This is a genomic window from Mucilaginibacter sp., from assembly GCF_039921305.1.
Classification (GTDB): Bacteria; Bacteroidota; Bacteroidia; order Sphingobacteriales; family Sphingobacteriaceae; genus Mucilaginibacter.
Genome location: NZ_JBDSCA010000055.1, coordinates 57,672 through 115,342, shown reverse-complemented (window position 1 = coordinate 115,342; position 57,671 = coordinate 57,672). Strand labels below are relative to the sequence as shown.

Sequence of the window (57,671 nt, the reverse complement as noted above, 5' to 3'; positions counted from 1 at the left end):
ATTTTATCATAATGATTGAAACGAAGAAGTCACTGTTCGATAATCTTCAAAATTTTTTTGGATTCGACAACTTCAAGGGTGAGCAGGAAGCTATAATCACAAATATATTATCAGGCAACGATACCTTCGTTATCATGCCAACAGGTGGTGGTAAATCAATGTGTTACCAATTACCCGCTCTAATGACAGATGGGATGGCTATTGTAATTTCGCCACTCATCGCGCTAATGAAAAACCAGGTTGATCAGCTACGCGCCTTCGGCGGATCAGACAGCATAGCGCACTTTTTAAACTCATCACTTACCAAATCAGAAATAACCAAGGTTAAAGAAGACGTACTGGCAGGTAAAACCAAATTACTCTACGTTGCGCCCGAATCATTAACCAAGCAAGAAAATATTGATTTTTTACGTTTAAACACGGTATCGTTCGTTGCTGTTGACGAGGCGCACTGTATATCAGAGTGGGGGCACGATTTTCGCCCGGAATACCGTAAAATACGCCAGGTGATCAGTAACATTGGCGATAACATTCCCATTATTGCCTTAACAGCTACCGCAACGCCTAAAGTTCAGCAGGATATTCAGAAGAACCTGCAAATGAATAACGCCACCATTTACAAATCATCGTTTAACCGAGGCAATTTGTATTACGAGGTGAGGGCCAAGCGCCATGTGCTAAAAGAGATAGTAAGGTTTGTAAAGCAGCACCAGGGTAAATCGGGCATTATATATTGCCTGAGCCGTAAAAAGGTTGAAGAGGTTGCCGAAGCTTTATCGTTGAATGGAGTAAAAGCATTACCGTACCACGCCGGTTTAGACGCCAAGGTTCGTGCCGATACGCAGGACAGGTTTTTGATGGAAGACGTGGACGTTATTGTTGCCACGATAGCCTTTGGGATGGGTATTGATAAACCCGATGTACGTTACGTAATTCACCATGATGTGCCTAAGAGTATGGAAGGCTACTACCAGGAAACAGGCCGTGCGGGCCGTGATGGTGGCGAGGGTGTTTGTTTGGCTTTTTATTCGGAAAAGGATATTGATAAGCTGCAAAAATTTATGAAGGATAAGCCTGTTGCCGAAAGGGAAATAGGTACACAAATATTAAAAGAGGTTATAGACTACGCCGAATCGGCCGTTTGCCGCCGTAAGCAGATACTGCATTACTTTGGCGAAAACTTTAACGAAGCCGGTTGTAACTGCATGTGCGATAATTGCAGCGCGCAAAAACAACACTTTGATGCCGAAGCGCCATTGCACAAGGCTTTAAGCCTGATGAAAAAGATTGGCGAAAAATTCGACGATCACCACATCATCTGTGTTTTAATGGGGGTTGATGGTCCGCAGGTACATAACTACGAGCATCATTTATTGCCAGAGTTTGGTTCGGGAAAAGAAGAAGGCGAAAACCTTTGGAACTCCCTGATGCGCCAGGCTTTGTTAAATAACTTTATTTCAAAAGATATTGACCAGTACGGTTTGCTGCATTTAACCAAATCCGGTCACGCGTTTTTAGATAACCCATACACGCTGCGTTACGTATTGAACAGGCCAATGGGTTCAACAGATGACGATGACGATACCGACGGCCCTAAAGGTGGCACAGGCGCGTTAGATACGGTGCTGTTACAGATGCTGAAAGACCAGCGGAAAAAGATAGCTAAGCAAAAAGGCTTGCCACCATTCGTTATCTTCCAGGATCCATCTTTGGAAGAAATGTGTACGCATTACCCCATCAACATCGAAGAGCTTAAACAAATATCGGGCGTAGGTGCAGGTAAAGCCATGAAATTTGGCGCGCCATTTATCGATCTGATCAAAATATATGTTGAGGAGCACGATATTGACCGCCCTATAGATATGGTGATCAAAAGCGCAGCCAACAAATCGGCCCTTAAGGTTTATATCATCCAAAACATAGATCGCCATTTATCGCTCGAAGATATAGCCAACTCAAAAGGCATCAGTTACGAAGATATCATCCGTGAGGTAGAATCCATCGTAAACTCGGGCACCAAACTCAACCTTAACTACTACATAGACGAGGTAATTGACGAGGATAGGCAAGAAGAAGTTTTCGATTACTTTAAAACCGCAGAAGTTGATTCGATAGAAGACGCCCTCGCCGAATTAGGCCCCAACGAATACACCCACGAAGAAATGCAGTTAATGCGCATTAAGTTTATGAGTGAATTAGGGAATTAAAATTGCGATACAATAAATGCAAAAATGCGATGGACTTCAAACCCATCGCATTTTTTTTATCCTATTAATTGCTTAGCTTAATAAGGGCTTTTAGCAGTTGCAACGCCAGCCGGAAGTACAAAAAAAGCTGGGTCAAGTTTCATTGGTTTAACAGTGGTAGCCACGCTTTCCATCGTAAACTGAGCATTGTCCACAATTATTTTTAATGGAATAGAATTAGCTTTAACTAAGTATGCATAGTAATTTCCAAATGCATGTTTTGTATAAAGCTTAGTGTCGACAGGTATTTCTGTCGAAAAATAATATTTCTGTATGCCACTTTTACAAGTTAACACTAATTCGTCACAAGCATATCCTAAAATAGTTGCAGCCGCTTTATGTAATTCAGAGCTAATTATCGTGTCGTCATTAACCGCTCCATCATTCCAAAATATGGTTTCCGAATTTGAAAGTTTATTGTAGAGCTTATTGTCAGTATTAACATATAATTGCCATTGCATCAGACTGCCATTTGCTTCCGATTTGTAATTTCCACCCTTCACCCAATAGTTCTGTATACTACCCATCATACCGTTAAACTGGCTGTCGGTAACATTTGGTAACTTACTTTTATAAGTATTTTGATAGATGACTTCGCCCTCAAAAGATTGAGCATAGATCAATACGGTAAATAAAACTAAATAAATGGTCAATAACGCTTTTTTCATAACTGATTAAGATATCGACTAATATACTACTTATGCACCAAATACCTAATCACCCCAACATTCCCCAACTTCTTCCTTGTCAATAAAATCCTCCATATAGGCTTCCCCTCCCAGCTATGTTTTAAGCCCTGGTCCTCTGGCGAAGTTAACTCCATCTTCTCCTTACTTGCTGTCCAAATCGAAGCATCATAATCCAGGTAAACCTTACTGTTATCAGGTAATGTAAAAGTGATCTTACCCGGCGTATCCAAATTAATCTCACAAACACTCATAAAGCTTTGCGTTAAACTGGTTAGGTTGGCAACTTCGTATTTGTCACTAACCTCAATTCCTTTGGCCTTATCCATTTTAAAGGTGCGTATCCATGTTTTTATACCAGCATCGGCAGGGTAAGCTTTCGCAATGTTCATACTCAAAGTAGTAATGTTTTTGTTTTGATCATATATAACATCGTTAGCGGCAAACACACCACCGGCACCCTCCTCTTTGCCATTAATAACAGGCAAATTATGATACGGAGAAGTATTGAACCAAAGCTTATATCTATCCTTACCAAAAGTACGTGCCGTGTAAGTGCCCGATCCTACATCAATAATAACTGGTAGCCCATTGGCATAAACCGTAAAATCGCCCACATCGTTATGGTTATGACTTTCGCCGTTATTGCCACCGTGGGCCGATAAGAATAAACCATTGTTTGATCTGGAAGCCATCAACTGTACATCGCTGTACCAGGCATCCTTAACATCGTCTTCCTTAGCGGGATAACTGGCGCAGTCATTTATGGCCGATAAATTATATAATCCCCGGGTACGATGGAACTGCTCATAATTAGTATTCTCTTCCGGAAAAGCATGAAACGCCCAACTGCCAAAAACCATCATTTGTTTATCATCCATATCCTTACCAAAACGGTAAAGCATTAAGCCATTAGGTGTAAGGGTAGGATGCGCATCGGCAACATTAATAAAGTACTTACCCGCGATATGCGTTTTATAGATATACGATCCCATTTTTTGAATAAACGGAACGTGGTAATAATTCAATTTGCTATTAGCATCGTGCAATAGGTTCAGCACATCGTAAACACAACCACCGGCGGCACCCCAATAGCTCGGGCCTTCGTCGCAGCCGCCATCAACACCTAAGCCGTTTAAATACTGGTCAACTATTTTAATGGTGCGGTTCATATCTTCCGCGCGTTTGTTGTCGTTTTTTTCTATCAGCAAAAAAGCCGCTAAGTAGTTTGATGCTATCCAGGGTGCCCAGTTATTCAATTTAGCATCCGGTTTGCCGCCACCCATCCAACCGTATTTGGCGGTTTCCATAGGCGTTAGTATGCGGCGGGTAATTTCGTATTTAATGCGCGGTCTGATCAGCTTAGAAGCCTTCTCCAATTGCGGCCCAACAAAATAGTCTGTCCACGCCATTACCGATGCTGTTTCGGCGGCAAACAGATCAACTATCGGGTCTTCAACATCGGGTAAACCTGCGCCTGCCTTTTGAGCGCCAACGTGCGCACTTATACCCCAAAAGCTTTCTTCGCTAATGCTCCATATGCCGTTTACAATCTGGTCAACAAACCTGCCTTTACCTTCGACAGATTCTGCCATCATCAAGTCCCAAAGCTGATTGCGTTTCTCAAACGATAGCTTTTCATAATCTGTACGGTTACCATTACGCACAAACTCAAGCATTACCGCTGCCGGGATATTTTTAAAATCTTTTTTTAAAGCGGCCTCGCCTTTTTTAATAAACATGGTACTTATGCTATCCGGCAATATCTTTTTCCAGCCTTCGGGCGATTGCGGGAAAGGGTGAAATTGATTTTGCGGAACAGGGTTAAGTGATCCCGGTGATCCTTCATAATTCTGAAAGAACTTTTGCAGCAGATCACGATGGGTGACTTGCGCCTGCAATTGCAGCGAGATAATTAAAAGTAACGCGATCGAAAATTTAGTAATAGTGGCTTTCATAAGCAGATATATATGGGTGTTTGAAGATAGAAAGATTTTTAATTTAAACCATTGCCCTAAAATACACTCAAACCCTTGATTGATGCAGTAAATGATACGGCCATGACAGAAAACAAACGCAATAGCTTTAACCCCATAACAGTACTTAGGTTTAGTATAGGCGTAATTTATTTATGGTTTGGCGTATTGAAGTTGTTTTACGGCCTAAGCCCTGCCGAGCAAATAGCATCACAAACCATACACCAGCTCACATTCGGCTTTCTGCCAGATCATGTAGCTATTAACAGTTTAGCCCTTTGGGAATGCACTTTGGGTATTATGCTGATACTTTGCAAATACATGAAAGTGGTTTTATTGATGATGTTTATCCATATGGCATTTACATTTACCCCATTTATCTTTTTTCCGCACCAAACCTTTATGCATTTGCCTTACGATTTTACGCTGCTTGGCCAATACATCATGAAAAACATCATCATCATTAGCAGCGGAATGGTACTATGGCAGCAATATGTAAAAGGTACCCCCATGTACTACGCCAGCCCGCTCAGCGAGCAAAAATAATTTTTATTTATTTTTTAGAATTAAATTCCGCCGGATACGTTCGGTTGGCTATTTGTAAAATTAAATACTGTTTTATTTATATTATTCGATTTTATATTCCTTTATATCGAACAATCTCAATATCTACATTAAAATACGATTAAACTATTGCCGCTAACTATCGTCATAGATGTATACAAAAACAAAAGAGATGGCGATCAGGAGAAACCAAAAACTAACAAACAAAACTCCACAGCCATCACATAAAAACTAAAATAACAAGACACATGAAAAAGTTAATGATTATGTCGGCAATAGCAATGAGTGGTTTAATGTATCAAACCGCTAACGCGCAAATAGGTGTTCATTTTAATATCAACTTAGGTGTAAGGCCGGTAGTTGTACAACAAGCCCCGGTTTACGATGCAGATTATTATTACCTGCCCGAAGTTGAAGCGTATTACTCAGTTAGTCAGCATTGTTACTATTACCAGGATGGTGGCCGATGGACCTCGGCCGTATACTTGCCGGGCGCTTACCGTAACTACGATTGGCAACATGCTAACCATTACGCGGTAAGGGAGTCACGTCCGTATTTACATAATGATGTGTACCGTGCCAGATACGGTGGCTTTGAAGGCCGCAGAGATTGGAATAACCGCGACAACCGCAGCACAGTATATGCCAATAGGGATCGTGTAGATCACAACCAATATCGTGGAAACGATTATGGTAGAAATCAACAAAACAATAATCGTGGTAACTATGGCGACAGAAATGATCACCAACAGCCACAACAAAACAATAACCGTGGTAACTATGGCGACAGAAATGATCATCAACAACCACAACAAAATGATAATCGTGGTAATGTAGCTGGCCGTAACGATCACCAGCAGGCACAACAAAATGACAACCGTGGTAGCATAGGTGGCCGTAACGATCATCAGCAAGCACAACCTCAAAATAACGACCGTGGTAACAACCGTGGAAACGATAACAACAGGGGTGGCAATGATAGCAGACAGGGAAGAAGCGGAAGGATCTAATTATTGATTACCCAAATGGCCGTCTCAAAGAAATTTGAGGCGGTTTTTTTTATACCTTTTGTTTTTTAAGGCGTATATAAAAAGTTGTTCCCTTTATAGGGTCACTATCAAACCAGATCTCGCCGTTATGGCTCTCAATAATTTGCTTGCAGATAGATAGGCCCAGCCCGAATGACTTTTCGCCCGCGGTACCCGGCCGCTTGGCCTCGGTAAACATCTGGAAAACTTCGTCCTTGATCTCGTCGGGTATCCCAATGCCGTGGTCGTTTACCGCTATCTGGATATCTCCATTCTCAATGGTGATCTCGGCGCTGATCACAGCTCCCTGCGGACTAAACTTAATAGCATTGCTGATTAGGTTACTAAAAACCCGCCATATCTTTTCCCTACTGATGTACAATTCCTCCGGCGATTCCAATACATGCAGCATGATCTTTTGGTTCTTTTCCGCAGCTTTAAACTTTAAAAGCTCAACGCTATGGCTCAGCAATAAATTAATGTCCACATATTGCCTGGTCGATGTTTTTGATGAAAGAACGCCCGTAGCTTCTAATATTTCGTTGATCAATTCTAACGAGTTATTGGTAGTGCTTTGTATCAGTTGTAAAAGCTCAACCTGCTCGCTATCCAGCCCCGGTTCCATCAGCATCATCGCGGTAAGCGATGCAATACCACCAATAGGGTTACGCAAATCGTGCGATACGGCGCGTAATATCCGGTCTTTCTCTTTACCATTGTCCTCCAGTTCAATTAACGATCTTTCTAATTGCTGCTTCTGCTCGGTAACCGTTACATTAAGCTCGCTCAACATTTTAACATTGTGTTTTGATCGTTTCCAGTTCAAAAACACTAACAGAATGATAATCAAAGCCATCACCGCGTAAACAAGGGCTATAATTAAATAGGTGTGCTGTAGCTTATTATCGCTTTTTAAGGTACTTATGGTTGATTGATTTTCCAGATCCTTAAACTGCTGGTTAACATCGCTCTCCTTTAATTTCAGGGTAGCTTTAGTTACCGAATCTTTCATCGCATCGAAAGCGTTAAAGTATTGTACCGACTTCTTTAAATCATTTTTCCGCTGGTAATATCCCGCCATCAAATGGTTCCAATCTACCTCGGCATCAATGTTCTTTACGCTATCCAGTTGGATCCGGATATTCTGGAGCAGATCAAAAAGCATTAACTCTGGCTTTTTTTGATCTACATATAAATGAGCAAGTGTTAACTCCGTTAATTGGGCATCGCGGTTGTCGTTACCTGGTTTCAGGTTGGTTGCAATACTCTTTTTAAGCAACACCTCGGCTTTGGCAAAATCTTTTCGCTCTAAATATATCTTGGCTAAATTGCCATAAACAACACTGCGTGCAACCTCAATTGTATTGGCCTTATCGGGATATTTTGATGCATGGCTATCAATAAACTTCAGCGCCTTGTTATAATATACTTCTGCATGGTTAGGCATAAAGGTTTTTTTATAGCTCAAAGCCACATTATCCAATAATTCCTGACTGCGGTAAAAAGTAGCAAAGTTATCGTTGCAGTTTTTATTCTCCTCAAAACTTTGTAAAAAATGGCTGGCGGCAAGTTGATAATGCTCTTGTTTGTACATGATCATGCCCATGTGATAGCTGTAATCGCCTATGGTACAACTATCAAAATTATTGCGCCCAATTATCCTGCCTTTATAATAATACTTATAAGCCTCGGGGAAACGGTTTAATGCGAATAGTAGGTCTCCTTTTGAAAAAGCAGCTATGCCGTATTGTTTGGCATATTTCTTTTCATTATGGGTAGCCTCAATAAGAGCCTCAAGGCTATCGGCATATAATAAAGCTTTTTCGTAATTGTGAGTTGTGACGTAATGATAATAGCTGTGCAGACGATAAAACTCAAACTTATCCCCAACATCAACATTTTTTTGATTGGCGATTACTGAATCTATATAATGAATCCCCTTTGCCGGGCTGATATCATATAACCGGTTAGCAGTATCAATAAACTTGGTTGTTTTATTAGCAGGGTTAGGCGAATGCTTTTTCTCGCATGAAGACAGAGCAAAGAATAACACGCACCATATCAAATAAATAAAAGTAAGGCGGTGTTTTCCAGTAAGATGATAGTTGCCGGTAATATAGGGCATTACTCTAGTTTAATTCCCAAATATAGCTTTTTGCAATTATTTTAGCAATCATAACTGCTGTATAGTGAATAAATTACAAAGTATTATAATCAATGTTACTTATTTAAATGCGTTTTCGCCGGTAATATCCATACCTGTAATAAGCAGATGTATATCATGCGTACCCTCATAAGTTATTACCGATTCAAGGTTAGCCATATGGCGCATGATCGGGTATTCGCCCGTAATGCCCATGCCGCCAAGCATTTGCCGGGCCTCGCGGGCAATGGTGATGGCAGTTTCCACACTGTTACGCTTAGCCATTGATATTTGTGCCGCCGAAGCTCGGTTTTCGTTTTTCAATACACCCAATCGCCAAACCAAAAGCTGCCCTTTGGTTATCTCGGTTATCATTTCGGCCAGTTTTTTTTGCTGTAGCTGAAAGCCTGCTATAGGTTTGCCAAACTGCATGCGCTGTTTTGAGTAACGTAAAGCAGTATCGTAACAATCCATAGCACAGCCTAAAGCGCCCCAGGCAATACCGTAACGTGCCTGATTTAAGCAGCCTAAAGGACCTTTCAAGCCTTCAACATTAGGCAACAGGTTCTCTTTCGGGATCTTTACATGGTCAAACACCAACTCACCCGTTGCCGATGCCCTGAGCGACCATTTATTATGCGTTTCTGGAGTGCTAAAACCTTCCATACCACGCTCTACAATCAATCCTTGTATTTTTCCTTTTTCGTTTTTAGCCCACACCACGGCAATATCAGCAAATGGAGCATTTGATATCCACATCTTAGCGCCATTCAAAATGTAATGGTCGCCTGCATCTTTAAAATTAGTGGTCATACCGCCCGGGTCCGATCCATGATCAGGTTCCGTCAAACCAAAACAACCCATCAATTGGCCACTGGCCAGTTTAGGCAGGTACTTCTTCTTTTGTTCTTCAGATCCATAAGCATAAATAGGATACATCACTAACGAACCTTGTACCGAAGCTGTTGAACGTATGCCCGAATCGCCACGCTCAATCTCTTGCATAATAATGCCGTAGGCAATATAATCTAAACCAGCCCCGCCGTATTCCACCGGGATGGTTGGCCCAAAAGCGCCAATCTCAGCCAATCCCTTCAATAAATGCTTTGGGAACTCCGCACGCTGAGCATAATCCTCTATCACGGGGCTCAATTCGCGTTTAACCCAATCCCTCGCCGACTGGCGTATCAGCTTATGCTCATCACTAAGCAATTCATCCAGTAAATAATAATCAGGAGCTTCGTACAAGTCGGTTTTAGCCATGGTTTCAATGTTAGTGTACCAAATTTCGACAAATAAGGCTAATGTAGCAATAGCGTTTAAATCAACTAAAGTTAGATTGGGCTTAAAACAGCCCCTTTTTGGGAATAGTAACCGCTTAATTAACCAGCTAAATATTCATTTCCCCTTTAGGGGGTTAGGGGGCTTTTCTATACCTTTACCTTCATGATCAAAGTGGCATTACAAGGCGTCAAATTTTTCGCTTACCATGGTTTTTATCCCGAAGAGCAAATTCTGGGTAGCCATTTCATTGTAGATGTATCAGTCGAATTCCCACAGCAACATCATTACGATGATGATGAGATTGCCCACACCGTAAACTATGAGCAGCTCAACGCGATGGTACAAGCCGAAATGCAACACACCCGCAAACTGCTCGAAACCGTAGTACAAGGAATCATCGACAGGGCGAAAGCCGAATATCCCTTTGCCGAGATCATCAAAGCCAGTATTACAAAATTGAATCCGCCCTTATCGGGAGAAGTAGCCTCATCATTTATCCAGATCACCTACCACAAACCTAATGACGACCTTCAATAGCATAAGCGCCGATATATTACAGCAGATTGAATCCATTGCAGGCGAAACTAATACTTATACCAGCCACGATGACCTGGAGAGATACAGTCACGATGAAACTGAAGATCTGCATTATTATCCAGAAGTTGCCGTAAAGCCACAAAATACAGAGCAGGTATCGGCCTTGCTCAAATTGTGTAATGAGCACAATATCCCGGTAACGCCACGCGGCGCGGGTACAGGCCTAAGCGGCGGCGCATTGCCCGTAAACGGTGGACTTATCATCTCAATGGAAAGCTTCAACAGCATCATCCAGATTGATGAGCGCAATATGCAGGCCACTGTTGAACCGGGCGTAATTACCGAAGTATTTATGAATGCCGTTGCCGAAAAAGGCTTACTCTACCCGGTTGACCCAGCCAGCAAAGGCAGTTGTTTTATTGGGGGTAACGTAGCCAATTGCTCAGGTGGGCCTCGTGTGGTAAAGTACGGCACCATCCGCGAGTATGTATTGAACCTTGAAGTAGTTCTGCCTTCCGGCGAGATCATCTGGACGGGTGCCAATACACTTAAATACGCATCGGGTTACAACCTAACCCAACTGATGATAGGCTCAGAAGGGACGCTCGGTATAGTCACCAAAATAGTAGTTAAACTCATCCCTAAACCAACTTTGGATGTTTTAATGCTGGCCTCATTCGTTACTAACGAACAAGCTTGCGGCGCGGTCTCTGCCATCTTCCGGACAGGTATAATCCCCTCAACTCTTGAATTTATGGAACGTAAAGGCGTAGAGTGGGTGATACAACACGATGCTATCAACTTTACTTTACAGGATGGTATCAACGCCTACTTGTTGATAGAAGTTGATGGTAATAATCAAGATATCATATTTGCCGATTGCGAAAAGATCAATACCGCTCTCGAAGAGTTTGATTGTAAAGACATTCTTTTCGCAGATTCATCCGCCCAAAAAGAAGAACTCTGGACAATCCGCCGGACTATGGGCGTATCAGTAAAATCCAACTCCATCTATAAAGAAGAAGACACCGTAGTACCCCGCGCCGAGCTACCCGCTCTCATCAAAGGCATCAAAGAAATTGGAGCGAGGTATGGTTTTGAATCCGTATGCTACGGCCACGCCGGCGATGGTAACCTGCACGTCAACATCATCAAAGCCGGCATGAGCGACGAAGACTGGAACACCAAACTCAAAGACGGCATCCGTGAAATTTTCCAGTTAACGGTATCCCTGGGCGGCACCATCTCCGGTGAGCACGGTATCGGTTTGGTTCAAAAAGAGTTTATGTCTATCAAGTATCCCGATATTAATCTGGCTCTGATGCGGGGGATTAAGGGGGTATTTGATCCTAAAGGAATATTGAATCCGGGGAAGATATTTTAACGATGGAAGATGGAATAGGTAAGATGGAAAATGTAAATACATTAAATCACATCTTCCATCTTACCTATTCCATCTTCCATTCTAATTACTATTCATAATCAACCTCGGCTCATCATAACCAATCATCTTTTTGCGTTGCTTCTCGGGTATCGGGCTTGATTTTCCTGCTTTGTAATCATAACTGATGCAAACGGTTTTGCCGGTTGTGCAAATATCTTCTTTGCCGTCAACAATCTTCATCAAAATATACTCTACATCAAAGCTGCTGTTACCTACACGGGATGTACGTACATAGCACTTAATTTCATCGTCGAGCGTGATGGGTTTGCGGTAGTCTATTTCAGATCGGCCCAAAATGATACCCATTTCATTCCAATCCCATTCAATAATGTTGCGCCAATAGTCGCCGCGGGCTATTTCAAAGTAAGTTAAGTATACGGCATTGTTCACATGTCCGAATGCATCCATATCTGAAAAGCGAATGTGAATTGGGGTACTATACTTAAAATTGGCAATATTGGGAGTCATAATCGGTCAATATGTCTGTAATAAAAATTATCTCACGACAAATTGTCGCTTAAAATTACTGTTATCCTGAAATAACGTGCTAAAAAACTGATTGGTATATCAATTGATTAGTATGCTACGAAGATAACAAAACAAAAAATTAAGGAGATATAAAAATGACATTAGTAAAATTTGCAAACGGACCAAAGAATAACGGTTTAAATCCATTATTTACAGATGTATTCGATTCTATATTGAACGATACTTTTTTAAACGACAGGTTAGTAGCTAAAACCCCAGCCGTAAACATTGCCGAAACCGAAAACGAGTTTCATATTGAGCTGGCCGCGCCGGGTTTAACTAAAGAAGATTTCAAGATCAGTGTTGAGAAAAACATCTTAACCGTATCTGCCGAAAAGAAAGCCGAAACCGAAGCTGCTGATAAAAAATACAGCAAAAAAGAATTTAGCTACAGCACATTCAAAAGAACCTTCACTTTACCAGAAACTGTTGATTATGCTAAAATTGACGCGGCTTACACCGATGGTATTTTGAAACTAAATATAGCTAAAAAAGAAGAGGCTAAAATTCAAACCCGCGAAATTGCTGTAAAGTAATTTCTAAAGGTTTTCATACATATAGTTCATGTTAGTATATGTGATACCGTGCGCGGATTAGTGTTAAAGATTAGTGTTTAGCACGGTATTTCATATAGGTTGTTAGTTTAGTTTGAAACGGGGCGTTGTGCAAGCAATGTCCCGTTTTTTATAAGACTATGTTATTGCTTTTAGGTACAAAGCAATAGCATGTATGCAAGACATACCTGTGCTGCAATTATGATATAGAGATTCCGCAGATTTAACAAAAATCAAATTTATTTTAATACCAATTATTTATAGCAATAATTGCGATACAAGTCCATTATTTAAGCAAATTAAATTTTTTCTTTCCACATGGCTTAAATTTTTTCTTTCATAGTTTTTAGTATTCACAATTAATTCACTACTTTCCGTTTTTAAATAACACTTACAATATTTTAAACCGGATAACTGTATGAATATTAAGTTTCGCTTAATACTGATGAATTTTATGCAATTTTTTGTTTGGGGCGCATGGCTACTTACTGTGGGTGCGTACTGGTTTCAAAACAAAGGATGGTCGGGAGCGCAATTCGGGGCTATTTTTTCTACTATGGGTATCTCATCTATATTTATGCCTGCCCTTGCGGGCATCGTATCAGATAAATGGGTAAATGCCGAGAAGCTATATGGCGTATTACATATTTTAGGCGCGGCAAGCTTATTTTGTGTACCACTGGTTAACAACCCAACAACATTTTTTTGGGTGATATTGGTAAACATGTTGTTTTACATGCCAACTTTATCTTTATCCATCACGGTAGCCTATAATGCTTTGAAAGCCGAAGGTAAAGATGTTGTTAAAGATTACCCGCCCATACGTGTTTGGGGTACCATTGGGTTTATTGCTGCTTTGTGGGTGGTAGATATCACCAAAAGTGAAACATCGGCCAATCAGTTTTATATCGCATCGGGTGTGGCTTTAGCGTTGGGGTTGTTCGCGTTTACGTTGCCTAAATGTCCGCCTCTGTTAGGTAAAGAAGGTAAAAAGACTTTGGGCGAAGCCTTAGGATTAAAAGCTTTTGAATTATTTAAAACACCAAAATTTGCTATATTCTTTGCTTTTTCGTTGCTTTTGGGTGCAGCCTTACAACTGACAAATGCATACGGTACCACCTATATTTTAGATTTTGCGAAGAACCCTGCTTATAAAGGCATGTTCGCGGTAGAGCACTCAAGTGCTATTATATCTATCTCGCAGGTATCCGAAACCTTGTTCATTTTAGCTATACCTTTCTTCCTGCAAAAATTTGGCATTAAGAATGTAATGCTGTTCAGCATGCTGGCCTGGGTTTTACGTTTTGGTTTGTTCGCCTTTGGTAACCCTGGCGATGGTTTATGGATGATCATTTTATCGTGCATTGTTTACGGTATGGCTTTTGATTTCTTTAACATCTCTGGCTCGCTATTCGTGGAAACACAAACCACTCCCGAGATACGCGGAAGCGCACAGGGTTTGTTTATGATGATGGTAAATGGGTTTGGCGCTTTCTTCGGGAGTATTGGCAGTGGTTTCATAATCGATCACTTTTTCACCCATGCCGATGCTACAAAAGACTGGCATGGCATATGGCTAACGTTTGCAGCTTATGCTTTGGTAATTGCTATTATATTCCCGTTTGTGTTTAGGTATAAGCATAATTTGACATTGGCACATGCGATAGAGGATGCACACCCTCCGATGAGAGGCGGGCTTGATTCGCCATTGTAGAGCCCCAGCCCCCCTGAAGGGGGAGCTTTTGATTGGTAATATTTATGAAATTGAGAACCGGTTATATCAGCCGGTTTTCGTATTTTTGTATTATCAGGACTTCACCGATTGGGAGTAAGATTTCACTGATTAGTTATTTGAAAAAACACCCATATATACCCATAATTTATTATTTAAGTTACTGAGGTTATGATAGTTATTAAAACTTAATAAATTATCAATTTCATAATTAGAGTTTTAAAATCTGCTTTAAACACCCATAAATACCCATGTGTTTATGACGTTTGCGTCATGACCCGATATGAGAATGATAATTGGGACCTTTAATAAGCAGCGTTGTAACCCCGCAATAGAGCAACGGTGAAACACCCATAAATACCCATAATTTGTTATTGAAGTTATGCGGGTTAATTTGCACTAATCAGCACATTTTTGCTATTTTTAGTGGCTTAATCTTATCATGAAAAAACACCACCGACATGAAAACGACTGCCTGAATTGCGGCTCCGAGTTACAAGGCCATTATTGCCATACTTGCGGGCAAGAAAACCTGCATGTTAAAGAGCCTTTCTGGCATTTTTTGAGCCACAGCATCAGTCATTATTTTCATTTTGATTCTAAGTTTTTCGGCACGCTTAAACCGCTGCTTACACAACCAGGGCAGTTGACCCTGGATTATTTGGCGGGCCGCCGGATGCGTTATCTGCATCCGGTGTGCATGTACATTTTTGTATCTATCATTTACTTTTTGGTGGTACCCAAACTGCACCCCAAAGTTGATAAAGAAACCCTTAAGGAAAGTAAAGAAAGCTCTTTAAAAAACGATCATCAAGTTAAAGATAATGGGATCATAAAAATAGATGATTCGGATCTCGTTATAACAAAGCCCGGTGTTAAAGACACCACCAGCGCCCTGGCAAAAAATATCATTAAAGGTGTAATGGCCGAACCGTTAATAAAACGGCAGTTAGTTATTGATAGTTTGCAAAAAGCCTATAATACAAAACCATCTGAGGTTTTAAAACAACAATTAGATAGTATAAAAAAGATCAATAAAGAACAAACCCAAAAACTGGCTGATAGTAAAGTGGATGAGTTTATTAACAAAAGCCAACACAAAGGCTTTTGGAATAAAATATACCACATGTATAAAGCAAGCAGAGCACCGGAGTTTAAAAAGGAATTGGAGCATTACAGGCCCAAAATATACTTTGTTTTGATGCCGGTATTCGCGTTTTTTTTAATGCTTAATTTCAGGCGTAACCATCGCTATTATGTTGAGCATATTGTGTTTACCATCCACTTTTTTACCGCTTTCTTTATATTTGAAACCATAGTCGAGCCTATCAATTATTATATTTTCAGGCAGTCCGACTTGATAGACATACTCATAGCTGCCGCCATATTTTGGTATTGCTACCGTGCGCTCAGGTTATTTTACCAGCGTGAACGGTGGGCAACCATCCGTAAAATGATTACGCTATCGATATTTTATGGCATAGCGTTCAGTATCTCTATCGGCACAGTTTCCTTTTTTGTTTATTTGATCACCGATTAACTTCCCCTATTACATGATCATCGTAATACAGTGTATAGATAAAGTAGGTATTGTAGCGGCCATATCTGGCGTATTAGCCCAACAGCAACTCAATATCATTTCCATGCGCGAGCATGTGGACACCCAGGAGAATCGCTTTTACATGCGCCTGCAAATTGAGCAGCATGCCGATGAAAGCGCGCTTGAAAGGGCCATGCAGGCTGTATTACCACAACACGCGGTTATCAGCATCAACCCTGTTCCGGATAAAAAGATAGTGGTAATGGTTACCAAAGAGTATCATTGCTTAGCGGATATACTGATCCGTAATTATTTTGGAACCCTGGGTGCATCTGTATTGGCTGTTATAGGCAACCATGCTACTTTGCAGGATATATGTAAACGCTTTGATGTACCTTTCTTTTTAGTTTCGCACGAGCAAAAAAGCAAGCCGGAGTTTGAGCACAACATGATAGATGTTATAAAGCAGCACCAACCCGACTATATTGTGTTGGCTAAGTTTATGCGAATATTATCGCCAGAGTTTGTGGCCGAATTTGAGACAAAACTTATTAATATACACCACTCCTTTTTACCCGCGTTTGTAGGCGCAAATCCATATAAGCAAGCTTTTGAGCGCGGTGTAAAGCTAATTGGCGCTACGGCACATTTTGTTACCAACGATTTGGACGAAGGGCCCATAATAGCGCAACAGATCATCCCGGTAAACCACTCTTTAAATGCCGCCGACATGATGAAAGCAGGCAAAGAAATTGAAACTTCGGTACTGGCTAAAGCTTTACGATTGGTTTTTGAAGATCGGGTTTTTGTTTACAAGAATAAGACGGTAGTGTTTGAATAGTGACTATTGGCCACTATTCTTTAACACATCAAATTCCTGCTGCGTAACTTTGAATACGGAGCCGTGGCGGATACCTTTGGGTAGTACTAATTGATCAGAAATGTCGATCCAGTTCTTTAAATCAGTTGACTCTATCGCGCCGTATTTGTGCTGGGTATATTTATCGAAATATACTATCCATTTGTTTCCAATTTTAAGCGTGGTTGGGCCTTCGGCCCAGTAATCGCCTGTGATTTTTGGGGTTGGCGGGCTGTATGGGCCGATTAGGTTTCTGCTTACAGCTATACGCAGGTTCTTCTCAGCGGGCTGTTTGGTTTCGTTTTTAAAGAACATGATAAACTGGCGGCCGTCTTTCACAATCGTAGCATCTATACTACTGAAATGAGGATCGTACAAAACCTTGGTTTCGCTGTAGGTTTTGAAATCCTTTGTGGTTTGATAGTAGATGCGGTGATTGCTCTTTTTGCCTTCGGCAGAAGTATCAGATTGGGCAAAACGACCGGGGATGGTTGTTGCCCAATACAACATATATGTTTTGGTCACATCATCATAAGTAAGCTCGGGTGCCCAGCAGTTTTGTGCGGTTGGTTCTTTTTCCATCACCATCAGTTGGGTTTGTTCGCTCCAATGGATCAAATCCTTTGAACTGGCGTAGCCTATGCCCCTATCGGTCCAGCTATCAGTCCATACCATATGGAACAAGCCATCGGCACCGCGAATGATGCATGGGTCGCGCATGATCTTATCCTTTGATACCATTGGTTTCAAAAATGAGCTATCGCCTTTTAGGGCCTGCCATTTTAAGCCATCTTCGCTGTAGGCAAGGTGAAGGCCATCCTGTCCGTTGTTTTTGAAGTAGCTAAAGAGGTAGATGTCTTTTTGCTGAGCATAGGTGCTTATCGCGATAAACAGTGTTATGATGGAGAGGAACGTTCTTTTCATTGATTTATCTTAAGTGTGTCATAGCGAGGGACGAAGCAATCGCGAACTATACAGAGCCGCTTTGCCTACGTGCGATTGCTTCGTTCCTCGCAATGACAGGTGTTGATTATTTTATTTCGACTTTGATATCCTTTTTGTTATTAGCAACGGTATTATAAGTGAGTACGTTATTTGCCGGGTCAAATCTCCATTTTGCAGTTACTGCTGATTCTTCCTGCACCGAGTTTTCAAATTTTGCTCCGTGTATCCTTAATACGTAGTTATGTACCGAAGGTACAAATTTACCTTTAGGTTTATCAATGGTTATTGCTAATCCATTAGTTGTTTGCGATGTTGTTATGTGCGTAATCGAATAATCTCCGTTCTTGTATTTCAAACTTAAACCATCATCCTCATACAAATCAAACGATGAGTTTTTGCCCGGCCAAATGTCCAATGTAATCTGGTCAACCGGTTTCTCATCCATATATTTCATTTCAGGTTGCATTGGAATAATTGCTCCCGCCTTAATGTAGATAGGCAGCTTATCCAAAGGCGTTAACACATGCACATATTGCTTACCGCTGAATTTTTCGCCAGTCCAGTAATCATACCAGGTACCTTCCGGGAAATAAATTGTGCGGGTTTGGGCGCCTTTAACGGTTACCGGGCAAACCATCATGGAGTTGCCGAACAGGTATTGATCGCCTATCTGGTAAACTTCAGGATCGTTCTGATAATTCAGCACCAGCGAACGCATCAATGGCATACCAGTTTGATAAGCGGTGAAGGCGTTGCTGTAGATGTATGGAACTAATTGATAACGCAATAGATCGTACTTTTTGAAGTTTTTCAAGGCTTCGTCGCCATAATTCCAGGGTTCCTTGTAGCCGGGATGGTCAAAGCCAAACACAAGCGCTACAGGGCTAAAAAAGCCAAACTGTGTCCAGCGGATATAGAGTTCCGGATCGGCAGGGTGCTCAAAACCGCCCATGCAATGCGCCCAATCGGATACTCCAGAAAGGCCAATATTGATACCCGCTTTAATAACCGGGGCAAAGTATTGCCACTCACTCGGCCAGTCGCCGGCGAAGATGTAGGGATAACGTTGGATACCGGCATAACCTTCGCGGGTTTGATTCATCCCCCGGAAGCCGTTTAAATCCTGAAATTTAAGGAATGGTGCCTTCGCGTAAGCTACCGGGAAAACGTTGTGCAGGTTATCTACAACCGGGCCCGAAGGACCAATCTTTTCGCTTTCATTAGCCAATGCACCAAATGCGCTCCCCTCGTCGGTTTTTAAAAATTTAGCTCCCATTGAGCCTACCTTCATTACGCCGTTGTTCCACCACCAGTCAACCGCTTTTTGATCGAAGAAGTTAACAAACTCGCCAGGGCTATCCTTTTCGGGATAAGTAAAACCCTGTTGTTGTGCCTGGGTAAGCAGGTTCAGCTTCTTGGCATTATCAAAACGCGGGCGAATGTGTAAACCAACCATCTTAATATGATTGGCATACAGACTGTCAAACATGCCTTTGGGGTCTTTAAAAGTTTCGCGCCATTCAAAAGTAGTAGCGCCCTTGCCCCCTACTTCACCGAATAAGCGCCAGGTAGAGTCGAGCCAAAGAATATCAACCGGGATACCCATTTCGCGCATGCATTTGATCAAAGCGACCGGATATTTATCTGATGTAGTTTCCTCGTGGCCCCAAACACCGCCGGAATAGGTACCCATATGTAAGCCAAAGCCAAAACGGGTTAACATAGGCGATTTACCCGTAATAGAAGTATAGCTATTTAAGATAGTTGGAAAATCCGGACCGTAAATGAAGTAGTAATCCAACTCGCCGCCTACGGCCTTAAACGAATAGGCATTGGGTGATGATTGCCCCATATCCCACTCGGTAGCGTGTGAATTGTGCAGGAATATGCCATAGCCCTTAGTACTCATAAAAAATGGTACGGGGCAATAGTTAGCTTCGAGGATGTTGTATGCACCTAACAGGTTATCACGGCTTTTACCGCGACCTACGTTAAGCTTTAGCAGTTTATTGCGCTGGTCTATCACGTCCATACGCTCACCAAAACCGAAGAAGTGTTCGTCTGCGGTTAAATCTTTAGTAACACTTATTGTATCACCTTTATGATGTAAACCACCTCCCTTTATATATTCAGAAGATAACATGATACCTTGGGTATTGCTTACATTAATTTTAAATGTGGACTTTAGAATACTTATAACTAAACCTGATGTTTGAATTACGTAAGATTCTTTATTATCAATAACTTTATAATCAACCGCTGGCCAGGTATAATTCTCCTGCATCAAATGTTCATCAGCTTCAAATTTACGCGACCAGCTTGCGCGAACACGGAACATAGTTGGCGAACAAAACTCAAGCCTAACATCAGCATTCGCATTTGAAAACGACAGCGTATTGCCTTGTTTTTTATAGCCTGATTTGTAAGCGCCTATCCCTGTTTGAGCATTAGCCTTAACGATGAAGATTAAACAAAGAGCAAGGAAAATATATTTGTATCTGATCATATGAATATATAAACGTCATTGCGTGGTACAAAGCAATCCTCTAACTTGCAGAGCGGCTCTGCCTAAAGAGATTGCTTCGTACCTCGCAATGACGCGATGGTGATATTGTGTTATGCAGATATCTTGATTCCTGCATCTTGATTCTTGACTCTATTTCTTTGCCAATTTACTCAACTCAGCACCAGCCAGCAAATAGCATCCTAAGCCATAATCTTCAAAATCGGGAATATTGGTGTATGATACCGGCTGGCTATCTTTAGGCTCTTTACCCGTACCTTGTACAAAGCCTAAAAAACCTTCGGGGTGTAATGAGCTTTTCTCCATCGCGTTCCATGCTTTAACTATGATTGGCTGATAGGTTTTTTTATCGATCAATCCGTTATTGATACCCCATGCCATTCCGTAAACAAATAACGCTGTTCCGGTTAGTTCCTTTCCACCAAAGTGTGTTGAATCTTTCAGGCTCACGTTCCAATAACCATCGGTGCGTTGTAGCGGCGCAATGGCTTTGGTCATTTCCAGATAGGTTTGCAAATATTCATTGCGGTGAGGGGCATTTTTAGGGATGATGCTTAATACCCTTACCAAGGCCGCATAAACCCAACCATTACCGCGGCTCCAATAGCAATTAGCACCATTTGGTTCCTTATAGGGTGGTACAAAGTCTTTATCTCTCCACCATAAATGCTCGGTAGTGTTATATAAGCCGCCGCCTTCAATAGTTTTGGTATGATTGTACATGGTGTACATCTTTTCGTAGTATTTTGGGTCGTCTTTATAGATCGCACCTAATTTAGCGAATATGGGCATACCCATTTGTATGGCATCAACCCAGGTCCAATCGCTGTTTTTATCTGTTGCTACAACCAGATCCATACATTTCTTGATCTTTTCGATACGCTCCGGTTTTGGGTCCAGATTATACAGATCAATATAAGTTTGACCGCAGCATTGGTTATCGGCATTTTTGGTATCAACCGAGCCGCGCGGACTCCAATTGTGTTTTTCGCCCCATTCAACAGCATAGTCAACAAATTTTTTTTGAGGATTAACTTCGTTTAGGGCCATTAACCCCTCATAATAAACAGCACGAGTCCACAGTTCGCTGGTACGCGTAATGGGTACACCGGTAGCGTTTTTAGCAGTAACAGAATCACCTGCATCGGGCCATTTTTTCATAAAATAGCTATTGGCCAACTCCATATCGGCAAATATTTTCTTTTTGGATGGTATTTGTTGCGCGCTCGTAGCCGATGCTATTACAGCAAAGCCAATAGCTGCTATTCCCAAAATCTGTTTATTCATTTTATACTGGTGTTATAATTATGGTTTATGATAGATCTCTATTTCATTGATACCCAATACCGATTTACCTTTCGGGTCAAGACCAACACTCCCTGCATCGTCTTTTTTGCCGGTTACCTCAACCAAACCTAATTTATCTTCCTGCGCGGTTGCTCCAGCCAGTTCAACAGTTAAGGTACTGCCTTTAGTTGCTTTGAACGGAATGGTAACATAGCCTAAACTCTGTTTGGTTGTACCGGAAAATACAACTTCATCGCCCACTTTTATTTTAATAGGATATTTCTTAGTTCGCCAGCCGTTCAGTTTCATGGTAATTTCGCTAACGGTTTCAGGTTTATCAAAAGTGTATTTTATCCAGGCATTAGCCAAAGTACCATCATTAACCCAACTGGTTAATTCGTTATCATCATAACTCTTCTCAGCATCCGCGGCGTTTGAACCTGCTGTAGCGCTTACTACCGTTACCGGGATGCGGCTTACAGTATATGACGGCCCGGCAGGCGTTGGCCCTCTTTTTAACGACGCGGTTAAATCAGAACCGGGAATAAAATTAGCCAGACCATTATCCACAGCAAAAAGCTTAGAATCAAACGTAACCGAAGCAGTTTTTAAACCTTCTGAAGCTGCATTCAATGTTATTTTTCCGGGTATAGCAGATGAGCGGATGATGACACGGTTAATACCCCCTGCAACCGGCAGGCTCTTAGCCAGTATAAAATTATCCGGCGCACCGTGAGCTATACCGCCACGCCATTCGGCAGGGCCGCTTAAGTTAAAATCTATTTTATTAAAAGCCGTTGGTACACGGTTGCCAACGGCATCTACCACTTCAATATCAACCAAAGCCAAATCAGCGCCATCGGCTTTTAATCCGTTAGGGCCGGTGTGTACAGTTAGCTTTAAGGCAACAGCTTCGCCTGTGGTTTTCTTTTCGGTTTCGCTCAACTTGTTGCCTTTGGTATCATAACTAATGGCTTTGATGGTGCCGGGTTGGAAAGCGATATCTTTAAAGGTAAATAAAAAGTGACTGCTTTGCTCGCCAAATCCTTTTGATTTACCGTTCACAAACAGCTCAACCTTATCACCTGTAGATACCACCATTACGTTCTTTTTAACATCTTTAACGTAATTCCAATGGCCTATAATATAGCTGTGGTTATTGGCAAGATCAACCCAGCCATCCCACATTACCTGGTGCGCGTAAAAGGCATCCTTGGCAATCCGCATGGCATCAACCTCGCCACTGGTACGGTAGTTTTCTTCGCCACGGAAGTGGGTGTTAGAATCCGACCAAACGATGTTTACACCGCCCGAACTTACCCGCTTGCCGGTTCCCGGCCTTTCGTGCCAGTAATCAAACCAGCGTGCCACATCTTCGGCCGCGAACGAATCCATGTTATGGTTATACGGGCCGGGTTCTTCTTTACGTTTAGGACCAGCGCCATCTTTGTGGTAAGGCGGGGTTAATTCATCCCAATAGGTACGTAAACCCTCATCGCGCGAATACTCATGCGCCCAGAATGGGATACGAGCGCTTTTATTAATGTACAACATCTCGCCGCCGTATTCGGCAATTTTACTATCCAACATTTCGCGCGAGCCGGAGGCACGGCCGCCATTCGGGTCATATTCGTCCCTGATGGCTTTCATATTTTTCATATGCTCTTCGCTTACACCTTTATTGCCGGATTCATAGAACATGATACTCGGGTTATTGCGGTTGTAAATAATGGCATCGCGCATCAATTCCAAACGCTGCTGCCATTGCCTACCCTGTGAATCGCCTTCGGCATCTCCCGCGGGCATAGATTGTATCATACCTACCCTATCGCACGATTCCACATCCTGTTTCCAGGGTGTGACGTGCATCCAGCGTACCAGGTTTCCACCACTCTCTACCGCCAGTCCATTACTATAATCACTCATCCAGGCTGGCACAGAAAGGCCAATCGCGGGCCACTCATTGGTAGTGCGCTGCGCGTAACCATGCATTTGTATCACCCGGTCGTTCAGTTTAACCATACCATTACCAAACTCTGTTTTGCGGAAACCAGTTTTGGTTTTAACTACATCCACCACTTTACCATCAACTTTGATGATGGTATAAACGGTATACAAATAACCATACCCCCAGCTCCAGAAGTTAAGATTGCTGAGTTTTGCACTGGCTTTAAAAACTTTAGTTTCTCCGGCAGCTAAAGTATTTTGACCGCCATCAAACGTTTTAATGGTTTTACCATCCTTATCATCAACCCTAACTTCGTATTGAAAGTTTTTTGATGTTGGATATTCATTTTTAACCTGAGCCTCGGCGGTTACAATTGCCTGTTTGCCAGCGATATCAAAATCTTTGGCGTAAACATAAATACCCGTGGTTCCCAGAGTTGAAAATAAGGGCAAGGTTTGATATAATTTGCCTGTAACGTGCAGAAATACATTTTTCGCTATACCGCCATAATTGGCGTAAAAATTGGCGTTATTCCAGTGGTAACCTGCATTTGTGGCTTTCTCTTTGTAAGTCCAGGAGTTATCGCACCTTACAGCCATTACGTTTTCTGTACCGCCAAATTTGAGGTATTTAGACAGATCAAACCCGAAAGCCATTACGCCATTTTCGCAGCGGCCAACAAATTCGCCGTTAAGGTAAACCTCGCCTGCCTGGCGGATACCTTCAAACTCAATAAAAATTTTTTTATCAGCATAATTGGCAGGCAGTTTAAAATGCTTGCGATACCAGGAAATCCCGGTACTCAAATTATGGATATCAACCTTAAAAGCGTCATCTTCGTTTGATGCATGGGGCAAGGTTATACTTTGCCAGTCTTTATCATTAAAATCTGCTTTATCTGCACCAATAGCATCGCCATGGTATAATTTCCATCCGGGATTAAAACTGTACTTAACACGGTCGCTATCTATCGTGGCTGCTTTAACTAAACAAGTAAAGCTTAAGCTGATAACAGCAGTTAACATGATGGATTTGAAAAACGATATTTTTTGCATTGGTTAAAATGGTTAATTGCTTTAGAGAGCAATTGAAGTGCTATGTTAGGGTTTATATTTCGAAGTATTATCCTGTAGTATCCTGTTTGCTTAGCTATTGATCTTGAAAATGAAGGACGAAGCCGTCATGTATTTCCCTCCTTGCGATGCTGTAAACAAGTATTCGGGCTTACCATCTTTTAATAACAATTGTGGTCTTTCGAATCTTCCGTATTTTTTAAGGTACGATGGTGGTTCGGGTTGTTGAATGTAATGCGGAGCATCGTAATAAGCAATCTCTGGCTCACTCCATTTAGTTCCGTTTTTAGAATCCATCAGTAAACCATATTCATGATTAAAGATGCCCATATCGCGACATATCATGTTAAACTTATTATGTTCAAGCCATACAAAGGCATCTTCCATTTGCTTATTGCCTGTGCCTCGCTTACTAAAATCAATTATCGGGTTCCCGGCATATTTTACATACGGCCCTTCTAATTTATCGGCTACAGCCAAACCATATTTGCGGTTGCCTTTAATGAGCGGATCGGTTGATTGTTCGTATTCTTTTGTATTCCAAGATTTGTAGAAGAGCATATACTTGCCATGATGCTTAACAACGGCCGGGTTTGTTGTGCAATGATCATCCCACGCTCCTGTTTCTCCCGGCAATAACAGGGGCTGATCGGGACGGATCCACGGGCCATCTAAACTTGGCGCAGTTGCTAATCCGATGCGTTTGGTATCGGTTTTACCGTTTGAATTGCCCATAAAAAACAAGCAATATTTATCGCCAAGTTTAGTAATGAATGGGTTATGACAGGTAGTGGCATCCCAAAATCCTGGCCCACGCGGAGCTAATATGGTTTCAACGAATTTGAATTCTGATTCTGGTGTCTCCGCTATAGCATGACAGATCTCCGAACCGTTGATCCAGCCGCCCATTTTCTTTTTGGCAACCCATCGCGAAAAGAACACATGCACCTTTCCATCAGGGCCATAAATTGGGCTATTGCACCAAATATAATAACCATCCATCTCCAAGGCACGGCCAACAGGTTTAAGCTTTTTTGAAAAAGCGGAAACTTTGCCCGTTTCTACATCGGCTGCAAAGCTAAACTTTGGAGCCAATAATAAACCAGCCGAACCTATGGCAATTTGCTGGAGAAAGAGTTTACGATCCATACTGTTATTTGTTTAACAAATAATCGTTCAGTTTTAATTCTGGTATTGATTTGATGCCTTTAATAACATTGGCTGTAGCAACCCTGGCACCGGCTTCAATGGTATGGGTAGCATCGGTGCCGTAATAGGTAGCCTTTACTTTATCTTCGCCTTCGGCATCGTATTGATCACAAATCAATTTATTCAGATCAATATAGTATGCCCCAGATTGCTGCGCCGCTTCTGCAACCCATTTGCCGTAGCTATCGGCATTGCGGTGTACCTTACCATTTGTCCAGCTGTTTTTTGGTACCGGCGGACAAACAATTACAGTCGCGCCTTTAGCCTTTGCCTCAATAACAAACTGGCGGATATACCAACCGTAAGAGTGCACCACCTCGTGCTGTTTGGTTAAATAATTATCTACTTCCTGTGTCTCTTCACCATTACCACGGATAGTTCCGCGGGCACGGGTGCTGTCAACCACCGGGCTGGCATCGTTGGTGCCGAACTGTATAATGAGATAATCACCCGCTTTAATTTTAGGCAATACGGTTGCCCATAGCTTAGGATTATTCCTGAAAGTACGGCTACTGGTACCACCTAAAGCATCGTTTTCAACTTTAATTCTGCTGGTATCCATATACTCCCATATATAATGCCCCCATCCCCATAAACCTGTAGGCCCCTTACGCTGCCCATCGTCCTGGCCATTTTTTACGGTAGAATCGCCTATCAGAAAAAACGTAGGCTTATTTTGCAAATGCACAAATGAACTTAATAAACCAACAAACAGCAGCGCCGCTATTGATACTTTCAATTTGATATAACTCATGGGAGGTAGATTTATTTTTTGAGATAGTTATTCAATGTAACATTGGGTTGTAGTTTCAACCCATCAACAAAAGATTGCGCACTAATAACCGCACCATCTTTATTGGTATGGGTATGATCTTTCCCGAAAAGGGCGAAAACCTGATCGTGAGTTAACTTATCGTATTTTGAAGCGGTAATTTCGTTCAGATCAACAAAGGCAACACTTTCTTCGTTAGCTACTTGTTTGGCCCATAAGCCGTAATCTTTATCGGCACGTTGTATTTTACCATTCTTATCCCATTCCCTTCTCGGGATCATCGATACCACAATTGGTGTAGCGCCTTTGGCTTTGGTATCACGAATAAATTTACGGATGTACCAGCCATAGCTATGTACTACTTCAACCACATTGTTTGGCCAGTTCAATACCAAAGAATCAGCTCCGGTGCCTTTTAAAACACCACGGTAACCAGCTTTGCTTGTATCAGGTTTTGAACCTTCGTTGTGGCCAAAACCCATAATTACATAATCACCCGGTTTAAGCGCCGAGTAAACTTTATCCCAACGGCCTTCTTTAATAAAGGTGCGTGTACTGCGGCCAGCGGTCGCGCTATTCACCAGGTCAATTCTGGTAAGATCCAAATGATCGGCAATAGTTGTTCCCCACCCCCACAGGTCCTTATCGTTGTTGTGCATTGTCGAATCGCCAATCATATAAAGAGTTGGCTTTTGTTGAATTTGAAAAGCAGCGAAAACTACCGTTAAGGCAATTAATGGTATTAATATGTACTTTTTCATAATTTAAAATCTGTATTGTCATTGAGGTATAAAGCGATCGCAAGCTGGTTTATTAACTCTGTATTGTTCGCGATTGCTTCGTACCTCGCAATGACATTTTGTATATAATTCTATTTAACATCAATAGTAACCGAGCCACTTTGCAAGCCGGCAACTGTAGCTTTGACTATAATTTTGCCCGAAGGTGCATTCGCTTTTAAAATAGCGATGCATTTTCCTTTAAAGGTGTGCCTTTCCGGCGAGGTCATGCTTTCCTGATTAGCCAATGAGCCATTATCGGTAAACGCTACCAAACCGGCACCTGTTGTACTAAAAACCACAACTTTATCCGCAATAGGACAAGGGATACCTTTGGCATCAACAATCGTAGCTGTTATGTACGATACATCATCCCAATCGTTAGCTATTTTTGATTTATCAGCAGATAAGATTACTGCGGCAGGTTCACCCGCGGTTTGCAATTCATCTGTTGTCACTTCCCTGCCCTTATTTTTACCTACTGCTTTAATGGTTCCTTTTTCGTAGGTCACGTTCCAATCGCGTGGTGAATCATCAACTGGTTTTGGTTTTGATCCTAACGATTTGCCGTTTAAAAACAGCTCCACCTCATCGCAATTGCTGTAAACAGATACGCAGGCATCATCGTAGGTGTCAAAGTCAGTAGGTGTCCAATCGGCAACTACCGGGCCTACGCCTGCGTTTTCTTGCTTGCGCACAATGTGTACTACCGGCTGAATTGCCCACCAGCTTTGGCGTTGATAGGTTAATGGGCGCCAATCGCCTGTACGGTCAAATAAACCCTGACCGTTAACTACGTTTGGCCAATCGGCTTCGCCTAAGTAATCAATTCCCGTCCATAAAAACTGACCAGCCATAAAAGCGCGATCGCGTAAAGCAAGCCATGCTTGTTGTGTATGTCCATTTTCGGTACCTATCACTTTCCAATTTGGGTGTGCTTCGTGCGCGGCAACCAATTCATTTTCACGGTAGTTTTGGCCCACTACATCCATTATTGCTGCAAAGCCATTATTATATACCTTTGAAATCCCCGGGCGGAACAGGGCCATTGTAACTGGCCTTGAAGCATCTGTTTGATGAACCAGGTTTTGCAGATCACGATACTTTTTAAAGCCTACCGAATCGTTCAAACTATCGTGGATCTCGTTACCAACGCTGTATATTACAATAGATGGATGGTTCCTGTCGCGCATTACCATATCGCGGGTATCACGCTCCCACCACTCGTTAAAAAACTGGCCATAGCCGTTTTCGGCATGTTGCTTTTTAGCTGTCCAGGTATCTAAATTCTCATCCATTACCAAAAATCCCATCTGATCGCACAGATCTAAAAACTCTGGCGACACCGGGTTGTGCGAGGTACGGATACCATTTACTCCAACTTCTTTCAATAGCTCCAGTCTGCGCTGCCAAACTCTTAAAGGCACAGCCGCTCCAACCGCGCCGCCATCATGGTGAAGGCATACGCCTTTGATCATCACCTTTTTACCGTTCAATAAAAACCCCTGCGCTGCGTCAAATTTAGCTTCGCGGATGCCGAAGGTTGTGGTTTGATTATCGACTACCTTATTGGCAACTATAATCTGATAAAGCGCTTTATATAATACCGGGTTATTTGTACTCCATAATTCGGGTTTGTTAACGTGTATATCATCGTCAATAGTTATAGTTTTTCCAGCAGCGATTGTATAGCTCGCCAATTCAATTTTGCCACTTACTATATTGCCTTTTGCATCAAATAATTGTGGCTTCAAGGCAAACGTTTTGCTATCTCTGGATTCATTTACTACCGTAGTTTGCACATGCACTGTTGCCCTATCTTCGTTCACATCAGGCGTAGTTACATATACACCCCAGGCATCAATATGCACCGGATCAGTAACCGTTAAATGAACATGGCGATAAATACCCGCCCCTGTATAATAGCGTGAAGCTGGCTGAATGGTATTATCAGCCTTTACTGATATCACATTTACTTTGCCTTTACCAAAGTTTACATGCCCGGTTAATTCGTAATTCAGTGTAGTATAACCATAAGGGCGTTTACCTAAATGGTAACCATTTATCCAAACATCGCTATTGGCCATTATGCCATCAAAGGTTATGGAAACACGTTTTTGCGCATAGGCAGCATCCAGTTCAAAACGTTTGCGATACCAGCCAATTCCAGATGGTAAAAAACCACCGCCACGGCCCGATTCCGCGTTATGGTCTATAGTCCCTAAAATGCTCCAATCGTGCGGAACATCTACATGTTTCCATTTAGAATCGTCAAAGGCGGCTTTTTCTGCTCCGCCGGCATCGGCCTGTACAAAGGCCCAGTCTTTATCAAATAACAAAGTTTGGCGACCATCGTGCGTTTGGGCTTTCGCAGATATTGACGATATGAGCAACAAGCCTAAGCTTATATTTTTTACAGATTTAAACATCATCAGAATATATAGATTGTTGTATTTATGGTTTCTTAGGTTTCGGCTTTAATTCGTCGGGACTGTCTTTGGTATAAGTAGTAAACTTCTCTTTGGAACCTGTTTCAAAAATATCTTTCACAACAGCAAGGTCAACAGCATAAACCGGGTTAAACTTTGCGGATTGCATGTATGTTTGTAAACTATAATACAATTGCCTTGCCGCCGGGCGGGTAGCATCGATCTCGGCAGAAAGATCAAGGCTCGATACGATAAGTTTACCTTTACCTACCTTTGCTTCAAATAAAAATGCCAGTCGGCGGTTTAAAAACCAGGTGTCTATTGGCTGTACAATAGGTTTAAACCCCTTCGGGAAATCTTCCAGTATCATTACCTGTGCCTTGTTGGTTGCATCCCACCATTGCAAATCGCTGTGAAAACTGGTTGGGAAAGCAGCTAAAGCCGGATTAGCCGGATCGCACAAAATACCCAGCGTATGCGGCGGCCTCATTTTAAACCACGATGTATTCCAGAAAACCGGGGTTAAGCTTTGTATCACTTCTTTACCTTTAACCACCTTACCCGAAGCATTCAGGAATACTTTACCGCCAGAGTTTAAAACATCCTCAGCTTTTTTATCCAATATAGTGGTGTAGTAAATATCTGTCTTTTTCACTTCCGGAAGTTTTTCAGGGTACACCCAGAAATCCCAGTCGTTTATGTAAGGTGTTCCTTCAATTGATATTTCCAGATTTAGTTGTGATGCCTCGGTAATTTTGCTCAAATCAAAACGGATGGCTCCTACCGGTGTAGTATTACCGATAGCAAAACTTTTCTTGTTAAAGCCCCCTTTAGCAAGTGCTATGCCTTTGGAATTTGTTATTTTCCAAATCACATTCTTATCGGTTAAAGCAGTAGCGCCGTAATTAAATAGCTCGGCATCGGCTTTAAAGGTTTCGTTATTGGTATATACAAATTTGGGAATACGCGCTAATGGAACTACAGAATTACAGAACCTGGAAAATTGCGCTGGGGTGATATAACCCTTCTCGTCCCAAAAAGCATTTAATACACCAATTAAGGCAGTTCCTTGTCCGGGATAATCATTTAATGATAGCATTTGGAAACCTGCATATCCCGGTGAACGCAAAGCTGTCTCTATTTCATTTTTATAGCATAGCGCTTGTAATTTGCCCGATGCCATCAGAAATTGTTCGGCCTGATCACCTATGCCCCTGTCGCCCAGATCTTCCTGAAAAAGTTCGAAGTTTTTAGCGCGGTAAACACCCGTGTATTTTTTGATCTCTTTAAAATCGGGATACACACACCACTGGCCCATTTCGTGTACAACAAATGGAACCTGGAAAGCCTTATCTTCATCGTAATTAGAAACACTTTCGGGCTGGAGTTCCCATTTTAAACCGCGGGCGTTATTACCGGCCCTAACCATGTATTCGTTATTCAAGATAACCGGCCAGCTACCACCTACTGATGCACCTGTGTACAAATGGCGGCTATCTTTTGCTTTCCAATAATCATTAAACTTAGTTAGATATTCTACCTGTTTGCCACGTGGTTCGTTGCCATAAGCCATCATACAGAAGGACGCGTAATTGCCATAAACTTTATCCATACGATCAGTCTCGTCATAAATAAACTGGTCAATAGGTTTTTTATCGCCAATTGATGTACCGTGATTGGCCCAGCTTGGCCCTTCCACATGCAGATAAAAACCCGCTTTATCGGCAGCAATAAAAGCGGCCTCGGGCGGGCACCACGAGTGGAAACGCATGTGGTTTAAACCATGCGCCTTACATATCCTGAAAATACGTTCCCATGCGGGTACATCCATATTGGCGTATCCGGTTAACGGGAACTCACAGTTATTAACCGTACCACGCAAAAACACCGGGCGACCGTTGATCTGGAACTGCTTCCCAACTGCCTTAAACTCACGCATTCCAAACTGTACTTGTTTTTCGTCGCTTTGATTACTACTAATTAGCTTGGCACTTAGCCTATATAAAGCCGGATTAAATTCGTCCCACGGTAGTATTCTATCGCCCATTGGCAAGTCAATATCAATAGCGTTATCGCCTTTGGCTAACTTTATGCTTTTAGTTATAGGAATTACCGAAGCTTTTTGAGCTGAGTTAAAGCTTATCGCCGAAAGCACAAGGCTTGCATTGCCTGCTAATTGGCTTTTGATCTGGATCTTGATATGCGCTGTCTTATTTTTCAGATCGGGATATACCTGTATATCATCAAAATAAGTACTTGATCCTTTTACCAATTCTATCTTACCGACTACTCCATTCCAGTTTCCCTGAGTATGATCTGTCAGGCTGTGTGAATCCTGGCCAACATTGATCTCTTTGATGCGATTATCTATCCGTAATGTGATGGTGTGTTTGCCTACCGAGATAAACGGGGTCAGATCAAACACCTGGGCTACCACCATCGTGTTTTGCATGCCCACTTCTTTATTATCAACCCAAACATGGGTTTCGGTATGAGCACGTTCAAGGTTTAAAACAATGCGTTGCCCTTTCCAGTTAGCCGGAATAGTTACATCTTTTTGGTACCATGCCGCACCTGTATAATGCCTGGCTGGTGTTAACCAAAACGGCACTTTTATATTACCCGGCTGGCGGTATTTGGCCATACGCGGGTTATAATACCAAGAACTATCGTAGATACTGCCCGTCCATTTTGTTTTTAGTGTGATGTTGTTGCCTTGTAGGTTTTCGGCCATTGAGCCGGGTAAATGGATATGATCATCCAAAACTTTGCCGAACCATTTTTCGGACACACCTTTATCTAACGAATCAATTTTAAACCGCCAGTCTCCCGCAAGGGAAATTGAATGTTCATTGCCATTGGCAAAAGCTGATAACAGAATTGTTACCCAAATGGCTGATAAAAAAAGTAGAAAATATGATTTAAAAACTGATCTCATATGATGGTTTACTACGCTCGCTATATTTATTGATGCTTTAACACACATGATTAAACATCACTTTGCTATACAACATCACTAAAAAGTGTTATAGTGACAAACTAAAGCTGTTTTGCGGGGCATAAAGTTGTAATTGGTTAATAAAACCGGCTTATCCCCGTTTTTATTTAAGACTATTTTAGCTCATCTATTTGAAACGGGCAACCTGTAGTGTCCTGCTTGGATGCCTTTAGAGGAAACCATTTAATCGGCAACAATAAGAAAAGCCACCTTCAATTTTTCAATCAAAGATGGCTTATAACAAGTTAGTGGGAATATTTAACCAAGTTTCAAAACTCTTACCAGTTAAACGGCAGATAATAATTACCAGCCATCAACTTAGCTTGCGCAGCTGCGGCTTGTGCCGGGAAACCATCTTTATTCAATTTATCAAATACCTTATTAGCTAAAAACGATGGATCGTTACGGCGTAAAGCTATGCGTAATAGATCTGGCCAGCGCTGGCCTTCGTATGCTAGTTCTAAACCGGCTTCAAGTATCAGCTTATCTTCCATGCCTTGTACATCTGTCATAGCAGTTGCGGGATAATTTGTTAAGCTGGCACGGTTCCGTATACCAACGTTAACACTCCAATCGGCACTGTAACCAGGGTACGGGCCACGGCCTTGTCTGGCATCAAAATCATAAGGCGGCACATCAAATGTTTGCTGGTTATTAGTAACATCCTTAGCTGTGGTATTGGGCACATCATAATTTGCCAAATCCTTATCAAAAACCTGCCTGATACCATAATTTAACAAAGCGTAAGCAATTTTGCTGCGGTTATCACGATTCGCAGCTTCGGCATAACGAAGTATTAAGCCACCTGCACGCATTAAAAACCAGCGGCCATATTTATGCTGTACGCCAGCATCCTGGTATATGTACAGATTCTTCATGATCACGTTTTGGTTATTAAATTTATTATAAGCTCCGGTTGGATCGGTATAACTAAACTTGCCACGTTGATCGTAAGGGAAACCATTGGTCTGTCTCTGGCTGTTCCAGTTATCTATCGCGGTTTGTGATGGTTGTACTAAGTACCTGCCACCTGAGTTTGAGAAAAGATCAACAAACGGATCTGTCGGTTGGAAACTTGAATCAAAGTTCATTATCCATAACCATTCGTTATCAAACAAGCTATCCTGCGGGCGGGCAAATATAGAGCGCCAGCCTTGTGTGTTACTATTGGTAAGAGAGTTTATATCATCGCCTTTGTAACGGGTATAGCTCACAAACAAATCATTATTTAAGGCAGTTTGATCAAAAGATATTCTATAGGTTGGGAAGTTATCCGACCTTTTTTGTATATATGGGTACTCAAGCGCTGCTTTGTAAGCTGTTGCTGCCGCATTATAGTTACCTTGCCACAAGTACAGGTCTCCTAAAACATAGTTCTTTTGTATAAAAAAATATTTGGTGTTATAGCCATCAACGGTGGCGATTAATGATGAGCTTGCTCCGCTGGTTACAGTTGATGCAGCAGCATATGGGTCGTGGTATGGAAGTGGCGCTAAAACATTAACAAGCTTAGTTAACAGATCGCTAAAGGCTAAACGCGGAAATTTTGATGCATCTTTTAAATCGTCAATGTTAACAAGCGGATCTGTAACATAAGGTATATTTCCAAAATGGATCCCTAATTGCAGGTATAACCAGCAGCGCACCGCAGCAACATCGGCATAGCGTTGGTTATAATCAACATCAGTTATCTTTTTATCAGCGCGCATCTTATCAAAATTGTACAGCACATCATTACAATTAAGAATAATACTGTACATAGGTCTTGGATCGGCCCATGGATTGTTGCTGGCAGCGGTTACCGTATGCTGACTTAAATCGATCAAACTTTTATCGGCATTGGTGGTAACGTCCATTAAATCGGCACGTAATTCATTTAGCAAAACATATTGCTCTGCTATGCCTATTAATTTACCGTATATACCTATAACCGCTGAGTTGGCATCATATACGTTTTGATAGTTGTTTGATATATCAACCTCTGATTTAGGTTGCAGATCAAACATTTTTTTACACGAGAACATGATGGATGTTAGGGCCATCAACATAACCAGGCCTATCTTTCCGTAAATATTTTTCTTCATCATCGTATTATTAAATTCTCTGTTATTCAAATTATAAACTTAACCTCACTCCTATTTGTACCGATTTAAACACAGGCTCCAAACCTGTATCTATACCTTGTGTAAGCACGCTTTCGGTAGCGCTAAATTCAGGATCGTAGCCTAAGTATTTTGTAAAAGTAAGCAGGTTATTACCTGTAGCATATAATTTAATGCCTTTAATACCACGTTTGCCATTTACAGGTAAATTATAGCTTGCTGATAGTGTACGAAGGCGAATGTATGAACCATCTTCTATCCATCTGTCAGAAAAGCGGGAGTTACCTATCGGGTCACCATAAGAAACTCTTGGTACGTTGGTAACTTGTCCGTCAACCCTCCAGCGGTTTAAAACATATGGGGTTTGATTATAGAAATTCTTTTGCGACTCTAATTGCTGCCTCACATAATTAAATAACTGGCCCCCTTTGCTAAACGTAAATAACGCGCTAAACGAAACCCTTTTGTAGGTAAGTGTTGAGTTTAAAGCACCGGTAAAATCGGGATTTGGGTTACCAATCACCTGCCTATCTTGCGAATCAATAATATTATCGCCATTGATATCTACAAACCTAACATCACCACCTTGTGGGGTAGCTATTAACCCGCCTGATACTACCTCTTTTGTTCCCGAAGCTACGGCCTGGGCGTTAGAGGCATAAATACCATTTGTTTTGTAACCATAATATAAATTAGCCGGCAAGCCTACCTGGGTTAATATGGTAGCTCCTGCAAAATTAGTGGTCATGCTGTTATTAGGTAGCTGGGTTATTTTGTTGCGATATTTAGAAATGTTAAAACCTGCATCCCATTTAAATTGAGAGTGGTTAACTATTCTGTAATTTACTCCTAATTCAATACCCTGGGTACGCATACCACCGCTATTGGTTACCGCAAAGGTAAAACCAGATGCCGCCGCTTGCGGCTCGTTAATAAGCATATTTGATGTATTGTTTTGATAAACATCAAAAGTTATAGCCAATCTTTCGTTTAAAAGCGACGCATCAATACCTATATCTGCCTTTTTATTTGATTCCCATTGCAAATTAGCATTGCCAATGTTACCCCTCACCAAACCTTCCTGACCTAATAAATTTTGTGATACATAGTACTGCCTTGCAGTGTAATTGCCAATATCATCATTACCGGTTAAGCTATAGCTGGCACGTAATTTAAGTAATTCAACAAAGTTGATGTTTGACATAAATTTTTCTGAAGATATTAACCAACCTGCTGATAAAGATGGCAATACCGCCAGCTTAACACCATTAATTGATAGCGTATTTGGTATTTGAGTGCCAAATTTTGACGAGCCATCAACAGCCATATTGTAAGAGAAGAAGTACTTATTAAGCAGTTGATAATCAATACCTAAGTAAGTATTTAACCAATTTGAATCACCTAACTCGCCGCCTGTTGTACGTAGGGCATTAACACCGGTACCCACGCTTATAAATTGATCGGTAGCCGAGTTATAGCCGCGCGTTACATTAACATTACTCTGGTTATCCAGATATCTTACACCAACATTAGCGGTTATGTGATGAATACGGCTAAACACCCTATCATAACTAAAATGGGTATCATTATACAAACTGAATAAACGTTGTACCTGGCTACCTAAACGGCTATATAAAATTGCATTTTTGCCATTAACAGCTACCGAACCAAGGGTATCGGGCAATACACCGGCACGTGGTAAAAATGTACTCTCTCTGGCTTTATCATAAGTTACTGCAAATACTGATTGTAATGAAGAGTATTTATTAAACTTAAATTTAAAATTGATGGCGCCTAAAAACCTATATGTTTTAGCTACATTTTGAGCCGTATCAATAATTGACAACGGGTTACCAACATTAAATATATCGAGGTTTTCGTAATTTGGAGATTCTGAACCTACACCATTTACCTGATGTTGGCGCTCAAACGGAGCCTTAACCTGACTCAAGAAGATCGGATTTGATTTTGGGGAAACACCCTGATCAAACAAGTGCTGCTCATTATAAGTAAACGAAACGTTAGCGCCAATGCTAAACTTCTTGCTTAAATTTAAATCGGCGTTAAAACGTGTATTGTATTTTTGCGACGAAGTGTTATCTGTTACCGCCCCATCATTAGCATAACCTAACGAAAGTGTATACCGGGCAATATCATCACCACCAGATACCCTTAAATAATAATTTTGGGTTAAACTGTTTTTTAATACATCTTTTTGCCAGTCGGTATTGTTATGATAGTTATAATAGGTACCACTGTTAATATTATCATTCATGTAAGGCTGCGCTTGTATCTGCGCATCAGTTTGTCCGCTTGATTTTAGCATATCCGAAAGGTAAACCCTAAAATCGTTAGCACCTAAAACCGGCATTTCTTTAGGTTTAAAATTGTATCCGGAGTAAATTCCGAAATCAATTTTAGTAGCCAGATCTTTACTGTGCCCTGTTGTTATTAATATAACCCCATTAGCAGCCTTCGTACCATATATTGATGCACCATCTTTAATAATAGTATAGCTTTCAATATCATTCTGATCTATATTGGCTAACGGATTATTGTAATGCCCTCCTATTAACGAACTACCATAATGCGCATTATCATAGATAACCCCATCAACAATAATTAAAGGTTTGTTGGTTGCGTATAATGAGTTATAGCCGCGCAAAAATAAATCGGCACCAATGTTGGGTGTACCAGAGCGCCTTACCACGTTCAAACCTGCTACCTGGCCTTGTAAATAGCTATCCGGAGTTTCTGATAATGTTTCCCAACTGCCTTTGGTATCTACTGTTGATACGGCTTTGGTTAAACTGTTAATAGGTTTAGGGCCAAATGGCATAGTTGCCTGGTCGTAAACGGATATAAAATTTTCATCGTATAATGATGTTGATATCGTTTTACGCCCTTTTAGTGGTACTTCTTTTGATTGATAGCTTGGCGCTGATATAGTTAACACTGCTGAGTATGATGGAACCTTTATGGTAAAGTTTCCTTTTTCGTTAGTAATAGCAGCCGAAAAATCAACTACCGAAACGTTAACACCAGATATTGGCTTACCTGTTGCAGCATCCCTGATGGTTCCGCTTACTTTTAGCGCCATAGCATTTTGCCTGGCTATAGCTGCAGAATCAGGTGCTTTTGTTGTTGCCGTATTATTGGCTTTTTGGGCCATTACCGTTACCGATAACACCGAAAGAACACTAAAAAGCGATAATATTTTAAACGATTGAGTAAAAATGTTCATAGTTATATATCGGTTATGGAAGAACAGGAATAAGTTTAACATAGTCAAGCGATAGGCTGTTGGTACCACTTGTTGTGTTATTGGCACCAGTTAGAAACATAAATTGTGAGCCATATTGGGTTACCGTATACGTACCTATTAAAGTTTCGCTGTAGTTTAATAATGGCACCAAAGTATATGGGAAAGTGGCAGCCGTAGAGGTCCCAAAATTTAGCTGTTGAGAGAAAGCTACCGCACGATCATTTATTGCACGCCAGTAAACCTTGTAACTTACGGAGTTCATATTAGGCACAAAATATAATGCCGAGAATAATGCCGTTAAAGTACCGGTTCCGTTAGTTTCAATAAAAATATCGCTAAATGGAACGCCGTTGTTATCTAACTTGGTACGATATAAAATATTACCGGCTTTATCACTACGGGAAAAGCCAATAGTACTTTCACCCTGAATAACAATGGGAGTAATTTTATCTTTCAATCTGTAAGGTACACTACTTATTACATAAACAATACCGTTACTTGCATTGTAGGTTTGTACAATATTGGCTTTGTTAATGGGCACCTTTACATTAAATGGCGAAATAATGGTATCGGGCAAATTGTTCAATGTAATCAAACCGGGTATAGCCAGATCTTTAGTTACATTATAATTGGCAAGCAATGTACTACTTTGAGGAACTGCAGTAGCAAAGTATGGCAATACTTTATTGGTTTCAGCATCAAAGGCTGCATCGGTTAAAACAAAGTAAGTAAATTGTTTATCCTCACTTTTTATGTTTTGAGTACTACTGATATAATAGTTTAAAGTATCAATAGCCGATGTTGGATCGTAAATTGGCCTACCGGTTAACGCATCTACGCCAATTTGCTTTGCTCTTGTAGTATCCTGATGCAAATAATTTTGGCTCAACAAATAAGCACGTTGTTTAGCGCCAACTGTTGTAAGGCTTTTGATATAATCCCAAATGTTTAACTTGGGAATAATTGCCTGATCAATAGTATGCAATAAACCATTTGATGAGTAAATGTTTGATAATACAATGTTAGCATCTTCAAACTTGGTTTTAGTGAATGTTATACTTTTGCCATTCAGCATTTTAACCCTTACCGATGGCTGGGGTAAACTGGTAGGGTATAACTGGTATGAAATATGATTACCAACAAAACGCTTTAACTTACCTGTATCCGTTGCTATGGTAGCATCAATAGTTAGCGCGGCTGTTATGGCGGCATTGGTTGGAGCCCATACTGTAAAAGTTTTTGAACCGGCTATTACCTTATCATATCCTGTTTGAGCAAGGTACTGGCTAAACTTGCTCAAATCGGCATTGTTATTTATTTGCTGTAATACGGTTACACCCAGGGCAGGGTCTGTAATAGTATCGTGGCTATCCCATTGGTTTTTGCACGATGTAAAAACAGCTGCAATAAGGGTAAACAAAAGGATATATTTATTTCGTTGGTTATTCATTACCATTTTTATTTTGTTTTTGGTCAATTAAAAGTATTACCAGGTTTAGCGGTAACAATTTCATTATTAAGGCTTTGTAAACAAGGTACCATCTCTGTTAAATCTTGGGTTTAACTGATCCTGATCAACCGGAATAAATTGTATCATATCTGCAGTAATGGAACCTGCTGCTGCAGTTCCAATCGCATTCATATATAATAGGTGTTTATCGGTAGTTTGAACATCAACTACCCCAAGCAAAATACTTATCATTACATTGTCTGTATTTGGCGCAGCCGAATACCGCTTATATCCCTTAGACTCTAATACAGGTCCAGTATCGGTAGAACTCCCGGATGGCATATTATTTGTAAAAGCTGTGATAATATTTTGAAGGGGTTGTTGTACACCATTACCACCGTCAAAAAAGAATTGGGCACCGGGTTTTGAAGTTGATGTACGCCACATAAACCAAACTTTATATTTACCTTTTATTATGGTTGGCGTTTTAAAAATCACCTGGGTCATCTGGCCAGTTGTTGGCCTGAAGTTGGTAATAACCAATTCATCATCCCACCAATAAAACCTGCTTGTTGTTGATGATTCGCAAAAATAACTGATATTACCACCGTTTATCGTTATATTAGTAAATGCAAGTGGACCATTATATGCCACTGTGCTTTTACCAGCCCTGCGGAATATAGTAGTTTGTGAGCGGAACTCGGGCTGATCGGCCAAATCCCAATCAACACGTGTTGGTGAGCGTACCTTAATTTTATAGTTTTGCTTTGTAGAATGTAATACCCCATTGGTTGCAGGTATATTACTATTAGCCCTATCAACTGGTACGCCAGGCTCTAACACACCATTAAAGGTATCGTTGTTTATCAAAATAGTAGTTCCTATCAAAGCATCAGTAATAACCTCCTGTGGAGCCAGGGTATTGTGCGAAGGTGTGCTGATGATATCAGACAAGAAAGAAAACTCAGGCAAAATATGATAAGCTACATATTTATATAAACTATCGGCAGGATTAGCCGGATTACCTGTGTTTGAGTATTTGGTTTTTAACGTAGCATAACTTGTAATACCTATAGTATTAAAAACGGAATCAGAAACTGCTAACATGGTTAAATATGGCCTTGCCTTATTAGTTGCATTAGCAGGTGCTACATTTAAAGTATCGTAAAAAGTTGTTGCTTTAAGTGCCTGATAAAATATGGAGTACTTAGGGTTTTTTTCAACTAACTGGGCTATTGTAAATTTAGCCGGTTTTAACACATGATCAATAGCGTGAACAATACCATTGCCTAAAAGTATATTACTTTGCAAAACCAAAGCTTGCTGGTTAACAATGTAACTGCTTACACCGCTAATGTTTACCGCGCCGGTTGTAATGTATTGGCCGTATATTGTTGGTGTGGCCAATTTACCATCCTTAAAACCACCGGTAGTTATGGTATCCTGAATGATGTGGAACTTAACCATGTCTTTCAATGTATCAATATTCACTTGGTCTACAGTAGTTTTACCCATGCCTTTTAGGTAGGCATTAACAGCATCGTTATTAGGTGCAAATACTGTATAAGCACCGTAGGCACCTAAAAAACCTGCATAACCTGTTTTCTCCAGTATTTGATCAAACAATGAAAATTGTGGATTAGCTTCAAAATAGCCTGTTATGTTTAATCCCGGGTTTACTAACAAGGGATAAACAGTTTTTTTACAGCTGCTTAAATAGCTAATTGCCAAAATACAAACTGCCAATACATAGGTCAGCGTGCTTTTTTTAATTATACTTTTCATAATTTATAATTTAATAATTTATATAAATACTATCTGTAATACGGATTTTGAACAAGGTTAGGATCATATACTAGTTCATTAATAAAAATGGGCAAATAATGAAAGTTGGGATCCTGAAGCTTGGCTATAATAGTTTGCTGGTTTTGGGCCGAAGCATTTGCTGATATTGCGTTGATTAAAACATTCAGATTAGCGTAGTTGTTTCGTTTAGCATTACGCAATAAATCAAACCATCTTTTACCCTCAAAAGCAAATTCGCGATTACGTTCGTCTAACACGTAAGTACTTATTCCGGCCCCATCACTCGGATCAGGAGTTTCAAGCGTGGTGATAGAAGCATGCGCCCTGGTTCTGATCTGGGTAATTATATCCAATGCATCCTGCCCCCGGCCTACTTGTGCGCAAGCTTCAGCTTTCATTAGCAAAACATCAGCATAACGATAAACAATCCAATGCGCGTACGAAATATCGGAAGTACGTGCCGAGTTATAATCAATACTTATAAATTTCCATATCTGGCTCCCTCCTGTATTGAATGATACGTTTGAACGGATATCCACATCTTTATCATCAAGCAAATTAACCGGGAACATGGTGTCCAACAAACTTGGGCCACCTAAATACCTTGATTTTTGAAAAAACATTGGAAAAAACGGATTCAACACCTGAGAATCATATTGAAACTCAAAAATGCCCTCGTTTGAGTTTCCGTTATAATATAGGTTAGTGAAGAAACCTGAATTACCTTCAACTAAACCAAAGTTGTGCGAATCGATAACTTTTTGACAGGCATCTATACAAGCCTGGTAATTATCCATCCACAAATACACATCGGCTTGTAAAGTATTAATTGTATAGTGTGTAATTCTGCCTTTATCTGATGCCCTGTCGCCATACGTAAATACAGCACCTTGTTCTGCAGTGGCCAAATCAGCTAAGATTTGTTTCAACACATCAGCCGCCGGCGATTTAGGCAACTGGATGAGATCAGCATCACTGGATGTTGATTTTAATTTAAGAGGTACATCTCTAAAGGTTCTAACCAGATAAAAATACATCAAACTTCTGATGGTTAATACCTCGGCTAAATAACTGTCTAATTTCGCTTGTGTAAAGGTTGGGTCTTTAGCCATAACACCTGGTGCAAAATCAAGCACTGTATTGCAAAGGTTAATTGTGCGATATACAGCTTTCCACTGGGTGATAAGATTGGTAGACAATACGTTACCTGCGGTTAAATTAATATCATCAACATTAGCGTTAACTGTTGTAACAACATTATCTGCACGGGCCTCGCCCCACAACCATAAATACTCTGTTAACTGGCGATCACTTGTTGAACCCGAAGTACCTTGCACTAATGATGAATAAACACCAATAATTGCCGATTGTACCTGCTCTTTATTTTGCCAAAATTCATTTCGCACTATACCATCCTGCGGATATAGGGTTAGATACTTATTACATGAGCAACTAAGCACAAGCATTAATATAAGTACTGATCTATAAATAATTGTTTTATACATTTTTATTTATTTAAAGCTTTTACATCATTAATTAAAAACCAGCTGTTATACCCAGTGTAAATGACCGGGATGACGGCGTTGTTGAATTATCAATAGGCTGCTGATAAATATCACCAGCACGTGGCGATATTTCAGGATCCTGACCCAGATAGTGGGTAAAAGTGTATAGGTTTTGTGCTGTTAAGTAAATACCCGCGCTCTTCATGCTCAGCCTTTTTGCCAGGGATTGGTTTAGATTATAACGTACAGTTACCGATTGGAAACGCAGGAACGAACCATCTTCAACATAACGTGATGAACCTAATGAGTTATATCCCGACTTAAACAACGCACGAGGTATATCTGTTACATCACCCGGTTTCTCCCACCTGCGTAATACAGCAGTACTTTGGTTGTTATACGAGTACAAATCGGTTGTTACTAATTTGGTTTGATTAATTAAGCTAAACCCATACCTGTAGGCAAAAAACATATTAAAGTGCCAATTGCCTTTATAAGTGAATGATGGACCAAAACCACCGGTATATTTGGGGTTACCGTTACCTAAGTAAACTATATCACGGGCATCAATTAAGCCATCGTGGTTAATATCTTCGTATTTAGCATCACCTGGTTGAAAAAGGTAATCAACAGATGGGTAATTAAAACGCATTTGTACTGGCGTGCCGGCAGGACTAATAATTGGTTTACCGTTTTTATCAGTAGCTATTGTTTCTGATGCATCTTTATATACCCCTTTGTAAACATATCCGTAAAACGACCCAAGCGGATTATCAATTTGCAATGTTGATATGAACGAGCCATTGGTGGTACCGTTACCACTTGTTGTTGCTACATAAGGTGATATTTTACGTATCACGTTTTCGTTATGTGCAATATTAAAGGTAAAGTCCATTATCAGGTCTTTCGTTTTAATAGGTGTGGTTGTTAAACTAATTTCAAAACCCTGATTATCTAATGTACCTACGTTAAGATTAACAGCATTAAAACCATTAAAGCTTGCTATACCTAGGTTATCAAAAAACAGATCGGTAGTGGTATTACGGTACCCGTCAATACTCAGGTTAATACGGTTATTTAACATGATCAGGTTTAAACCAAGATTCTTTCCTGTAACTTTTTCCCATCTTAGGTTATCGAGTCCTATGTTTGACGAGTAAACACCCGATTGGCCCAAATAGGTAAAGCCGTAATTGGTATAATTGTTATAAAAGGTATAAGGATAACGTGGAGCATTGCCTGATACACCATAACTTGCTCTAAAACTTAAATCATTAACAAACTTAAATTGTTTCATAAACGGCTCGCCAGATACCCTCCAGCGTGCTGATAATGACGGAAACAAACCGTATCGGTTATTCGGACCAAACTTAGAGTTGGCATCACCACGCAAACCAAAAGCTACAATGTACCTGTCTAATAATTTATACTGCCCTTGTAGCAAAGCGCCTAAGCTGCGTACTTCGGTAGCTGTTGATGCTACACCAAGCTCGCTGTTTTGAGTACGTGAAGGGGCCGATGGATCTTGCAAAAACACCGATGCCGTATTTGACGTTAAGGCCGACTGGCTAACAGATTTATCATCCTGGGTTTGGATAGATAGTAAACCCAGAAACGATTGCTTTTCGCCAATATTAGGAGTATATGTAAAGTTGGTTTTTGATATTACACTAAACGCATCGCTATCATAATTGTAAGCCCTGTTAACCGAAGTTTCGGTTATTGGCCTACCAGTAGCGTTTTGTGGTAAAAAAGACACCGTTGTGTTGGTATTGATATCAAACTGAACATCAGCATTAATATTGAATACGTTAGGTATAACCTGATATTGAATAGAAAAATGCGGAATAATCCTATCGCCATACTGGTTATTAACACCATTGGTAGCAAGTGCAACCGGATTAAATGTACCCGGATATTGACCTTGTATATTGCTTGCCGGTGAAAAGTAATTAGGTGTTAAGTTACCATACTCATCGTATTCGTAAATACTTTGATTAGGCATTTTATTTTGCGCAACACTACGTAAAGTAGCCAGGCTATTTTTATCGGATGTGCTAGCATTTATGTTATAATTACCATCCACAATACTATGTGTATACGATATATCTGTTTTAAAACGGATTTTGGTAGATACCACATAATCTAAATTTAAACGTGTAGTTAACCTGTTAAGCCCGGTACCCAAAGTAGTTCCTGTTTGGGTTTGATATCCTACTGATGCAAAATATCTGGCCTTTTCGCCACCACCCATTATTGATATGTTATTCACCCAATTATAACCTGTACGGCTAATGGCTTTTAACCAATCGGTGTTTTGTCCATAGTTATAATAGTAGTATGGATCAAGCGGATCATGTTCAAACTCTTTTGCTGTTAATGTATTTAACGGTATACCCTTTACATTCTGTATCATTTCGGGTATTAACTCAGAATACTGATTACCATTTAACAAAGGTATAGCCTTGGGCTGTAAGTTAACATTACCCTGAAAGGTGTAAGTAATAACCGGCGGACTAACCGTACCCCGTTTGGTAGTAATTATTAATACACCATTTGATGCACGCGAACCCCATATGGCCGTAGCGGCGGCATCTTTCAATACCGTAATATCCTTAATATCTGATGGGGCTATGCTCAATAAGCTGGCATATCCTGTTTCATCTGCAGTTTGAAAGTTAAAATCCTGTGGTACTTCCGTTTCTAACGGCTCACCATCAACCACAATTAACGGGTTTGTAGCACCGTTAATACTTGATGTACCCCTTATCTTAATAGACATACCCGCACCAGGATCGCCTGATGATGCTACAATATCAACACCCGGTAACCTGCCTTGCAATGCCTGATCAATAGTTGTGGCCTGTAACTCTTCCAGATCTTTTGCTTGTATGGTAGGGTTGGCTGTTGTTAAATCGCGCGTATCAACATTAAGGTTACCGTTATTGCTTTGCGTATGCGCTGTAATATTAACATCTCTTAACGCGGTTGCGTTGCTTGGTATCAACTGTATATTAAACACCCGGCGTGTATCTATTGGTAACACCTGGGTTTGGTACCCAATGAACGAGATAGACAATTTATTAGTTGCACTTGATATTTTGATAACAAAATCGCCATCAATATTTGTTGATACTCCGGTAACCGTACGTCTGTCATTATCCTGCTCAATAACAGTGGCGCCAATTATGCTTGATTTATCTTTGGCATCAGTTATTTTACCTTTTATAACTATTTTTTCGGCCACAGCTTGTGCATTAACTGTTTGGCTTACCAATAGCGTTGACAAAATAATAAGGATACCCATACAGGTAAATATTCTTTTCATATACAAGGTTTATTAGTATTTAGATTGGTTGTATGGATCAATGTATTGTAAATAAGTATTTATTGGATTAATAACCACGTAGTTACCTAACACAACATTATTTTGCGAGTTTGCTACTGCAAAACGCTTTACGTTACCGGTTAAAATTTGCCCATCAAAAATCTGCATGTTATTTACAGCATTAACTACATTCAAAGTAGTGATATCACCATTTGAGTTTGCTAACAATGTTGGATAAGCGGTATTACTCTTTTTACCATCAGGTACAACCGAGAAACCTTTAATGATATGATATTTAATAAAGTTATTTACCAAGGCCTGATCAACAACCGCGGTTGAAGTATAATTTGGTACTTTAACCGCTCCTGTACCGGTACCTGGTAACCAGCCGTTATTAACAGCATCTTGCATAGCCGCGTTTGTTGGCACAAATACAGTATAAATACCGCCGGCATCTACACCTTGTATGGCCCCGGTAGTTGCATTGTATATTGTTGAACTTTTTAAGTATTGCCAAAACATATAATATGGATCTGTTGCAAGGGTTCCATTTTTTGAGATGTTAAATGATACAGCGTTAACAATATTGGTTGAATACTGTAATGGCAAACCTGTAGTGTAATACACAATACCATTACTGGTTTGTACGGCTGGTGTTGTTACCGTAACTGATGTATTGCTTTCAATGTTACCTGCGGCAGCAATTGTTTTACTTGGAGTATATTTAACATATTCCGCTGCAAAACCACCTAAGCCACCGGCTTCGTAAACGCCACCGCCGCTTGCAGGTAAGTTAGCCAACTCGTTATTTTCGGTTCTATAAATACCTAAATTGATTATTCTTTTGATCTGATCTGAAGGTACAGCACCGGTGATCAGCGTTCCGCCAACTGGCTGGTAAGTAAACTGGTTAGTTGTTGTATTAAAATCGTATCCGGCTGCTCTAAATTGAGCATTAGATACCATTAGTAGGGTATATTTGAAAAACAAGTTAGTTAAATTCAATTTTATACCACTACCATCTAACGAAGTTTTCATGAAACTATAATCAGGATCAAGATACACCCTGCCGTATACTGTAGAAAATGCATTGGGCTGTTCTACCTTGCTGGTTCCGTAAAAAAACCCGTTACTACATACCTTTTTATCTACAACATCGTTAGTCGGATCAAAACGGGCCGGCTCGCCCAAACTATTGTTATTTGTTGCAAATTTGCTTGGCCATACAGTACCTGCAAAAAAGTGCGCATTTAAAAAATCGGCAATAATCTGGCTTGGTAATTTATCAACCGATGCATAATGCTCTAATAATACCGAATTGATATATGCATCAACCTTGTCATTTGTAGGTACAAACAATGTATATCCGCTTGCCTGTCCATCATTATCAAACTGTTTAAGGTAGTTTTCGTTATTAGGTGCAAATGCGAGAAGAGCGCTATATGTTTTAACATAAACGGGTGCCGATGAACCTGTTAATACCTGGTTAAGGTGTGTAGTATTTACATCCTGAACATAGGTTACCATATACTTATCTAATAATTGTTTAAAATGGCTATAGTTAGGGTTTGAAGCCAGATAAACATCTAAACTACTTAACGGCAACGTTACCGAATTAACTTCGTGCATCACACCGTTTTCGCATACGATATCTTTATTAACAACCGAGCCACCCACCACGTTAAAACCCGTGTATGTTGTTGCGGGGAAAAAGTAGTTATAATCAGAAGCGGTTAAAAGATAGTTAGCAAAATTTTGTGCAGTGAAGTATGGGATATATTTATTGTTAAAATCGCCATATACAAATGCGCCGCCGTTTCGATTCTCAGATACAAAATTAATTTTTTGTCCCTGTAATGTAGGCTGAAGATAATTAGCTGTTCCAACGGTTAGGGTATCAATGTTATCATGATACACGGTACGCCTTCTGAAAGCCTGGTTAGGCACCCATCCGGTTGTACTTTGCAGATCAGAAAGGTGATCGGTTTGAAAGGCGTTATATACTAACGCGTAGGTTACAATTTTAGTTGCAGTAGCTGCGTTGATTTGGCTTACATCTGTAATACCTACCGAGGCAAAGTATTTTTTGAATGCGTCATCATTTGGTGCAAACATCGTCCAGTATCCGGCGGTACTTAGTGTACTGGTATAACCGGCTTTATCAATGCAAGCCAGCAAACTGGTAAAGTTCCCTTTGCTTTGCAGGGTTTGATAAATTGATGGAGCCAGACTTGCGGGGCGCCCATAATAATCGTCATATGCCTTTTTACGACAACCCGCAAAAGTGAGCAAGATTAACAATAAGCAGAATAAATTTTTTTGAAATTTATACATGGTTTAACAAAATTTATGTGTTTTATTTAAAAAGCTAATTCATTATACCCAAACAACACTACGTAATAACACCAACATATACAATTGGTTACAGCACGCCCAGTAAGCCATTTTTTCAAATACCTTATCTGTTAAGTTTAATAAAATTGTGTAGATCTGGATTAAAAACCTGGTTAGGGAATTTTAATAAAGCTGGATGTTAAATTGAAACGACACGCCTGTAGCGTACGAAAAATGCGTAAAGATTTCTCCATAGTTTATTTTAATTTAGTTGGTTTATTGGTTATGTTAAAAGTGCTTAAATGTAAATTAAACACTTTTCATAGTGTTAAAAATAGGTACAATAAATACAATAACTATCCTGTTCCATCCTGAATTAATAAATTGATTGCAAACCACAAAATGCATTGAAAATTTGATACGATTTTAACAAAATCGATGTCATTAACATAAAACAAACCACAAAACCAGTGCTTAGTAAACAAAAAAAGTGTATAAACTACGGTAGTTTATACACTTTCTATTCCAAAATTTGGTGCCAAATAACCAATTTTTAGAAGTTGCACCCTCATTGTTGCAAAATGTTTGAATATATCGGGCTTTCCCTGGTTTCTATTTTACTATGGTAACCTGTAGGTTTACAGTTGGTAAACCAGCCGATGTTGCTGTTAATACCGCACTGCCCGCTTGTTGTTTTGATTGAACTATTGCCAGTGCTAAACCGTGAAACGCCTTACGGTTATGAGTTTGAAAAGACTCGTGACTTACCGGGTCACCGTTATCTGTGGCGGTAATTACAGCCTGGCCATTAATGGTAAAGTTTATCGTATTATCCGCATCCGGAACTACGTTGCCATCCTTATCTAATACTCTTGCTGTAATAAACGAAAGATCGCTACCATCGGCTTTAATCGTTTTTCTATCGGTGGTTAATTCAATTTTTGCAGGGGCGCCCGCGGTTTTGATCTCACGGGTTAAAACGACCTTGCCATTTTTACGCGAAATTGCTTTTAATGTACCAGGTTCATATTTTAAACGCCACATTACGTGCAAATCGTCGCCGGCTTTCTTCTTCACCCCTACCGATTTGCCATTGAGATACAACTCAACCTCGTCGGCATTGTTATAGTATGCCCATATATCAACGGTTTTGCCGGGCTCCCAATTCCAGTGTGGGAAAATGTGCAGCACGGTTTTGTTTGTCCATTCGGATTGATACATGTAGTATACATCTTTTGGAAAACCAGCCAGATCAACTATACCAAAGTACGAGCTTCGCGATGGCCAGCTATATGGCGTAGGCTCACCTAAATAGTCAAACCCCGTCCAGATGAACATCCCCGAAAGGAAATCGTATTTTTTCATCACTTTCCAGGTTTGCTCGTGGGTTGAACCCCATGGTGGTGCAACGTTATCATAAGCCGATACGGTGTGGTCTTCATTCATTCCCTTACCATCTTTAGTTGGCCATTTCCTGATACTGTCTGATGGCATTTGGTAAAATCCACGTGTTTCAAGTCCCGAAGTGGTTTCCGTCGCGATGAACTTTTTACCTGGATACCTGTCGTGAAATTTAGCGTAGTCAAACTCATGATAATTGTAACCAATCAAATCAATAGCTCCTGATTTAATGATCTGGTTCCGGGTATCAGGGCGGTCATTCGCGGTTGTGATAGGGCGCGTGTTATCCAAACCATGAACAATAGCTGCCAGTTGGGGCGCTATGCGCAGGGCGCTGGTATCGCCTTGCTGAGGGATCTCGTTACCAATGCTCCATATCATTACACTTGGGTGGTTACGATCGCGTAGTATCTGATCTTCCAGATCGCGTTTTGCCCAATCCTTAAAATATAAGTGATAATCATATTTTACTTTTCCTTTTTCCCAGCAATCAAAAGCTTCGTCCATAACAATGAAACCCATTTTATCGCAAAGATCAAGCAGTTCTGGTGTTGGTGGGTTATGTGATGTACGGATGCCATTGCAACCCATTTCTTTTAAAATCTCTAATTGCCTTTGTAAAGCGCGGTAGTTAACTGCGGCACCTAAAGCGCCAAGATCATGATGATCACACACGCCTAAAATTTTCATTGGCTTACCGTTTAACGAGAAGCCTTTATCGGCATCAAAGTTGAAATAGCGGATACCTAATGGAGTGGTGTATTGATCGATAACAACATTACTGCTCACTATTTTTGTTGCTACCTTATATAGATATGGTTTTTCAACCGACCATAATGTTGGATTAGCAACCATAAATTTTTGAGCAGAAGCTGACACTACACTTTTGGTAGTTTGGCTTGCCACTATTTTACCACTGGCATCCATCAAATTACTAATCAACGTTACCGGAGAATGATCGCCTTCCGGACGTTTAACATCTATGGTTAAATTTACGGTGGCTGATTTTGCGGACACATTGGTAGTAGTTACATACGTTCCCCATTGATTTATCGCTATCTTATTAGTTGTAACCAACCAAACATTACGATAGATACCCGAACCTGAATACCAGCGTGAATTTGGTTGTACCGAATTATCCGCCTTTACAGCAATGGTGTTTTTTCCACCAAAATTTAGGTAAGGTGTCATATCATACCTAAAAGAGATGTACCCATTCGGGCGAAAGCCTAACTCGTGCCCGTTAACCCAAACCGTACTTTTTTGATAAACACCATCAAAAGCGATATAAACCTGTTTGCCTTTTGATGATGCCGGAACGGTAAACGTTTTACGGTACCAGCCTATACCGCCGGGTAATGCGCCTCCTTCGGGTGTTGCCGGGTTATCTTTACTGAACTCCCCTTCTATGCTCCAATCGTGCGGTAAGTTTAATTTACGCCATTTAGAGTCGTCGAGGCTAATGTTTTGCCCGTCGTTAACGTCTCCTAATTTAAAGTTCCAATTCTGGTTAAAATTGAGTGTTGTTCGCCCATCCGTTTTTTGAGCAAAGGATGATAGCGCCAACCCAGTTAAGCATAGCAGTAGGTAAATTTTTTTCATTTGGTTACTATTGTAGGTTTAACAATTATTTGCTAAGGTAGCCAATAGTTAAAAACAACAAAGCAATAAAACAACAAAGGGCAGCCTAAATTGACTGCCCTTTGTAAATCTAAATCTTATTAATAACCTGTATTTTGGGTATATAAGCCAGGTGCAGCATCTAATTGCGATTGCGGAACCGGGTAAATAACATAACCAGGAATAACCTGGTTCATTTGCTTTTTAGCTGTTCCGTCTTCAGCAGTTATCCACGCGTTCATAATGGCTATTAAATTACCACTACGTTGCAGATCAAACCAACGTGAGCCTTCATCAGCAAACTCTTTTCTTCTTTCGTCAAAAAGTTGTGCCAACGTAACATTCAAAAGAGGCACTGCCGCGGCATTGGCTCTGGTCCTAATCTGATTTACAATAGCATCAACATCTGTTTGTGTGCCACCACCTGTAGCTCCTCTTAGTATACATTCGGCTTTCATCATTAGTATATCCGTATATCTTATCGCGATAAAATTGATTCCCCAATCAAAACGGCTACTTGATGGCAGTTTAGTTAAATCAATATACTTTTTAAAAAACGGGCGTGCCTCTGTACCGCTCACATCGGTATAAGGCGTAAGGTTTATATTGAATGCTTTACGTACATCAGCTGTAGCATAAGAGTTTGTTAAATCATTTGATGTGGGGATGATCTCTAAACTACCATTTGATTTTGAATCATTTTTAACTGCTTTAAACCATTGATTTGGTGCAAGCTGCCAAACAAAATCGGCACCATACACTGCGGCTGTACCGCTTAAGCCTGTTTGATACATTACATCAAATACAGCCTCTTTATTGGTAGTTGGGCTTTGATTGGTGTACGAAAATATGCTGGCATAGCTGGGGTTGAAAACAAAACCGCCATTAGTAATAATATCATTTATCAGTGGCAAGGCCAGCCCCCATTCGTTTAAGCCTAAACCCGGACCATCGATACCATAAGTTACGCCAGAACGTGCCATGTATACTTGTGCCAAGGTAGCTTCGGCAGCGTATTTGGTTACGCGGCCAACATCAACACCTGTGTATGAGCCAGGCAAATTGGCTATGGCAAACTGCAGATCGGCGATGATGAATTTATAAACATCGGCTACCGGACTACGACCTATTGTATTAGCTTCATCAGATAATACAGGATGGTCAATAACCGGAACTTTTCCGAAATATTTTACCAGATCGAAATAATAAAATGCACGCAAATAACGGGCTTCGCCTTGCAAACGTGTAGCGAGCGATGCTGAACCAATGTTTGCACCGTTGGTAGTAATTTTACCAAGCAAAGTATTTGCCCTTAATATACCGTTAAAATTAGCGGCCCAGGCTTCTTCAACATAGGTATTGCCAGCAATGGCCCGTTGAAAATTATTAATCGGATCCCAATCGCGCACACCTAAGCTTGATACGCCGTAAATATTATCTGATCGTATCTCCGAAAGAAAAAGTAACCTATCGGGATAATTTCTCAGATCGTTGTAAACACCGTTTATGCCCTGGATAAAGTCGCTTGCAGATTGGTAAAAGTTATCGGTAGTGCCTAATGATATGGGTGCCTGGTTAAGGTCTTTATTACATGATGATACAAAGATCATCGATGCTGTTATAATTGATAGAAAGAATGTCTTTTTCATTTTTAATAATTTAAGAATGATTAAAATGTAAAGTTTACGCCAAAGATCAGTGATTTAGCCAATGGCAAACCACCGTAATCACCGGGAGAAAGATAACTTGAATTTCCGCTCAAATCAGTGTTTGATGCCTCCGGATTAGCTCCCCCGTAGTATTTATCATGGCCAAAGAAATTTTCGGCTGTGATGTAAATACGTGCAGCGCTTATTGCTTTCACTTTTAACACACTACCTAAGTTGTAACCCAAGGTGATATCACGTACACGGATATAATCTGATGAGTACAACCAATCGGTATTAACTATCCTGCCAAAAGTTGAAAAAGCTTTGCTTACTCTACCTGCACCTGGGTTATCAGGAGATATCCATCTTTGGGTATAGTAAGCTGGCGCGTTATCAGATACGCCCTGACCTGTACGGGTTATCGCACGGCCTAATAATGAATATATAGAGCCACCATTTTGACCTTGAACTAATACACTCAGATCAAAACCTTTGTAACGGAAGCTGTTGGTAATACCCCAGGTATAATCTGGCGATGGATGACCAACTATCTGGCGATCGTTACCATCAATTACACCATCGGGAACACCATTAGGCCCACTAACATCTTCGTATTTAGGATCTCCAGCGGTTTCGGTACCGAATAAAGCCGCGTGATTCGCAATATCGGCAGCGGTAAGTATACCAACCTGTTTTACTACATACACACTATTTAACGGTTGCCCTACTTTTAATATAAAGTTGGAGATATCAAACGCCGAGGGAATTAATATCTGTGTTTGACCCGGGCCTAAAGCCACCACTTTATTGGTATTATGACTTACATTTAAAGTAGTACTCCACTGAAATTTACCTATTAAGTTACGTGTTGTTAATTCCAGCTCTTCGCCAATGTTTCTAACCGATCCTAAGTTGGTAAGGTAAGTTGAAAAGCCCGTTGTTTCGGGCACCTGAACGTTTAATAATAGTTCGGTATTCAATTTATTGTAGTAATCGAATGAACCAACTATACGGTTGTTCAAAAATCCGAAATCAATACCACCATCGTAAGTTTGCGATCTTTCCCATTGCAGATCTGGATTAGCCAGCCTTCCGGTTGCCTGGCCTAATGCTGCTACCTGTGTAGCGCCAAATACGTAACCGGCTGATGTAAGGGTAGAAATTGAATTGTAATCGCCACCTAAATTATTTGAACCGTTAACACCGTAACTTACCCGTAGTTTTAAATCACTTACTACAGGTATTTTTTTCATAAAGCTTTCTTCTATCACACGCCATGCTAATGACGCTGATGGGAATACGCCATATCGGGTAGCCAACCCAAACCTCGACGAGCCATCGGTACGTAAACTGGCAGATAATAAATATTTATCTTTATAAGAGTACTGGACACGTCCAAAGTACGATAGCAGCACATTTTGAGTAGCGCCGTTACGGTTAGGATCAAGCGCGCCGGTGATACCTGCCGCAGCATTTAATGTTTGGATACTACCGCTGGTATACCCCCCCGTTGATGACAGGTTTGAAAAATCGGAGTGGTCGTAGTTATAAGATTGGCCTAACAATAAATTCAAACTATGATCTTTATGAATTACCGTATTGTAGTTTAATGTATTCTCGTTTACAAAGGTTTGCCTTTTATAAGTACTAAATGAGCCCGATGTATTAACATACAAATTGGGGTTTGTTGTAGCATTAAAAGTACGGCTTGCCAATGTGCTGGCTACAGTATAAGGTGTATATCCGCGCGATGCGTTATCGGTATTATCTAAGTTGATAGATGTTCTGAACGTTAAACCTTTGATGATTTCGTACTCGCCAAAAATAGTGGCCAGAGTACGATATTTTTTTGTTTCACCTACTATGTTCTCCAACTTACCTAAAACGCCATTGGTTGTATTACCCCAGGCATATTGGCCATTACGAAAAACGTTAGGATAATTACCAACGGTATCTTCCTGCACCGGTGTAAAGCTTAGTGCCTGGTGATAAATATTATCTTTCCCCTCAACACCCGGATCTTCGGTAATTGAGTATGTTGGCGCCAGGTTAATACCTACTTTTAACTTTTTTGTGATTTTCAAATCAACATTGGCTCTAGCCGAATACGCTTTGTACCCTACACCCTTCACAAAACCATCCTGATTAGTGTAATTTCCGGATATAAAATACTTTACAGCATCGGTACCACCACTTGCAGAGACCTCGTGATTTTGCATGGCTCCTTTACGAAATATTACATCTTGCCAATCAACAAACTCTAAACCTGGGTGCCCTGGCAACGCCCATCGCGGATCCAGCATATAAGCTGTTGAAAAAGCACCGCCATTATTGGCCAGCCTTGTAGCAGCATTATCATTTGCAGTGGCACCTTTACTTGTACCAAAAGTATTTACATAGTTTGCATTAATCATTTCGGTAGCCCGGTCTATCCAACCTTGTCCATCAAGCATATCCAATTTCCTGGCAGCTTGATTATAACCTACATATGCATTGTAACTAACTTTAGGAGCGCCTGTTTTACCTTGTTTGGTAGTGATCAACACAACACCGTTTGATGCCCTTGAACCATAAATAGCGGCAGCTGCGGCATCTTTAAGTACTTGTATTGATTCGATATCGTTCGGATTAATATTATCCAACGGGTTGCCCGATGCAAAATTACCCGCGCCATTTGTTTGCGCAGTTGCTAACGGAAAGCCATCGATAACATATAAGGGTTCGTTACCGGCGCTAATTGAGCCTGTACCACGTACCTGTATGCTAAACGCTTTACCCGGTAAGCCGGTAGTTTGTTTAACAGTAACGCCTGCTAACTGGCCAACCAAGGCCTGATCAACACGGGTTATAGCGCGCTCCTGAAAACTATCGCCCTTTAGGTTAGCTACTGCACCGCTAATATTGGCACGCTTTTGAGTACCATAACCAACAACTACAACTTCGTTCAATTGCTTGTTGTTTTCGGTTAAGGTTACGTTGATAACGGTTTGGTTATTAACCGGAACTTCTTTAGGGTCAAATCCTATAAAAGAGAATTCTAATATACCTGTCCCGTCAGGAATACTGATAGTGTAATTACCATTGTTATCTGTAGCGGCAGCAGTGTTTGTGCCTTTTAGTTTTACGCTTACACCTGGCAAACCAAAACCAGTGTTATCGCTTACCTTACCTTTTACAGTATATACGTTTATGGCGGCATTAATAGCGGCCTGTTTTTCGGTAGCTAACTTTTTCAGTTCTTCGTATTGCGGAGTAACGTTTAGCACGATATGATCGTTTATAACACGATAGGCTATACCGCGCTCAACTAACAGCTTTTCCAAAACCTGGCGCAATTGCTGATCGGCGGCGTTAAAGGTTATTTTCTGATCGGTTTTAACGATATTTTTGCTGTACACAAATTTAATACTGGCATTTTTTTCCAGCTTTTTGAGCGCTGTTTCCAGGCTGGAATTGTTCACAGCTACGTTAACTGTGCGGTTAAGCACATCCTGAGCTTTGAGATTTTTTGCGAATGAGATACTACTTATGAGTAGCGTTATCAATAGCTGGCTAAAGGTGATCCTCATAATTTTCCACCAGGTATTAGAGCTTAGTAAATAAAATTTCATAAATTCGTTTGTTTTATTTTACGCTTAAAATGAGACAATTAATCCCCTATTGTCTGTTCACGCAGACATCATTCTCGACGGGGGGTTTTAGATTTAGCCGGGAGTGGTGATGACACTCTCGGTTTTCTTTTTCTGAAATGCGGCTTTCTATTTCTTCATATTTTCTTCCTTTGATTTATGTTGGGTTTAATTGGTTTTACGGTATAATACAATTTGTGTATCGTCAATAGTATAACCCGCGTTAAGCGAGTTTTGAAGCATCTCCAGAATGGCCGGCAGGCTTTGATCGGTAAAATCGGCTTTCAATAAATATTTGCCAAACTCTTTATCTTCGGTATAAATATGCATACCATAGTGGTTACGCAAAGTGGTTAATACATTATCCAAAGGCACGTTATCAAATGATTCGGTAACTTTACCCCACATTCGCATAGCGGATTTTTCATTTTCTTTACCCCGCATTAAAACCTTATTAGCGTAGCTATAGACTACCTTTTGCTGAGGATAGAGCATTA

34 protein-coding genes (1 of these 34 only partly in view) are annotated in these 57,671 nt (G+C 40.7%); 9 read left to right on the top strand and 25 right to left on the bottom strand.

Annotation, left to right across the window (positions count from 1 at the left end; translation table 11 throughout):
- Positions 1-14 precede the first annotated feature (14 nt).
- On the top strand, positions 15-2,207 hold the full coding sequence (gene recQ / locus ABIN91_RS17155) for a DNA helicase RecQ (RefSeq protein WP_348052647.1): 2,193 nt from the start codon (positions 15-17) through the stop codon (positions 2,205-2,207).
- Between the two features lie 77 nt (positions 2,208-2,284).
- Here the strand turns inward: recQ and ABIN91_RS17150 are convergent, their stop codons facing one another.
- Both ABIN91_RS17150 and ABIN91_RS17145 read right to left on the bottom strand, forming a co-directional pair.
- Positions 2,285-2,914 carry a hypothetical protein gene (locus ABIN91_RS17150; protein ID WP_348052531.1) on the bottom strand — a complete coding sequence of 210 codons (630 nt, stop codon included), beginning with the start codon at positions 2,912-2,914 and terminating at the stop codon, positions 2,285-2,287.
- 26 nt (positions 2,915-2,940) lie between these two features.
- Positions 2,941-4,890, bottom strand: a complete 1,950-nt coding sequence (locus tag ABIN91_RS17145) for a heparinase II/III family protein (protein ID WP_348052530.1) — start codon at positions 4,888-4,890, stop codon at positions 2,941-2,943.
- Between the two features lie 102 nt (positions 4,891-4,992).
- On the opposite strand from ABIN91_RS17145, the gene ABIN91_RS17140 reads away from it, so the two are divergent.
- Both ABIN91_RS17140 and ABIN91_RS17135 read left to right on the top strand, forming a co-directional pair.
- A complete protein-coding gene (locus tag ABIN91_RS17140; protein WP_348052529.1) occupies positions 4,993-5,454 on the top strand; it encodes a hypothetical protein in 462 nt (153 codons plus the stop codon).
- A gap of 266 nt (positions 5,455-5,720) precedes the next feature.
- Complete coding sequence (locus tag ABIN91_RS17135; RefSeq protein WP_348052528.1) at positions 5,721-6,482, top strand: hypothetical protein; 762 nt, start codon at positions 5,721-5,723, stop codon at positions 6,480-6,482.
- Positions 6,483-6,531: 49 nt separating this feature from the next.
- Here the strand turns inward: ABIN91_RS17135 and ABIN91_RS17130 are convergent, their stop codons facing one another.
- The gene (locus tag ABIN91_RS17130) at positions 6,532-8,625 is read right to left on the bottom strand and encodes an ATP-binding protein (protein WP_348052527.1); all 2,094 of its coding nucleotides are present in this window, start codon (positions 8,623-8,625) and stop codon (positions 6,532-6,534) included.
- 99 nt (positions 8,626-8,724) lie between these two features.
- Positions 8,725-9,906: an acyl-CoA dehydrogenase family protein gene (locus ABIN91_RS17125; protein ID WP_348052526.1), complete on the bottom strand. Its 1,182-nt coding sequence runs from the start codon at positions 9,904-9,906 to the stop codon at positions 8,725-8,727.
- A 183-nt stretch (positions 9,907-10,089) separates the two neighbouring features.
- Here ABIN91_RS17125 and folB point away from each other — a divergent pair, with 183 nt between their 5' ends.
- A complete protein-coding gene (gene folB / locus ABIN91_RS17120) occupies positions 10,090-10,464 on the top strand; it encodes a dihydroneopterin aldolase (RefSeq protein WP_348052525.1) in 375 nt (124 codons plus the stop codon).
- On the top strand, positions 10,448-11,848 hold the full coding sequence (locus tag ABIN91_RS17115) for an FAD-linked oxidase C-terminal domain-containing protein (RefSeq protein WP_348052524.1): 1,401 nt from the start codon (positions 10,448-10,450) through the stop codon (positions 11,846-11,848). The genes folB and ABIN91_RS17115 overlap by 17 nt, the downstream gene beginning before the upstream one ends.
- A gap of 81 nt (positions 11,849-11,929) precedes the next feature.
- On the opposite strand, the gene ABIN91_RS17110 is transcribed toward ABIN91_RS17115, so the two are convergent.
- The gene (locus ABIN91_RS17110; RefSeq protein WP_348052523.1) at positions 11,930-12,376 is read right to left on the bottom strand and encodes a thioesterase family protein; all 447 of its coding nucleotides are present in this window, start codon (positions 12,374-12,376) and stop codon (positions 11,930-11,932) included.
- A gap of 155 nt (positions 12,377-12,531) precedes the next feature.
- Here ABIN91_RS17110 and ABIN91_RS17105 point away from each other — a divergent pair, with 155 nt between their 5' ends.
- The 4 genes from ABIN91_RS17105 to purU all read left to right on the top strand — a co-directional run bounded on the left by ABIN91_RS17105 (position 12,532) and on the right by purU (position 17,103).
- Positions 12,532-12,972: an Hsp20/alpha crystallin family protein gene (locus ABIN91_RS17105; protein ID WP_348052522.1), complete on the top strand. Its 441-nt coding sequence runs from the start codon at positions 12,532-12,534 to the stop codon at positions 12,970-12,972.
- 436 nt (positions 12,973-13,408) lie between these two features.
- Complete coding sequence (locus ABIN91_RS17100) at positions 13,409-14,704, top strand: nucleoside permease (protein ID WP_348052521.1); 1,296 nt, start codon at positions 13,409-13,411, stop codon at positions 14,702-14,704.
- A gap of 460 nt (positions 14,705-15,164) precedes the next feature.
- On the top strand, positions 15,165-16,262 hold the full coding sequence (locus ABIN91_RS17095) for a DUF3667 domain-containing protein (protein ID WP_348052520.1): 1,098 nt from the start codon (positions 15,165-15,167) through the stop codon (positions 16,260-16,262).
- A gap of 13 nt (positions 16,263-16,275) precedes the next feature.
- Entirely contained in the window at positions 16,276-17,103 is an 828-nt protein-coding gene (gene purU, locus ABIN91_RS17090) for a formyltetrahydrofolate deformylase (RefSeq protein ID WP_348052518.1), read from the top strand.
- A gap of 3 nt (positions 17,104-17,106) precedes the next feature.
- On the opposite strand, the gene ABIN91_RS17085 is transcribed toward purU, so the two are convergent.
- The 20 genes from ABIN91_RS17085 to ABIN91_RS16990 all read right to left on the bottom strand — a co-directional run.
- Positions 17,107-18,045, bottom strand: coding sequence for a glycoside hydrolase family 43 protein (locus ABIN91_RS17085; RefSeq protein WP_348052516.1), 939 nt, complete (start codon positions 18,043-18,045; stop codon positions 17,107-17,109).
- A 106-nt stretch (positions 18,046-18,151) separates the two neighbouring features.
- Positions 18,152-20,572: a TIM-barrel domain-containing protein gene (locus ABIN91_RS17080; RefSeq protein ID WP_348052514.1), complete on the bottom strand. Its 2,421-nt coding sequence runs from the start codon at positions 20,570-20,572 to the stop codon at positions 18,152-18,154.
- A gap of 150 nt (positions 20,573-20,722) precedes the next feature.
- A complete protein-coding gene (locus ABIN91_RS17075) occupies positions 20,723-21,877 on the bottom strand; it encodes a glycoside hydrolase family 88 protein (protein ID WP_348052513.1) in 1,155 nt (384 codons plus the stop codon).
- A gap of 18 nt (positions 21,878-21,895) precedes the next feature.
- Positions 21,896-24,880, bottom strand: a complete 2,985-nt coding sequence (locus tag ABIN91_RS17070) for a sugar-binding domain-containing protein (protein WP_348052511.1) — start codon at positions 24,878-24,880, stop codon at positions 21,896-21,898.
- Positions 24,881-24,970: 90 nt separating this feature from the next.
- Positions 24,971-26,047: a glycoside hydrolase family protein gene (locus ABIN91_RS17065; protein WP_348052509.1), complete on the bottom strand. Its 1,077-nt coding sequence runs from the start codon at positions 26,045-26,047 to the stop codon at positions 24,971-24,973.
- Positions 26,048-26,051: 4 nt separating this feature from the next.
- On the bottom strand, positions 26,052-26,861 hold the full coding sequence (locus tag ABIN91_RS17060; RefSeq protein WP_348052507.1) for a rhamnogalacturonan acetylesterase: 810 nt from the start codon (positions 26,859-26,861) through the stop codon (positions 26,052-26,054).
- 11 nt (positions 26,862-26,872) lie between these two features.
- Positions 26,873-27,640, bottom strand: a complete 768-nt coding sequence (locus ABIN91_RS17055; protein WP_348052505.1) for a rhamnogalacturonan acetylesterase — start codon at positions 27,638-27,640, stop codon at positions 26,873-26,875.
- Between the two features lie 110 nt (positions 27,641-27,750).
- Positions 27,751-30,090 (bottom strand): glycoside hydrolase family 2 TIM barrel-domain containing protein, encoded by a 2,340-nt coding sequence (locus tag ABIN91_RS17050; RefSeq protein WP_348052503.1) that lies wholly within the window; start codon positions 30,088-30,090, stop codon positions 27,751-27,753.
- 22 nt (positions 30,091-30,112) lie between these two features.
- Positions 30,113-33,025, bottom strand: coding sequence for a sugar-binding domain-containing protein (locus ABIN91_RS17045; RefSeq protein ID WP_348052501.1), 2,913 nt, complete (start codon positions 33,023-33,025; stop codon positions 30,113-30,115).
- A 338-nt stretch (positions 33,026-33,363) separates the two neighbouring features.
- The gene (locus tag ABIN91_RS17040; RefSeq protein ID WP_348052499.1) at positions 33,364-35,172 is read right to left on the bottom strand and encodes a RagB/SusD family nutrient uptake outer membrane protein; all 1,809 of its coding nucleotides are present in this window, start codon (positions 35,170-35,172) and stop codon (positions 33,364-33,366) included.
- Positions 35,173-35,200: 28 nt separating this feature from the next.
- Positions 35,201-38,431, bottom strand: a complete 3,231-nt coding sequence (locus ABIN91_RS17035; protein WP_348052498.1) for a SusC/RagA family TonB-linked outer membrane protein — start codon at positions 38,429-38,431, stop codon at positions 35,201-35,203.
- Positions 38,432-38,444: 13 nt separating this feature from the next.
- Positions 38,445-39,902 carry a fasciclin domain-containing protein gene (locus ABIN91_RS17030; RefSeq protein ID WP_348052496.1) on the bottom strand — a complete coding sequence of 486 codons (1,458 nt, stop codon included), beginning with the start codon at positions 39,900-39,902 and terminating at the stop codon, positions 38,445-38,447.
- Between the two features lie 66 nt (positions 39,903-39,968).
- On the bottom strand, positions 39,969-41,687 hold the full coding sequence (locus tag ABIN91_RS17025; RefSeq protein ID WP_348052495.1) for a fasciclin domain-containing protein: 1,719 nt from the start codon (positions 41,685-41,687) through the stop codon (positions 39,969-39,971).
- A 29-nt stretch (positions 41,688-41,716) separates the two neighbouring features.
- On the bottom strand, positions 41,717-43,213 hold the full coding sequence (locus tag ABIN91_RS17020) for a RagB/SusD family nutrient uptake outer membrane protein (protein WP_348052494.1): 1,497 nt from the start codon (positions 43,211-43,213) through the stop codon (positions 41,717-41,719).
- A gap of 31 nt (positions 43,214-43,244) precedes the next feature.
- Positions 43,245-46,541: a SusC/RagA family TonB-linked outer membrane protein gene (locus ABIN91_RS17015; protein WP_348052492.1), complete on the bottom strand. Its 3,297-nt coding sequence runs from the start codon at positions 46,539-46,541 to the stop codon at positions 43,245-43,247.
- Between the two features lie 12 nt (positions 46,542-46,553).
- The gene (locus tag ABIN91_RS17010) at positions 46,554-48,833 is read right to left on the bottom strand and encodes a fasciclin domain-containing protein (protein WP_348052490.1); all 2,280 of its coding nucleotides are present in this window, start codon (positions 48,831-48,833) and stop codon (positions 46,554-46,556) included.
- 654 nt (positions 48,834-49,487) lie between these two features.
- Positions 49,488-51,878, bottom strand: coding sequence for a beta-galactosidase GalB (galB, locus tag ABIN91_RS17005; RefSeq protein ID WP_348052488.1), 2,391 nt, complete (start codon positions 51,876-51,878; stop codon positions 49,488-49,490).
- Positions 51,879-51,997: 119 nt separating this feature from the next.
- The gene (locus tag ABIN91_RS17000) at positions 51,998-53,545 is read right to left on the bottom strand and encodes a RagB/SusD family nutrient uptake outer membrane protein (RefSeq protein ID WP_348052486.1); all 1,548 of its coding nucleotides are present in this window, start codon (positions 53,543-53,545) and stop codon (positions 51,998-52,000) included.
- 20 nt (positions 53,546-53,565) lie between these two features.
- A complete protein-coding gene (locus tag ABIN91_RS16995) occupies positions 53,566-57,156 on the bottom strand; it encodes a TonB-dependent receptor (RefSeq protein ID WP_348052484.1) in 3,591 nt (1,196 codons plus the stop codon).
- A gap of 186 nt (positions 57,157-57,342) precedes the next feature.
- Positions 57,343-57,671, bottom strand: the final stretch of a protein-coding gene (locus ABIN91_RS16990; protein ID WP_348052482.1) for a FecR domain-containing protein. The gene runs 685 nt beyond the window's last position; the window shows 329 of its 1,014 coding nt (coding positions 686-1,014); its start codon lies beyond the right edge, outside the window; the stop codon is at positions 57,343-57,345.

Bases quoted from the DNA above. Each gene is read 5' to 3' on its own strand.
- ABIN91_RS17150 (WP_348052531.1), bottom strand. From the start codon at position 2,914: ATGAAAAAAGCGTTATTGACCATTTATTTAGTTTTATTTACCGTATTG.
- ABIN91_RS17145 (WP_348052530.1), bottom strand. From the start codon at position 4,890: ATGAAAGCCACTATTACTAAATTTTCGATCGCGTTACTTTTAATTATC.
- ABIN91_RS17140 (WP_348052529.1), top strand. From the start codon at position 4,993: ATGACAGAAAACAAACGCAATAGCTTTAACCCCATAACAGTACTTAGG.
- ABIN91_RS17135 (WP_348052528.1), top strand. From the start codon at position 5,721: ATGAAAAAGTTAATGATTATGTCGGCAATAGCAATGAGTGGTTTAATG.
- ABIN91_RS17130 (WP_348052527.1), bottom strand. From the start codon at position 8,625: ATGCCCTATATTACCGGCAACTATCATCTTACTGGAAAACACCGCCTT.
- ABIN91_RS17125 (WP_348052526.1), bottom strand. From the start codon at position 9,906: ATGGCTAAAACCGACTTGTACGAAGCTCCTGATTATTATTTACTGGAT.
- folB (WP_348052525.1), top strand. From the start codon at position 10,090: ATGATCAAAGTGGCATTACAAGGCGTCAAATTTTTCGCTTACCATGGT.
- ABIN91_RS17115 (WP_348052524.1), top strand. From the start codon at position 10,448: ATGACGACCTTCAATAGCATAAGCGCCGATATATTACAGCAGATTGAA.
- ABIN91_RS17110 (WP_348052523.1), bottom strand. From the start codon at position 12,376: ATGACTCCCAATATTGCCAATTTTAAGTATAGTACCCCAATTCACATT.
- ABIN91_RS17105 (WP_348052522.1), top strand. From the start codon at position 12,532: ATGACATTAGTAAAATTTGCAAACGGACCAAAGAATAACGGTTTAAAT.
- ABIN91_RS17100 (WP_348052521.1), top strand. From the start codon at position 13,409: ATGAATATTAAGTTTCGCTTAATACTGATGAATTTTATGCAATTTTTT.
- ABIN91_RS17095 (WP_348052520.1), top strand. From the start codon at position 15,165: ATGAAAAAACACCACCGACATGAAAACGACTGCCTGAATTGCGGCTCC.
- purU (WP_348052518.1), top strand. From the start codon at position 16,276: ATGATCATCGTAATACAGTGTATAGATAAAGTAGGTATTGTAGCGGCC.
- ABIN91_RS17085 (WP_348052516.1), bottom strand. From the start codon at position 18,045: ATGAAAAGAACGTTCCTCTCCATCATAACACTGTTTATCGCGATAAGC.
- ABIN91_RS17080 (WP_348052514.1), bottom strand. From the start codon at position 20,572: ATGATCAGATACAAATATATTTTCCTTGCTCTTTGTTTAATCTTCATC.
- ABIN91_RS17075 (WP_348052513.1), bottom strand. From the start codon at position 21,877: ATGAATAAACAGATTTTGGGAATAGCAGCTATTGGCTTTGCTGTAATA.
- ABIN91_RS17070 (WP_348052511.1), bottom strand. From the start codon at position 24,880: ATGCAAAAAATATCGTTTTTCAAATCCATCATGTTAACTGCTGTTATC.
- ABIN91_RS17065 (WP_348052509.1), bottom strand. From the start codon at position 26,047: ATGGATCGTAAACTCTTTCTCCAGCAAATTGCCATAGGTTCGGCTGGT.
- ABIN91_RS17060 (WP_348052507.1), bottom strand. From the start codon at position 26,861: ATGAGTTATATCAAATTGAAAGTATCAATAGCGGCGCTGCTGTTTGTT.
- ABIN91_RS17055 (WP_348052505.1), bottom strand. From the start codon at position 27,640: ATGAAAAAGTACATATTAATACCATTAATTGCCTTAACGGTAGTTTTC.
- ABIN91_RS17050 (WP_348052503.1), bottom strand. From the start codon at position 30,090: ATGATGTTTAAATCTGTAAAAAATATAAGCTTAGGCTTGTTGCTCATA.
- ABIN91_RS17045 (WP_348052501.1), bottom strand. From the start codon at position 33,025: ATGAGATCAGTTTTTAAATCATATTTTCTACTTTTTTTATCAGCCATT.
- ABIN91_RS17040 (WP_348052499.1), bottom strand. From the start codon at position 35,172: ATGATGAAGAAAAATATTTACGGAAAGATAGGCCTGGTTATGTTGATG.
- ABIN91_RS17035 (WP_348052498.1), bottom strand. From the start codon at position 38,431: ATGAACATTTTTACTCAATCGTTTAAAATATTATCGCTTTTTAGTGTT.
- ABIN91_RS17030 (WP_348052496.1), bottom strand. From the start codon at position 39,902: ATGAATAACCAACGAAATAAATATATCCTTTTGTTTACCCTTATTGCA.
- ABIN91_RS17025 (WP_348052495.1), bottom strand. From the start codon at position 41,687: ATGAAAAGTATAATTAAAAAAAGCACGCTGACCTATGTATTGGCAGTT.
- ABIN91_RS17020 (WP_348052494.1), bottom strand. From the start codon at position 43,213: ATGTATAAAACAATTATTTATAGATCAGTACTTATATTAATGCTTGTG.
- ABIN91_RS17015 (WP_348052492.1), bottom strand. From the start codon at position 46,541: ATGAAAAGAATATTTACCTGTATGGGTATCCTTATTATTTTGTCAACG.
- galB (WP_348052488.1), bottom strand. From the start codon at position 51,878: ATGAAAAAAATTTACCTACTGCTATGCTTAACTGGGTTGGCGCTATCA.
- ABIN91_RS17000 (WP_348052486.1), bottom strand. From the start codon at position 53,545: ATGAAAAAGACATTCTTTCTATCAATTATAACAGCATCGATGATCTTT.
- ABIN91_RS16995 (WP_348052484.1), bottom strand. From the start codon at position 57,156: ATGAAATTTTATTTACTAAGCTCTAATACCTGGTGGAAAATTATGAGG.